The organism is Phytohabitans sp. LJ34, assembly GCF_052068095.1.
Taxonomy (GTDB): Bacteria; Actinomycetota; Actinomycetes; order Mycobacteriales; family Micromonosporaceae; genus Phytohabitans.
The window spans coordinates 55,864-112,495 of record NZ_JBQHDG010000032.1 but is presented as its reverse complement, the minus strand read 5'-3'; the positions used below and the strand labels follow the sequence as shown (position 1 = coordinate 112,495).

At 70.6% G+C, this 56,632-nt stretch carries 47 protein-coding genes and 2 pseudogenes (1 of these 49 cut by a window edge); 22 read left to right on the top strand and 27 right to left on the bottom strand.

Features of this window, described 5'->3' with window-relative positions; all coding sequences use genetic code 11:
• Positions 1 to 488: 488 nt before the first annotated feature.
• The 4 genes from ACTMTJ_RS40865 (at position 489) to ACTMTJ_RS40850 (ending at position 4,780) form a co-directional block, all read left to right on the top strand.
• Positions 489 to 1,097, top strand: coding sequence for a TetR/AcrR family transcriptional regulator (locus ACTMTJ_RS40865; protein WP_441224138.1), 609 nt, complete (start codon positions 489 to 491; stop codon positions 1,095 to 1,097).
• Positions 1,098 to 1,113: 16 nt separating this feature from the next.
• Positions 1,114 to 1,602: a dihydrofolate reductase family protein gene (locus tag ACTMTJ_RS40860; protein ID WP_441224137.1), complete on the top strand. Its 489-nt coding sequence runs from the start codon at positions 1,114 to 1,116 to the stop codon at positions 1,600 to 1,602.
• A gap of 205 nt (positions 1,603 to 1,807) precedes the next feature.
• Positions 1,808 to 2,380: a CbrC family protein gene (locus tag ACTMTJ_RS40855; RefSeq protein WP_441224136.1), complete on the top strand. Its 573-nt coding sequence runs from the start codon at positions 1,808 to 1,810 to the stop codon at positions 2,378 to 2,380.
• A 792-nt stretch (positions 2,381 to 3,172) separates the two neighbouring features.
• Positions 3,173 to 4,780, top strand: coding sequence for an MFS transporter (locus ACTMTJ_RS40850; RefSeq protein ID WP_441224135.1), 1,608 nt, complete (start codon positions 3,173 to 3,175; stop codon positions 4,778 to 4,780).
• A gap of 191 nt (positions 4,781 to 4,971) precedes the next feature.
• On the opposite strand, the gene ACTMTJ_RS40845 is transcribed toward ACTMTJ_RS40850, so the two are convergent.
• Complete coding sequence (locus ACTMTJ_RS40845; protein ID WP_441224134.1) at positions 4,972 to 5,403, bottom strand: DUF1398 family protein; 432 nt, start codon at positions 5,401 to 5,403, stop codon at positions 4,972 to 4,974.
• Positions 5,404 to 5,472: 69 nt separating this feature from the next.
• On the opposite strand from ACTMTJ_RS40845, the gene ACTMTJ_RS40840 reads away from it, so the two are divergent.
• Positions 5,473 to 6,435 carry a hypothetical protein gene (locus ACTMTJ_RS40840; RefSeq protein WP_441224133.1) on the top strand — a complete coding sequence of 321 codons (963 nt, stop codon included), beginning with the start codon at positions 5,473 to 5,475 and terminating at the stop codon, positions 6,433 to 6,435.
• 208 nt (positions 6,436 to 6,643) lie between these two features.
• Here ACTMTJ_RS40840 and ACTMTJ_RS40835 read toward each other — a convergent pair whose 3' ends face one another.
• Positions 6,644 to 6,985 (bottom strand): hypothetical protein, encoded by a 342-nt coding sequence (locus ACTMTJ_RS40835; RefSeq protein WP_441224132.1) that lies wholly within the window; start codon positions 6,983 to 6,985, stop codon positions 6,644 to 6,646.
• 173 nt (positions 6,986 to 7,158) lie between these two features.
• Here ACTMTJ_RS40835 and ACTMTJ_RS40830 point away from each other — a divergent pair.
• A pseudogene (locus ACTMTJ_RS40830) lies at positions 7,159 to 7,413 on the top strand (ferrochelatase); the annotation flags it as partial.
• Between the two features lie 315 nt (positions 7,414 to 7,728).
• Positions 7,729 to 8,361 carry an alpha/beta hydrolase family protein gene (locus ACTMTJ_RS40825; RefSeq protein ID WP_441224131.1) on the top strand — a complete coding sequence of 211 codons (633 nt, stop codon included), beginning with the start codon at positions 7,729 to 7,731 and terminating at the stop codon, positions 8,359 to 8,361.
• A 59-nt stretch (positions 8,362 to 8,420) separates the two neighbouring features.
• Here the strand turns inward: ACTMTJ_RS40825 and ACTMTJ_RS40820 are convergent.
• Both ACTMTJ_RS40820 and ACTMTJ_RS40815 read right to left on the bottom strand, forming a co-directional pair.
• Positions 8,421 to 8,651, bottom strand: a pseudogene (locus ACTMTJ_RS40820) (Hsp20/alpha crystallin family protein); the annotation flags it as partial.
• 45 nt (positions 8,652 to 8,696) lie between these two features.
• Positions 8,697 to 8,819 (bottom strand): hypothetical protein, encoded by a 123-nt coding sequence (locus ACTMTJ_RS40815; protein ID WP_441224130.1) that lies wholly within the window; start codon positions 8,817 to 8,819, stop codon positions 8,697 to 8,699.
• 624 nt (positions 8,820 to 9,443) lie between these two features.
• Between ACTMTJ_RS40815 and ACTMTJ_RS40810 the strand changes: the two genes are divergently transcribed.
• Entirely contained in the window at positions 9,444 to 12,137 is a 2,694-nt protein-coding gene (locus ACTMTJ_RS40810; RefSeq protein WP_441224129.1) for a PQQ-dependent sugar dehydrogenase, read from the top strand.
• Positions 12,138 to 12,273: 136 nt separating this feature from the next.
• Positions 12,274 to 13,572: an MFS transporter gene (locus ACTMTJ_RS40805; RefSeq protein WP_441224128.1), complete on the top strand. Its 1,299-nt coding sequence runs from the start codon at positions 12,274 to 12,276 to the stop codon at positions 13,570 to 13,572.
• 21 nt (positions 13,573 to 13,593) lie between these two features.
• On the opposite strand, the gene ACTMTJ_RS40800 is transcribed toward ACTMTJ_RS40805, so the two are convergent.
• From ACTMTJ_RS40800 to ACTMTJ_RS40770, 7 genes are all read right to left on the bottom strand, one after another.
• Complete coding sequence (locus ACTMTJ_RS40800) at positions 13,594 to 14,394, bottom strand: alpha/beta hydrolase (RefSeq protein ID WP_441224127.1); 801 nt, start codon at positions 14,392 to 14,394, stop codon at positions 13,594 to 13,596.
• 2 nt (positions 14,395 to 14,396) lie between these two features.
• Positions 14,397 to 15,230: an alpha/beta fold hydrolase gene (locus tag ACTMTJ_RS40795; protein WP_441224126.1), complete on the bottom strand. Its 834-nt coding sequence runs from the start codon at positions 15,228 to 15,230 to the stop codon at positions 14,397 to 14,399.
• A 17-nt stretch (positions 15,231 to 15,247) separates the two neighbouring features.
• Entirely contained in the window at positions 15,248 to 16,075 is an 828-nt protein-coding gene (locus ACTMTJ_RS40790) for an alpha/beta fold hydrolase (protein WP_441224125.1), read from the bottom strand.
• Positions 16,076 to 16,246: 171 nt separating this feature from the next.
• Complete coding sequence (locus ACTMTJ_RS40785; protein ID WP_441224124.1) at positions 16,247 to 18,961, bottom strand: LuxR C-terminal-related transcriptional regulator; 2,715 nt, start codon at positions 18,959 to 18,961, stop codon at positions 16,247 to 16,249.
• Between the two features lie 138 nt (positions 18,962 to 19,099).
• Positions 19,100 to 20,017: an AraC family transcriptional regulator gene (locus ACTMTJ_RS40780; protein ID WP_441224123.1), complete on the bottom strand. Its 918-nt coding sequence runs from the start codon at positions 20,015 to 20,017 to the stop codon at positions 19,100 to 19,102.
• A 156-nt stretch (positions 20,018 to 20,173) separates the two neighbouring features.
• Positions 20,174 to 21,040 carry a hypothetical protein gene (locus tag ACTMTJ_RS40775; RefSeq protein WP_441224122.1) on the bottom strand — a complete coding sequence of 289 codons (867 nt, stop codon included), beginning with the start codon at positions 21,038 to 21,040 and terminating at the stop codon, positions 20,174 to 20,176.
• Positions 21,037 to 22,374: a choice-of-anchor B family protein gene (locus ACTMTJ_RS40770; RefSeq protein WP_441224121.1), complete on the bottom strand. Its 1,338-nt coding sequence runs from the start codon at positions 22,372 to 22,374 to the stop codon at positions 21,037 to 21,039. The genes ACTMTJ_RS40775 and ACTMTJ_RS40770 overlap by 4 nt, the downstream gene beginning before the upstream one ends.
• Before the next feature lie 237 nt (positions 22,375 to 22,611).
• On the opposite strand from ACTMTJ_RS40770, the gene ACTMTJ_RS40765 reads away from it, so the two are divergent.
• The 4 genes from ACTMTJ_RS40765 (at position 22,612) to ACTMTJ_RS40750 (ending at position 26,918) form a co-directional block, all read left to right on the top strand.
• Positions 22,612 to 23,133 carry a permease-like cell division protein FtsX gene (locus ACTMTJ_RS40765; RefSeq protein ID WP_441224120.1) on the top strand — a complete coding sequence of 174 codons (522 nt, stop codon included), beginning with the start codon at positions 22,612 to 22,614 and terminating at the stop codon, positions 23,131 to 23,133.
• A 10-nt stretch (positions 23,134 to 23,143) separates the two neighbouring features.
• Positions 23,144 to 23,647, top strand: a complete 504-nt coding sequence (locus ACTMTJ_RS40760; RefSeq protein ID WP_441224119.1) for a permease-like cell division protein FtsX — start codon at positions 23,144 to 23,146, stop codon at positions 23,645 to 23,647.
• Between the two features lie 124 nt (positions 23,648 to 23,771).
• Positions 23,772 to 24,809, top strand: a complete 1,038-nt coding sequence (locus tag ACTMTJ_RS40755; RefSeq protein ID WP_441224118.1) for an aminotransferase class V-fold PLP-dependent enzyme — start codon at positions 23,772 to 23,774, stop codon at positions 24,807 to 24,809.
• Positions 24,810 to 24,863: 54 nt separating this feature from the next.
• Positions 24,864 to 26,918, top strand: coding sequence for a LuxR C-terminal-related transcriptional regulator (locus ACTMTJ_RS40750; protein WP_441224117.1), 2,055 nt, complete (start codon positions 24,864 to 24,866; stop codon positions 26,916 to 26,918).
• A gap of 100 nt (positions 26,919 to 27,018) precedes the next feature.
• Here the strand turns inward: ACTMTJ_RS40750 and ACTMTJ_RS40745 are convergent, their stop codons facing one another.
• Positions 27,019 to 28,044 carry a hypothetical protein gene (locus ACTMTJ_RS40745; RefSeq protein ID WP_441224116.1) on the bottom strand — a complete coding sequence of 342 codons (1,026 nt, stop codon included), beginning with the start codon at positions 28,042 to 28,044 and terminating at the stop codon, positions 27,019 to 27,021.
• Positions 28,045 to 28,250: 206 nt separating this feature from the next.
• Between ACTMTJ_RS40745 and ACTMTJ_RS40740 the strand changes: the two genes are divergently transcribed.
• Entirely contained in the window at positions 28,251 to 28,772 is a 522-nt protein-coding gene (locus ACTMTJ_RS40740; protein WP_441224115.1) for a GNAT family N-acetyltransferase, read from the top strand.
• A 27-nt stretch (positions 28,773 to 28,799) separates the two neighbouring features.
• Here the strand turns inward: ACTMTJ_RS40740 and ACTMTJ_RS40735 are convergent, their stop codons facing one another.
• The 9 genes from ACTMTJ_RS40735 to ACTMTJ_RS40695 all read right to left on the bottom strand — a co-directional run bounded on the left by ACTMTJ_RS40735 (position 28,800) and on the right by ACTMTJ_RS40695 (position 38,405).
• Entirely contained in the window at positions 28,800 to 29,627 is an 828-nt protein-coding gene (locus ACTMTJ_RS40735) for a hypothetical protein (protein WP_441224114.1), read from the bottom strand.
• Entirely contained in the window at positions 29,624 to 30,211 is a 588-nt protein-coding gene (locus ACTMTJ_RS40730; RefSeq protein ID WP_441224113.1) for a hypothetical protein, read from the bottom strand. Before ACTMTJ_RS40730 ends, ACTMTJ_RS40735 begins: the two co-directional genes overlap by 4 nt.
• Positions 30,212 to 30,216: 5 nt before the next feature.
• On the bottom strand, positions 30,217 to 30,834 hold the full coding sequence (locus tag ACTMTJ_RS40725) for a hypothetical protein (protein WP_441224112.1): 618 nt from the start codon (positions 30,832 to 30,834) through the stop codon (positions 30,217 to 30,219).
• Positions 30,831 to 32,315, bottom strand: coding sequence for an alpha/beta hydrolase (locus ACTMTJ_RS40720; protein ID WP_441224111.1), 1,485 nt, complete (start codon positions 32,313 to 32,315; stop codon positions 30,831 to 30,833). Before ACTMTJ_RS40720 ends, ACTMTJ_RS40725 begins: the two co-directional genes overlap by 4 nt.
• Positions 32,316 to 32,320: 5 nt before the next feature.
• The gene (locus ACTMTJ_RS40715) at positions 32,321 to 33,478 is read right to left on the bottom strand and encodes a lipase family protein (protein ID WP_441224110.1); all 1,158 of its coding nucleotides are present in this window, start codon (positions 33,476 to 33,478) and stop codon (positions 32,321 to 32,323) included.
• A complete protein-coding gene (locus tag ACTMTJ_RS40710; protein ID WP_441224109.1) occupies positions 33,475 to 34,623 on the bottom strand; it encodes a glycosyltransferase in 1,149 nt (382 codons plus the stop codon). Before ACTMTJ_RS40710 ends, ACTMTJ_RS40715 begins: the two co-directional genes overlap by 4 nt.
• A 66-nt stretch (positions 34,624 to 34,689) precedes the next feature.
• Positions 34,690 to 37,209 (bottom strand): ATP-binding protein, encoded by a 2,520-nt coding sequence (locus tag ACTMTJ_RS40705; RefSeq protein WP_441224108.1) that lies wholly within the window; start codon positions 37,207 to 37,209, stop codon positions 34,690 to 34,692.
• A gap of 168 nt (positions 37,210 to 37,377) precedes the next feature.
• Positions 37,378 to 37,581 (bottom strand): response regulator transcription factor, encoded by a 204-nt coding sequence (locus ACTMTJ_RS40700; protein ID WP_441224107.1) that lies wholly within the window; start codon positions 37,579 to 37,581, stop codon positions 37,378 to 37,380.
• Positions 37,582 to 37,640: 59 nt separating this feature from the next.
• Positions 37,641 to 38,405, bottom strand: coding sequence for an alpha/beta fold hydrolase (locus tag ACTMTJ_RS40695; protein ID WP_441224106.1), 765 nt, complete (start codon positions 38,403 to 38,405; stop codon positions 37,641 to 37,643).
• A 56-nt stretch (positions 38,406 to 38,461) separates the two neighbouring features.
• Between ACTMTJ_RS40695 and ACTMTJ_RS40690 the strand changes: the two genes are divergently transcribed.
• The gene (locus tag ACTMTJ_RS40690) at positions 38,462 to 39,124 is read left to right on the top strand and encodes a TetR/AcrR family transcriptional regulator (RefSeq protein WP_441224105.1); all 663 of its coding nucleotides are present in this window, start codon (positions 38,462 to 38,464) and stop codon (positions 39,122 to 39,124) included.
• Here ACTMTJ_RS40690 and ACTMTJ_RS40685 read toward each other — a convergent pair.
• Positions 39,114 to 40,079 carry a quinone oxidoreductase family protein gene (locus ACTMTJ_RS40685; protein WP_441224104.1) on the bottom strand — a complete coding sequence of 322 codons (966 nt, stop codon included), beginning with the start codon at positions 40,077 to 40,079 and terminating at the stop codon, positions 39,114 to 39,116. The genes ACTMTJ_RS40690 and ACTMTJ_RS40685 overlap by 11 nt on opposite strands.
• Complete coding sequence (locus ACTMTJ_RS40680) at positions 40,079 to 40,759, bottom strand: hemerythrin domain-containing protein (protein WP_441224103.1); 681 nt, start codon at positions 40,757 to 40,759, stop codon at positions 40,079 to 40,081. Before ACTMTJ_RS40680 ends, ACTMTJ_RS40685 begins: the two co-directional genes overlap by 1 nt.
• Positions 40,760 to 40,873: 114 nt before the next feature.
• On the opposite strand from ACTMTJ_RS40680, the gene ACTMTJ_RS40675 reads away from it, so the two are divergent.
• From ACTMTJ_RS40675 to ACTMTJ_RS40665, 3 genes are all read left to right on the top strand, one after another.
• Positions 40,874 to 44,164 (top strand): BTAD domain-containing putative transcriptional regulator, encoded by a 3,291-nt coding sequence (locus ACTMTJ_RS40675; protein WP_441224102.1) that lies wholly within the window; start codon positions 40,874 to 40,876, stop codon positions 44,162 to 44,164.
• A gap of 284 nt (positions 44,165 to 44,448) precedes the next feature.
• Entirely contained in the window at positions 44,449 to 45,336 is an 888-nt protein-coding gene (locus ACTMTJ_RS40670) for an alpha/beta fold hydrolase (RefSeq protein ID WP_441224101.1), read from the top strand.
• The gene (locus ACTMTJ_RS40665) at positions 45,320 to 45,919 is read left to right on the top strand and encodes a CGNR zinc finger domain-containing protein (RefSeq protein ID WP_441224100.1); all 600 of its coding nucleotides are present in this window, start codon (positions 45,320 to 45,322) and stop codon (positions 45,917 to 45,919) included. Before ACTMTJ_RS40670 ends, ACTMTJ_RS40665 begins: the two co-directional genes overlap by 17 nt.
• A gap of 25 nt (positions 45,920 to 45,944) precedes the next feature.
• Here ACTMTJ_RS40665 and ACTMTJ_RS40660 read toward each other — a convergent pair whose 3' ends face one another.
• Positions 45,945 to 46,835: an alpha/beta fold hydrolase gene (locus ACTMTJ_RS40660; protein WP_441224099.1), complete on the bottom strand. Its 891-nt coding sequence runs from the start codon at positions 46,833 to 46,835 to the stop codon at positions 45,945 to 45,947.
• Positions 46,836 to 47,074: 239 nt separating this feature from the next.
• Here ACTMTJ_RS40660 and ACTMTJ_RS40655 point away from each other — a divergent pair, with 239 nt between their 5' ends.
• On the top strand, positions 47,075 to 48,607 hold the full coding sequence (locus tag ACTMTJ_RS40655; protein WP_441224098.1) for an alpha-N-arabinofuranosidase: 1,533 nt from the start codon (positions 47,075 to 47,077) through the stop codon (positions 48,605 to 48,607).
• A gap of 96 nt (positions 48,608 to 48,703) precedes the next feature.
• Here the strand turns inward: ACTMTJ_RS40655 and ACTMTJ_RS40650 are convergent, their stop codons facing one another.
• Positions 48,704 to 49,054, bottom strand: coding sequence for an antibiotic biosynthesis monooxygenase family protein (locus ACTMTJ_RS40650; RefSeq protein WP_441224097.1), 351 nt, complete (start codon positions 49,052 to 49,054; stop codon positions 48,704 to 48,706).
• A gap of 4 nt (positions 49,055 to 49,058) precedes the next feature.
• Positions 49,059 to 49,709, bottom strand: coding sequence for a 5,6-dimethylbenzimidazole synthase (bluB, locus tag ACTMTJ_RS40645; RefSeq protein ID WP_441224096.1), 651 nt, complete (start codon positions 49,707 to 49,709; stop codon positions 49,059 to 49,061).
• Positions 49,710 to 49,808: 99 nt separating this feature from the next.
• On the opposite strand from bluB, the gene ACTMTJ_RS40640 reads away from it, so the two are divergent.
• The 3 genes from ACTMTJ_RS40640 (at position 49,809) to ACTMTJ_RS40630 (ending at position 55,981) form a co-directional block, all read left to right on the top strand.
• On the top strand, positions 49,809 to 51,056 hold the full coding sequence (locus ACTMTJ_RS40640; protein WP_441224095.1) for a metallophosphoesterase: 1,248 nt from the start codon (positions 49,809 to 49,811) through the stop codon (positions 51,054 to 51,056).
• A 281-nt stretch (positions 51,057 to 51,337) separates the two neighbouring features.
• The gene (locus ACTMTJ_RS40635) at positions 51,338 to 53,254 is read left to right on the top strand and encodes a hypothetical protein (RefSeq protein WP_441224094.1); all 1,917 of its coding nucleotides are present in this window, start codon (positions 51,338 to 51,340) and stop codon (positions 53,252 to 53,254) included.
• Positions 53,255 to 53,257: 3 nt separating this feature from the next.
• A complete protein-coding gene (locus ACTMTJ_RS40630) occupies positions 53,258 to 55,981 on the top strand; it encodes a TIM barrel protein (RefSeq protein ID WP_441224093.1) in 2,724 nt (907 codons plus the stop codon).
• Here the strand turns inward: ACTMTJ_RS40630 and ACTMTJ_RS40625 are convergent.
• Positions 55,970 to 56,632 carry the 3' portion of a shikimate dehydrogenase gene (locus ACTMTJ_RS40625; protein WP_441224092.1) on the bottom strand. Its footprint extends 192 nt past the window's final position, so the window shows 663 of its 855 coding nt (coding positions 193-855); the start codon falls outside the window, past its right edge; it ends in the stop codon at positions 55,970 to 55,972. The genes ACTMTJ_RS40630 and ACTMTJ_RS40625 overlap by 12 nt on opposite strands.

Below are 56,632 nucleotides of genomic sequence, written 5' to 3'. Positions count from 1 at the left end.
CGCTTTCGACGTCCCGAAGAGCGATCCAGCTGCCATTGTGAAAGCCGGACTCGACGGCCTGGAGGCCGGCGACTGGGAGGTAATCGCCGACGAGATGCCCAGCCTCGCGAAGGCAGCCCTCGCCAAAGACCCCCGCGAGTACTACGCCCAGCGGTAACGAAAGCGGGCGCGGGCAACTGACCTTGCCCGCGCCCGCCACACCGACCGGTTCGACGCCCGACCAACCAGCACCGGTCGGTCGGGCCGCTAACAGCGCGAAATCCGCAACGTGGCACCGGCTGACGCCACGGTTAGCAGCCGGCCGCTCCGTACCAGCGAACCGTCGACTATCCACTCGAGCGAAACTGGACGACCAAACCCTGAACAGCCCGGCTCGCCATAGCCTCCAGCAATCCCGTGCCGGGAACCGCGCCTGACCAGACTCGAATCAGACACCGATCCACCGCGAGGCAACGCCCGCTCATCGGCAAAGTCGTTAGCCTGGCCGGGTGGGTACGGCGAGGAAGGATGGCGTCCGCAGGCGGGAGGAGCTTCTCGACGCGGCGTTGCGGTGCTTCACGGACAAGGGCTTGCTGGCGACCGGTATCGAGGACATCCGCAAGGCGGCTGGTGCCAGCCCGTCCAGTGTGTATCACCTCTTCGGCGGCCTGCCGGATCTGGTCGCCGCGTTGCTCGTGCGTACGTTCACCCGGGTCTGTGCCCAGCTCACGGCCGATGTCACCACCGCGCGGACCGCCCGGGACGCGGTGCACGCGCTGGTCCGGTCCCACCTGAATTGGGTCGACGCGCACCCGGACGAGGCCCGGTTCATGTACCAGGCGATGGCCTTGGAGCTCGCATCCGGCCATGCCGAACGGCTCGCGGCGGCGAAGCGGGAGCTGCAAGAGCCGGTCAGCGCACACCTAGCCACGTTCGTGGCGGCCGGTGAACTGCCGGGCTGGGAGCCCGGGCTGCTGGAGACCGTGCTGCTCGGTCCGAGCCATGAGCTGAGCCGCCGGTGGCTTGCCACGGGCGCGGGCGACCTGGTCTGGGCCCGGGCCGCGTTGCCGGGGCTGGCGTGGCGCGCCGTCCGCGAACTGGAGGATTCTTCCAACTAGGCGTACGGTGAAAGGTATGCAGACGACCCTGTACGCCTCCCTGACCGCGAACGGGTTCCTCGTGCGTGCCGGCGGCGAGCGCGAGATCCCAGCGCCGATCCTCACGGACTTCCTCGGTCACGTTCGCCGCTGCGGCAACGTCGTGGTCGGCAGGCGCACCGCCGAACTCATACGGGCCACCGGCTCACCCGCGGAGTTCGCCGGCATCAACGTCGTCGTCCTGTCGCGCAACCCCGGTCGCGGCGTGGCCACATCCCCGGAAGAAGCCCTGCGGCTGCTGGCCGCCCGCGGGCACGCCGAGGCGCTCCTCGGCGGCGGCGCCGGCGCCAACGCCTCCTTTCTGGAGCGTGGCCTCGTCGACGACATCTACCTCAACGTCGTACCGGTGCTGACCCCGGCCGGACCGGCCCTGCCCGCTGCACCGCAGCCGGCCGACCTGCGCCTGCTCGACGTGCGCCAGCTGGCCGGCTCAGCCGTCCAGATGCACTACCGCGCTGGCGCCTGAAAGCTTGCCGCCCCCCGCGAGATCACTTGAGTGCCAGCGGGCCGCAGAGAAGCTGGCGGAAGCGGAGAAGAGGCCGTAACCAAGCGCCAGGCCCACCGCTCAGGATGAGGCGCTGGCGGCTCACCGGCACGTGCGGGGAGCGGCAGATGGGATCCCTCGGCGCAGACGTCGCCGACAAGGGCCGTGTTGCTGGCAGCATGAGCCCATGACCGAGCCGTTGTTCCGCTACCACCCTGATCCCGTAGCCACGGGTTCGGCGGTGCGTGTCGAACACGAGTGCAGTGTCTGCGGCCAGACCCGGCAAATGCGCTATCGCGGACCGATCTACGGCAAACAACCCGATAGCCTGTGCCTGCACTGTATTCAATCCGGAGAAGCCTCCCGGGCACTCAGTGTCGTCGCCACAGCAATAGACGGCAGCGACGTCCTGGACATGCCCGCCGAGTTCAGCGACGCCGTCAACGTACCCGATGACGTGCCGCGCTACGTTGTGGAGGAAATCACCCGCCGAACCCCAGGCTTCTTCGGCTGGCAGCAGCAGTCATGGCTCTACCACTGCGGCGACGGTGCGGCCCTTGTGGGGCCTGCCGGCTATCGTGACCTCACACCGTATCCAGACGCGCTCGACATGCTCCGTGAGAGCCACCGGCAACTCGGCTGGGCGGCAGATGAATCCGAAACGTTTCTACGCCGGCTCGACCGCGATGGTGAGCCCACCGCATATCTGTTTCAGTGCCTGCGATGTCAAACTCACATCGCCTCCTGGGATATCGGCTAGACCCTCTCGCCCACACAACGCCGACGCACTGTCATCGGCAAATGAGTGAGTCTGATGGGGCGACGTGGCCGTGCTTGGCGGTGGCCGGCCACGTCGCTGGCTGCTCAACCTACGCTGTTCGAGGCATACCGGCGGACGCGGGCCTATGCGAGCAGGGCCGCGGCGCCAGGCATGCTGTGCCGGAAGGTGGGCGCAACAGCCGCCGGCGCGGTAATCGACCAAGGCTCGGGCCAGCCGCGGGTCGTGGCCCGCCCGGCAGCAGCCCGCCGGTCTGCATTGATGTTGAGGCGTCTCACGGATTTCGGAGCTCCTTGACACGCATTCAAGGATCGACGATTGCCTTTCCGTCGTCGCGCCGCTGCGGAGCGTTCCGCCAGTTGGAACATGTAGGTCATCCGCGTGTGCCTCGCCATCGCGGCGCGAATCTCCTCGGACAGCACGCCGCCGTGGTCGACCTGGCGCTCGAACCGGTCAAGGAACGCCTTGGTCCCGGAGGACGTCCGCGGTGCGGTCAGCGGTGTTGGCCCACGAGGCGTGCGCGGCAATCCTGGCGCGGCGACTACGCTACGCCGCGGTCAGCCCCCTCCCCCCGGCCCCGATCGCGGTCCGACACGTTCGCCTACCTTCTCGAACTACCTGCGGAAACACGTGGCCAGCCCGACCCATTTCGGCGTCGCTGACATCCGACCGGTAACGGCGCGGGCCGCCGCGGGGCGGCATGAAAGTTCCCCGCCCGGGGTACGCGGCGGTATGGGAACGGGGGCCGTGACGCGGCGCGGTGATGTCGGCGTTGTGCGGCAGCGCCTGGCATTCGCCGCATTGCTGCTCGGACCGTTCGTCGGCGTGCTGGACGTGCTGATCGTGACCGTCGCCGTGCCCGCCATCCGCGCCGACCTGGACGCCACATTTGGACAGGCACAGCTCGTCGTCGCCGGTTACGCAACCGCGTACGGCGTCGGCCTGATCACCGGCGCCCGGCTCGGCGACCGGTATGGCCGCCGGCGGCTTTTTCTCACCGGGCTCCTCCTCTTCGTCGCCGCGTCGGCCGGCTGCGCTGCTGCACCGGATGCAAACCTGCTCATCGCGGCCCGAATCCTGCAAGGCTTAGCGGCGGCGGCCTTCGTCCCTCAGGTTCTGTCCATCGTCCGGGCGTGGTTGCCGGACCAGGCCCGACCCTCCGCGGTCGGCTGGTACGGGACGGTCGTCGGCGTCGGCGCGGTTTCCGGACCGGTCATCGGTGGGCTGCTGATGGGGTGGGATGTAGCAGAGCTGGGATGGCGGCTCGTGTTTCTGGTCAACGTCCCACTTGGACTGCTGGCCATCGCGGGCGTGCTCCGCGGCGTCCCGGAGTCCCGCAGCGCCACCGCGGCGCGCCTCGACCTTGCCGGTGCCGTCACCTCGACGATCGGCCTGGCGGCCCTACTGGTCTCGCTGACCCAGGGCGGCGAGCACGGCTGGTCACCGCAGCTCTTGGCCCTGCTGGCCACCGGCGTGCTCATGCTAGGCGGATTCGTCGTCCGCGAAAACCACCTGGAACGCCGTGGCGGGGCACCACTGCTGCCACCGCGGCTGTTCAAGCACCGAAACTTCACCTGGGCACTGATCGCGGTAGCGTTGCTCTACGCGACCGACGCCAGCTTCTTCGTACTCTCCTTCCACCTACTGGACGGGCTGCACCTCACGCCCACGTGGGTCGGCATACTCCTCATGCCGGTCGGCGCCGGCTTCGCCATCGGCAGCCGCGCCGCCCCGCGGCTGTTTGCCCGCCTCGGGCTGCCCCTGATCGCGGGCGGGATCGCTCTTCAGGCGATGGGCTACGCCGCGATCGCGCTGCACAGCCTCGCCGCCGGTCCCACCGCCCAACCGCCGCTGCTCGCCGTCGCGTTGCTGGCCGTGGGAATCGGCCACGGTCTCGCGGTGAACCCGCTCTTCGACCTCGTCATCTCCAGCACCACCGACGCGGACGCCGGTGCCGCGGTCCGGAACGCTGCTCACCACCACACAGCTAGCCAACGCCCTGGGGATCGCCACGATCGGTTCTGTCTACCTGTCCCTGCTCGACCACCCGCCACACGCGCTGCCCAACCGCGCCTTCGCCGAAGCTCTGGTGTGGACAATGGCGATCCTCGCCGCGGTAAGCATACTCGCGATTCCGCCGCTCAGATTCATGCGCCGGTCTCTAGCCCGGACAACGCCGGCCGTGACGCGACGGCCAGCACACGACGAACACACGTGGAGCGCACGACGTGTCGGCGTTGCCCCGTCGTCGCGCGACACGCGCGCGTCAGCTGTCATGCCCCCAGGCCGCGACCCGAGCCGGCGTCAAACGGTCGGAGCCGACGACGAATGCGCCAGCACGCCAGAGCGCGCCGGCCCGGCGTGACCCGTAACCATCTGTAGCCGCCGTTCGACAGCTCGTCGTGCGCCCGGGCACTCTTGCCGCGTACCCGTAGCGGCGCAGCCTACTTCGGTGACGAGCGGATCGCGGCAGAAGCGGATGCTGCGGCCTTGCCGTCGCCGGCGGAGTGCCAGTCGGCCGGCGGCCCCGCGACGAGCCATCCACTTACGCTTCTGGGCTGGGCGCAAATAGCCTACTCGACCTTTTCGCGCAGCAAAACATTGCCGGCTTTGTCGAGGTACGTGATGGTCAACTTGTCCGTGTCAAACGTCCACTTCTCGACGCCATTGTCGGCTAAGGCTTTGGACATTTCTGCGTAGCCGACACCACCTTTTTCAGCCTGCTGCATGTACCGCAAAAACTCGTCCCCATCGCAGGTTTCGGCGATGGCAAACGTCTCGTGGAACGCCGGGCCGACCAGTATTTGCCCGTCCGCACCGAAATATTCGGAGTGCCCGTCGGTTATATATGAGTCATACGCCTTGACGCCGATGTCCCGCAGCGCGCGCAAATAGCCGCCCAAAGTGCCTTTGTTGCCTAGGCGATCGTGAATGTCAGTGATCTGCTCAAGCGTAAACATGTCGGCGGCATATAGGGGCTTCGCTGTAAGATCGCGCGCACTCATCTCGGCAGTTCAGTAAAGCTGATCGTGGTGGTGTTCGACGTCTGCAGCTGATCGTGGCACCGTCCTGGCGTGCCGGCTGCCGAGCAGGGTGTCCGGTTCCGCTGGGACCTCGCCACCGACCGCGGCGCGCGGTTCGCGTGGGTGGTGAGGTGGCTGGCATCATGGTGCGGCTGTCATGGCTGGCAGTGGGTGTATGGGAGGGGCGAGGGTGTCGTGCGTAGCAGGGTTCAGACCGTAACGCCGAAGAAGGCCGCCGAATATTTGGAGCGCAATACGGCCAACCGGCCGTTGGCGAAGCGGACGGTACGTGAGTTCGCGCAGGCGATGCGGCGCGGTGAGTGGCTGGTCACCCATCAAGGCATCGCGTTCGACACCACCGGGGCGTTGGTGGACGGGCAGCACCGGCTGGCCGCCGTCATCGAAGCCGATATCCCCGTGGAGATGACGGTGTTCACCGAAGTGCCGGTAGGTGCGTTCGATGTGCTGGACACCGGCAAGCGACGCAACGCCGCCGACGTGTTGGCCATCGAGGGCGAGAAGTCAGCCGTCGTGCTGGCCGCCATGGTCCGCACCGTATGGCTGTACGAAAACCGCCCCGAACTGGGCTGGTCCGGCGGCGACGCCGGCGTAACCAACCACCAGATCGTGCAAACCCTGCAACAGCATCCCAAGCTGCGTGACTTTGTCCCGGTCGGGGAACAGATCGGCACCGCCACAGGCATGATCAAAAGCGCGGCCGCGGCCGCAAGCTACCTGGTCACCCAGGCCAGCCACCGCGACCTGACGCCCTGGTTCGACGGCATCATCGAAGGCACCGGCCTAACCAAAGGTGACCCGCGGCTGCTGTTCCGCCGGATCATGTTCAACCACACCCGCAAACAGGCCGGACAGCCGCTACGCCGCCGGGAAACCCGCGAACACGTAACCCTCTACCTCAAAGCCTTCAACGCCTGGACCACCGACACCCAACTGACCGGCGCCCAGCTCAAGTACACCCCCCGCGAACCCGTCCCACCCATCCACACCCACTGAGGTCAACTCGACGCAGTAGCGCCAAAGTCAGATGCGTCCTGGCTAATCAGGCCGGCGAGATCGTCCACGTCGACGGCGGGTACCACGCCTTCGGCGCCTGACGCGTGCGCGTGATCGCGACTTCAGGCGCAAGATACAGTTTCCGGCCCGGGAACTGCAGTTCTGCACCCGAAATCGCGATCACGAGCGGCGCGCGAGGGGTCAACGGTCACAGGTGGACGGTCGGGTAGACGAAGCCCTTGCTGATGGTCGTCGGGCGGTTGCGGAACTCCTGGTCCGGAATGCCTTGGCCGAAAATGTGATACCTCGCGGCGATGTAGTTGCAGCTCCTGCCGACCTCAGACTGCAAAGTCAGGTTGTGCGCCTCCTCGTTGTACCGTCCCGTGTGGAACGTCCATGAGGAGAGGCTGGTCGGGCACGGCTGGCTCGGTGGGAGGACGCCCGAGGCCGCCGATGCGGTGGGCATGACGGCGAACAGGGTGCCCGTGCCGGCGGCCAGGACCGCCACGGCTAGCCCGAGCCTTGTCGTGGTCTTTCTCTTCAGGGTCATTGCTGAGCCTCCGCGGGGCAGGCCCGGACCTGGGTGTCCAGGCGCAACGCCATGCTGCCAACATGCGTTCATCGTTTCGGCATCATGGCTGCATTGCCCCGATCAGCCCTGGTCAGGGTGGGTCGCGTCGCGGGCACCCGGTACGGATCGACCGGGGTGGGGCACGATGGGGGGTGACGTACGACGCGATCCTGCTTCAGCCGTTCGGCGGCCCAGAGGGGCCGGACGACCTGCTGCCGTTCCTGGAAATGTGACCCGCGGGCGCGGCGTGCCGCTCGAACGCCTCGCGGCGCTCGCGGAGCACTACCACCACTTCGGCGAGGGTAGCCCCATCAACAAGCAACGCCACGCACTGCGGGCGGCACTGCGCCCCCCACGTCGACCTACCGATGGACTGGGGCAACCGGAACTGGCACCGGTACCTCGCGGGCGTTGAGGGCACGGAGGCAGCGTTCCTGTCGCTGATAGCCCCGCGTAGGGTGAGCGACTCGGCAGGCCGCTCGTGGTCGGCGGGGCGAGTGCGGCAGGGGCTGTCGGTTACGCAGCTCCAGTCGCCGGCTCACGTCTCCCCACGGGCCGACCGGTGACGGCAGTCCACACCGTCCGACTACACCCGCGACCTGGGGATCTCCAACGTCACGATATGCGTCGCCAAAACTCGCCCGTGCAGTCAACTACCGCGTGACCAGCAGAAAGACGCTGGACGAGGCACAGACGCGACTCCCGCGGTGACCCATCTGTCTATGCCGACATTGGGACCGGCCAAGGGGACCATCGGCGTCGTCGGCCTCGGAGCGCGCCTGCCGTGGCGCCTCGAAGGCATCCTGCCGTTTCCGCTCTGGAACAGAATCCTGACACGGTTGCCGGACGCCGAGCTGTCGTCGCATGGCTTCGTGGTCATCCAGCCCACCTTCCTGGACGCGACGGCGCTCGGCCTGCGCGAAGCCGATGACCCAGACGCGCCCCTGTACACGCGGACGCGGGCCGAGGACATGTCGCTCATCCTGGACCAGCTCGACCTGATCGAGAAGGCTGTGCCGCAGCTTGTCGGGCGCCTGGACCGGGACAAGGTCGCTGCGGTGGGCCACTCGCTGGGCGGGCACACGGCTGCCCTGCTGCTGGGCATGCAGTTCGAGGATCCGTCCCAGGGCGGCCGGAAGGTGAGCCTCGTCGACCGCCGGATCAGGGCGGGTGTTTTGATGGCCGGGCCCGGCCGGGGCGGCGATGCGCTGCACGACCGGGTGGTCCGGCTCTACCCCGCCCTGAACGCCCCAGACTTCTCCACGATGCGGACGCCGGCGCTCGTCGTCGCGGGCGACAAGGACCTCTCCACCACGTTCACCGACCTGGGCGCGAGCTGGCGGATGGACCCGTAACCTCGGCGATCCAGGGCTCCCGCTGCAGCGCAGGACGAGCCGATCGAGCTCAACTTGCCCACGCGCACGCTCAGCACGCCGTCGGACAGCTTCGCCGTCACGTTCTCCGGATCCACGTCACCCGGTAGTGCGACCGCGTACTCGAACTGGCCGGTATGCCGGCGGCCGCGGTCGACGCCCGATCCGAAGTGGACGAGTCCATATCGGACGCTGAACGAACGGTGGCTGGGCTGGACGACCGATGGCGGCGGGCACTTGCCGACCTGGACCTGTTCTTCGGTAAGCGCCACGCCGCCGGTCTGAACGTCCAAGCCGTGTCAGACCTGGCCGGCCGGCTAGTCGACACCGGCCTGCCCGTACCCGGTGCACGACACGATGCCGTACGCGCGCAGCCTTGACCACCCGATCTGCCGGATCAGCGGCGGGCGGTACCGACCACACGCCGCGCCGGCCCGCACGACGAACTTGATAAACGGTTTTGGTCGGGCTGTACCGCCCTGCGATCATGCGTGCGTGTCGTATCTCGTCGCCACCGAGCGCCCTCACGGTGGTCTTCGGAGAGGTGCAGACGCGGCTGACTTACGACGTCGAACTGAGACTCCGACGGCCACCTGCCACCTCCAGGTGCGAGACGACGTCAAGGCTTTGTGTGGCTTTCCGTGGCAGTGTCTGGTCCTCGTGCCGGGGCAGCCTCCTTGGGGCGAACTCGACGAATGGCTGCGCTGCGACCAATGTGAAGACATCTCGTATCGACGGCCGCATGCGAAATTGGCGGCGGATCCGGATGCGAGCTTGCTGCCGCCATTTAGTGGGATAACCAATTTCGTGGCCGAATCGCCCTACGCCGAAATGCGCGATCCCGGATCGCACGGTTCGGAGCGAAACAGGGTTCGGTGGAGGCAATGTCCCTTATAGACGGTGCGTCCAAAGCATCGGCAACTTCAGATGGATCTTAGTGGGGCTGACGTAACGAGACGCCTTCGTTAGCGTCTGTCCGTCGCGTACGGTGCCGTCGCGATTCTGATGCGCGGTGTGCGCGTGCTTCCGTCCATTCTGGGCAAAGCCGATCAGGGAGAAGCCGGATGTCGTTGTCTCGCCGATTCGCCGGTTCGATGCTCGTGGCCGCATTGGTGGGAGGCGGGCTTGCCCCGCTTGTCGCGGCGACGCCGGCGGCGGCCGCCGTGCCCGCGGGCTTCCAGGAGCAGGTCGTGATCAGCGGCCTCAACCAGCCGATGAATTTGGAGTTCGCGCCCGACGGGCGGATCTTCGTGGCGGAGAAGGCCGGCATCATCAAGGTCTTCGACGGGCTCGGCGACACCACGGCGACGGTCTTCGCCGACCTGCGCACCAACGTGCACAACCAGCACGACCGGGGCCTGCTGGGCCTGGCGCTGCACCCCGACTTCCCCGCCACGCCGTACGTCTACGTGCTGTACACGTACGACGCCCCGCCCGGCCAGACCGCCCCGGTGTGGAACGACAACTGCACCTCGGTCGGCGGAGCCAACGGCGGCCGCTGCGTGGTGACCGGCCGGCTGTCCCGGCTGGAGGCGGCCGGTGACGTGATGACCGGCGCGGAGCAGGTGTTCCTGCACGACTGGTGCCAGCAGTACCCGAGCCACTCCATCGGCGATCTGCGCTTCGGCGAGGACGGCGCGCTGTACGCCAGCTCCGGCGACGGTGCCAGCTACTCCGCGGTCGACTACGGCCAGCTCGGCACGCCGCCCAACCCCTGCGCCGACCCGCCGGGCGGCACGATGGCGCCGCCGAGCGCCGAGGGCGGCGCGCTGCGCTCGCAAGACGTGCGCACGCTCGCCGATCCGACCGGGCTCGACGGCACCCTGCTGCGCCTCGACCCGATGACCGGCGCGGCCGCCAGCGGCAACCCGCTCATCGCCAGCGCCGACCTCAACGCCCGACGGATCGTCGCGCAGGGCATGCGCAACCCGTTCCGGTTCACGTTCCGGCCGGGCACCGGCGAGGCCTGGCTCGGCGACGTGGGCTGGAGCACGTGGGAAGAGATCAACCGCGTGGTCGCCCCGGTCGCCGGTGTGACCAACTTCGGCTGGCCGTGCTACGAGGGCGGCGCTACGCAGAGCGGCTACGACGGGGCAAACCTCTCGCTGTGCGAAAACCTGTACACCGGCTCGGGGCAGACCGCGCCGCACTACGCGTACCGGCACGGCCAGGCGGTGGTCGGCGGCGAGACCTGCCCGGTCAACACCGGGTCGTCCACGTCCGGGGTGGCCTTCTACCCGACCAGCGGCGGCAGCTATCCGGCCGCGTACCGGGGCGCCCTGTTCTTCGCCGACTACTCCCGTGACTGCGTCTGGGTGATGCCGCCGGCCAGCCCGGGCGGCGTGCCTGACCCGGCCAGCCGCCAGGTCTTCGTCTCGGGCGCGGCCAACCCGGTCGACCTCGCGATCGGTCCGGGCGGCGATCTGTACTATGTGGACGCCGCCGGCACGGTGCGCCGGATCCGGTACTTCGCCGGCAACACGCCACCCACCGCGGTGCTGCAAGCCTCGCCGACGTCCGGCGCCGCACCGCTCACCGTCAGCTTCGACGCGCGCGGCTCGTCCGACCCGGACCCCGCCGACGCCGGCCTGCTGCGGTACGAGTGGGACTTCACCAACGACGGCACGGTCGACGCCACCACGGCTACCGCCACGTACACCTACCCGGCGGGCGGGCCGTACACCGCGCGGCTGCGGGTGATCGACACGCTCGACGCCGACGACACCGCGACGGTCACCATCCAGTCGGGCAATGCCCGTCCCACCGCGGTGATCGACGCGCCCGCGCCCACGCTCACCTTCGCGGTGAACGACACGATCAACTTCGCCGGCCACGGCACCGACCCGGAGCAGGGCGCGCTGCCGGCCTCCGCCCTGCATTGGCGGCTGCTCCAGCACCACTGCTTCACAGTGGACAACTGCCACGTACACACCGCGCAGGAGTGGGCCGGCGTGGCGTCCGCCTCGTTCCCGGCGCCCGACCACGAGTATCCGTCCTATTTGGAGCTCGTGCTTACCGTGACCGACGCCGGCGGCCTGACACACACCACCAGCGTGCGGCTCGACCCGAAGACGGTCGACCTGACGTTCACCAGCAGCCCGCCGGGGCTTCAGATCGCGGTCGGCGGCACCGCGGCGGCCACACCGTTCACCCGCCGGGTGATCCAGGGCTCGGCCAACTCGGTCAGCGCGGTGACGCCGCAGACGCTCGGCGGCACCACGTACACGTTCGCCAGCTGGTCGGACGCCGGCGCGCAGACCCACCTGATCACCGCTCCGGCGACGGCCACGACCTACCAGGCCACCTACGCCGCCACCGGGCCGGTGCGGTTGCCGCAGTCGCAGATGACCGTGCGCTCGGTGGACAGCCAGGAGACGCTGCTGCTCAACGGCCGGGGTACGAACGTGCTGGACGGCAACACGTCCACCGTCTGGATGAGCCGCATGCTGCTGCCGGCGCCGATGCCGCACGAGATCCAGCTCGACCTCGGCACCAGCCGCTCGGTGGCCGCGGTGTACTACCTGCCGCGGCAGAGCAGCGCCAGCGGGCGGATCGCCAACTACGAGGTGTACGTCTCGGCGGACGGCACCACCTGGGGCCCGGCGGTGGCGACCGGCACGTTCCCCAATAGCACGGCCGAGCAAGCGGTCACGTTCCCGGCCAAGTCCGGCCGGTACGTGCGGCTGCGCGCGCTCAGCGAGGTCAGCGGCAACGCATGGGCGTCGGTGGCCGAGCTGAACGTCGGCATCCTGCCCTGACCGGCCCGCGGCCATCCCGCGACCGCACCTCTTCCGGCCGACGGGTCGACGGCCGGAAGAGGTGACCGAGGCTCTCGACACGAACCCGCGCTCCCCGCGACACATAGGTGCGGGTCGGTGATCCACACTGTGACGGATGGGCCGCACACGGCAGGCAGACCGGAGTTCGCTGAGACGAGTCGCGATCGCGGGATTTGTCGGCACGACGATCGAGTACTACGACTTCTTCATCTATGGCACGGCCGCCGCGCTGGTCTTCTCCGACGTCTTCTTTCCGGCTCTCGGGGACGTAGCGGGTTCCGTGGCATCCTTCGCCACGTCCGCCGTCGCCTTCGTCGCCCGGCCGCTGGGGGCGATCGTCTTCGGGCACTACGGCGATCGGTGGGGCCGCAAACGCACGCTTGTCGCGACGCTGTTGGTGATGGGCTTGTCCACGGTCACGATCGGATTGCTCCCGCCGGCGGCAGCGATCGGCGTCGCCGCTCCGGTCGCCCTCGTAGCCCTGCGCTTTCTCCAGGGTCTGGCCCTCGGCGGCGAGTGGGCGGGCGCCAACCTGCTGACGGCGGAGTACGCCCCGCGGGGCCGCCGTGGCTTCTACGCCGTCTTCCCGCAGTTGGGCGGCGCGATCGGCTTCGCCCTGTCAAGCGCGACGTTCCTGGCGACCGACCTCGTCATCGGAAACAGCGACGAGGCATTCCGCTCCTACGGTTGGCGCGTCCCGTTCATCGCCAGCGCGGTTCTCGTACTGCTGGGCCTGTGGGCACGGGGCACGATTGACGAGACTCCGGTCTTCCGCGCGAGCAGGCAGGCGCTTTCGACCCGATCGCCGTTTGCCGGTGTTGTCCGCGAACAGTGGCGTGAGGTGCTGCTCTGCGGCGGGCTCACCGGCGTCGTATTCGCGCTCTTCTACATAGGCGCTACCTACTTGACGACCTACGGCACCGCGACCTTGGGGATCGACCGGCAGGTCGTTCTCTCGCTCGGGATCGTTGCCGCCGCTGTAGTGGCACTCTTCGTCTTCCTGGGAGGCAGGCTCTCCGACCGCTACGGTCGGCGCAACATCATCATCGTGACGGGGGGACTCGCGTTCGTCTGGTCGATAGGCGTCTTCCCCTTGCTCAGCACCGGCAGTCCGCTCGCGTTCGGGCTGGGGCTCGCTTGCGCCTTCGCCCTCAACGGCTTGGCGTTCGGGCCGGTTGGTGCCTTTCTCCCAGAGCTTTTCGCGACGCGACACAGGTACACCGGAGCGGGAGTGGGTTTCAACCTCGGTGGCATCATCGGCGGTGCCGTGCCCCCACTGCTCGCTCCGGTGCTGGCGGATTCCTTCGGCGCAATGGCCGTCGGCGCCATGGTCGCGTTGTTGGCGGCCATCAGTGTCGTCTGTACCTGGACGCTTACCGAGACGTCAAGTCGGCACAGCCTCCACGACGGGTGACGCGACTGCGCGGTGCCCGGCTCATCTCGCGTGGCGCAGGGCCCAGTCGAGGGCGTAGTCGGCGATCTCTTCCCAGCCCTTCTGGGCGGTCAGCAGGTGGGCGTAGCCCTCGTACTCAACGTGTTCGGTGGTGGTGTTCGACTTGTAGTGCTTGACGTTGGAGGCTTGTACGGCCGGGGGCATGATGTGGTCCTCGCTGCCGGAGATGAACAGCAGCGGTGCCCGGTCGTCGTTGCGGTAGTCGACCCAGGTGTCCTGGTGGCCGGGCTGGAAGTTGGCCAGGACGCTGCCCCACAGGATGCCGCCGTTGGCCGGGATGTGGTATCGCTCGTACAGCGCCTTCGCCTCGTCGTCGCCGAACGTGTTGGTGAACGCGTACTTCCACTCCTCCAGCGTCAGGCCGATGGCCTTGTGCCGGTTCGCCGGTGACCGCAGCACCGGCAGCGTCGACTTGACCTGGGAGAACGGCACCACGTGGACGCCCTCGGTCGGGGCGGAGTTGAGCGCCACGGCGGAGGCGCCGAAGCCGTGGTCGAGCAGGATCTGCGTGAAGGCGCCTCCGGCGGAGTGGCCCATGATGATCGGCGGTCTCGACAGCGGCCGGATGACCGCTTCGAGGTGTTCGATGATGGCCGGGACGGTGAGTGCGGTGATGATGTCGGGGTTGGCGTTGAGGGCCTCGACCTCGACCTCGAAGCCGGGGTAGCCGGGTGCGAGGACCCGAAAGCCCTTGCTCTCGTAGTGGGTGATCCAGTGCTCCCAGCTGCGGGGGGTGACCCAGAAGCCGTGGACCAGGACGATGGTGTCGGGCGTTTCGCTCATCATCAGGCTCCGTGCGTGTTGAGGAATGCGAGCAGGTCGTCGCCGAGCTGCTGCTTGTGGGTGTCGGTGATGCCGTGCGGCGCGCCCGGATAGACGATCAGCTCGGCGCCCTTGACCAGGGCGGCGGATGCCTTGCCGCCCACCTCGAACGGCACGACCTGGTCGTCGTCGCCGTGGATGACGAGGGTCGGTACGTCGAAGGCGGCGAGGTCGTCGCGGAAGTCGGTGGCGGAGAACGCGGCGATCGACTCGTAGGCGTTGCGGTGCCCGGCGGCCATCGACTGCGACCAGAACGCGTCCCGGATGCCCTGCGACACGTTCGCGCCCGGCCGGTTGTTGCCGAAGAACGGCCCGTCGGCGAGGTCCTTGTACAGCTGGGAACGGTCGGTGGCCGATCCGGCGCGGATGCCGTCGAACACCTCGACCGGCACGCCGTGCGGGTTGTCGTCGCGGCGGACCATCAGCGGCGGCACGGCGGAGACGAGGACGGCCTGCGCGACGCGGCTGGTGCCGTGCCGCCCGATGTACCGGGTGATCTCGCCTCCGCCGGTGGAGAACCCGACCAGCGTCACGTCGGACAGGTCGAGGTGCTCGATCAGGGCGGCGAGGTCGTCGGCGTAGGTGTCCATCTCGTTGCCATGCCAGGTCTGGGTGGAGCGGCCGTGGCCGCGCCGGTCGTGGGCGACGGCCCGGTAGCCGTTGGCCGCCAGGAACAGCTGCTGGGCCTCCCAGCTGTCGGAGTTGAGCGGCCAGCCGTGGCTGAGCACGACGGGGCGGCCGGCACCCCAGTCCTTGAAGAAGATGTCGGTGCCGTCGGAGGTGGTGACGAATGGCATGGTGAGTCCCCCTGGTATCAGTCGCGGGTGGTGTGGGCGGCGAGCGTGATGAGGTCGGCGGTGAGCCGCGGCTGGGACATCATGACGACGTGCGAGGCGCGTGCCTCGACGGTGCGGGAGCCGGCGCGCTGTGCCATGAACCGCTGCGCGGCGGCGGGGATGAGGTTGTCGTCGCGGGCGACCAGGTACCACGACCGGATCTGCTTCCAGGCCGGCGGTCCAGACGACTGTTGCAGGGTGTGCACGTCGCCGGGCCGCTGGGTGGCGGCCATGATCTGTGTGGTGGGACTGGGCAGATCGCCGGCGAAGATGTCGCGAAACAGGTCCTGCTTGACGTAGCCGTCGACGCTGGTGCCGCCGCCGGGCAGTGGGTAAGGGCGCCGCTCGATGGCATGTTCACCAAGTTTGCTGCCGGGAAACTTCGTCTGAAGGTCCAGCACGGTGTCACCCTCGTCCGGCGCGAACGCGGCGACGTAGACGAGGGCCTTGACGTTCGGGTTGCCGGTGGCGGCGTTGGTGATGACGACGCCGCCGTAGGAGTGGCCTACCAGGACGATGGGGCCGGGGACGAGGCGCAGGATGCTGGCCAGGTAGGCCGAGTCGGTGTCGACGCCGCGCAGCGGGTTCGCCGGGGCCAGCACCGGGTACCCGGCGCGGACGAGCCGCCGGATCACATCGTTCCAGCCGGAGGCGTCCGCGAACGCGCCGTGGACCAGGACGACGGTGGGCTTCGGCCCGGACGCCGGGTGGGCGCCGGCGGGTGCGGCTGTCGCCGCGGTGACGACGCCCGAGGCGACGAGGGCCGCGGATCCGGCCAGGACCGTACGGCGGGAGACGGCAGGCATGTGGCGCTGGTTCCTTTCGGCGAAGGGGCATGGTTCACGGGCAGGCGGCATCGGCCCACGTACTGGTGGGCTTCGTGGCCTTGACCGTGCCGGCCGTGGTGCTCCGTTGCGGCCGTGCCGGGAACGTTACGGCGGCGGCGGCGTCCCCGTCGTGAGTCAAATGACTGCGGATCAGCGGTCGTGCTCGGCCGCCATCCGCTGAAGCTCGCTACGCGAAGTGATGCCGAGCTTGGGGAACATCCGGTACAGGTGGCTGCCGACGGTCCGGTGCGAGATGAACAGCCTCTTGGCGATGTCCCGGTTGGTCAGCCCCTGCGCGACCATCGAGGCGATCTGTATCTCCTGCGGCGACAACGTGTCCCAGACGTCCGCGACGGGTGAGTCGCTGCGTTCCCCGGCCGCCCGCAGCTCCGCCCTGACGCGCTCCGCCAGCGGCCGGGCCCCGAGGCTGTCGAACCCCTCCCGGGCCCTGCGCAGGTGGTCGCGTGACTCGCGCACCCGCCGCCGGCGACGCAACAACTTGCCGTACGCGAAGAGCAGGCGGTAGCGCTCGTACGGCCAGATCGTCATGTCGGTCGCCAAGGCTTCGGCGAACCGTGGCTCCGACTCGTCGTCAGCGGCCAGCACCGCCGCCGCGAAGCCGAGGTTCATACGGCCCGTGGGCGAGGTCGTCTCGCGTACCTCCGGCGGCAGCCTCGCGATGAGCGACCGGGCGGCGGCGACCTCGCCACACGCCGCGGCGGCTTCGGCCATGCTCGCCAAGGACCACAGGGCGTGTGCCGGGTGGTAGGCGCTGTCGGCCGGATCGTGCAGTTGGGCGAGGCAGGCGAAGGCCCGCTCGTAGTTGCCCTGCCCCGACGCGACCGCCGCGCGCGCGATCAGCGTCACGGCGCCGATGGTGGCGAACCGGCGGGGATTCTCGCGGTCGGCGCGGGCGACGAGGTCCTCCGCGGAGGCGAAGTCGCCGCGGAACGCCACCACCACAGCGTGTGCGACGAGCGAGGACGCCTCCCAGAACGGCTGGCGGGTCTCCGCGCACAACCGGGTGCTCTCCTCGGCGGCGGCCACGGCGTAGGACCAGTTTCCGCGGCGCATGGCGGACCACGCGAGCAGCGACAGCGTCCTGCCGAGGGTGTGCAGGTGACCTTCGGAACGCAGCCGCTCCGCCGCGTCGGTGAGCAGGCCCTGGGAGACGTCGAACGCGCCGGCGCACGCCGCCGCGTGCGCGAGCCGGTAGCTGGTGGTGGTGTCCCGGGCGCCGGCCGGCACCTGGGCTGTCAACGCGCGGATCCTGGCGTCGCTGTCGAAGGGCGAGCAGTACGCCAGCAGCTGCACCCGCGTCGAAACGTCGACAAACGCCAGCCGGTCCGCCGCGCCGATCACCTGCTTGCCGACCGGTCGGCCGGGAGCGAGGTTCCAGCAGCGCAGCGCCGACGCCCGGAGGAAGTCGGTCGCCAGTGTGTCGTCGCCGACCGTGCTCGCCCGGCCGGCGAGGTCGACGAGTGCGGTGATGCGCTGGTCACCGCCGCGGTCTCCGTCGGCCAGCTCGTTGAGCCACTCGTACCGCAGGCCGTCGTGCTCGCTGTCCACGAGATCCCCGTAGCGCCTCCGGAGCCGCTCGCCGTGCTCGGGCTGCCCGACCGCGTACGCGAGGGCGGCCGCGTGATAGGTGCGGCCCGCCTTGTCGCGGCCGTCGACGGACAGCTGGGCGGCACGTTCCAGTGCCCGCACCGCGTTCGTCGGCGCGCCGCGTTTGATCGCCCGCTCGGCGTGCCGCTCGAGCTCGGCCGCCAGCGCGGCGTCCGGCCGCAACGCCGCGGCGGCCCGGTGCCACACGGACCGCTCCGGCTGGTCGGGCAGGACGTGTGCAAGTGCGGCGTGGCAGGCCCGCCGCCGGTCGGGTCGGAGTCGCTGGAGGATCGCGGACCGGATGAGCGGGTGCCGGAAGCGGACGGCGGCGCCGTCCACCACGATCAACCCGGCCGACACCGCCGGGTCGAGTGAGGGCGTGTCGTCCCGGCCGCACAGCATCTCGGCGGCGGCGACGATCTCGGCGACGTCGTCGGAGTCGCTGAGCGCCGCCACCTCCAGGATCGTCGTCGTCACGGCGTCGAACTCGTCGACGCGCGCCAGGAACGAGCTCTCCAGGCGTGCGGTCAGCGGCAGGCGGTCGGTGTCGACGCCGGAGTACATCCCGATCGCACGGGGCAACTCCAGCAACGCGAGTGGGTTGCCACGCGCGGCGTCCAGTAGCAACGACCTCGCGCTCGCGTCGAGTGTGCCGGCGACGCGGTCCAGCAGGGCCGCCGCGGATTCCGAGTCGAGCGGGGCGAGACTCATGGCCGGGACCGCCGCGTCGAGGAGTGCCCCGGCCTCGTTCTCGCGGTGCGTGGCGAGCAGCACGATGCGGTCGGACGCGACCCTGCGCGCGAGGAAGGCCAGCGCCTGCTGACTGGCCGGGTCCATCCACTGGGCGTCGTCGGCCAGCAGCAGTACCGGTCGCTCGACCGCGACCTCCGCCAGCAACTCCAGCGCCGCCATCGCCACCGTGGACAGGTCCGGCGCCGCACCCGACGCCCGACCGAAGGCGACATCCAGGGCTCGCCGATACTGTGCGGTGAGCCGGTTGCGGTGGCCGAGGACCGGACGCGTGACCTGGTGCAGCGCGGCATACGGCAGGCCGAACTCGGTGACCGAACCGACGGTGCGCAACACCCGCAGCTTGTCGCCGGCCGTTACGGCGGCCCAGTCCAGCAGCGCCGACTTACCGACACCGGGCGTGCCGCGGATGACCAGCGCGGCGCCACCCTCGGCGGCACCGTCCAGCAACGCGCCGATGGCCGTCTGCTCCGGCGCCCGACCGACCAGAAAACGTTGTGCGTCCACGCTTACCCCCGCCGTACCCCGCTGTGTCGGGTACGTATGACACGAAGGCTATTGGAAGAAGGCGGCCAGGCCGATGGGCCGTTCGGGCTTGGTCAACACCTACCGGTGTGTGGGTGGCAAACGCGGCCGGCGGTTGGTTCAGCCGCCACCCGTGCGCAAGGTGTGGTGGGGTAGCTCACCGTATTGGGCTTGGTAAGCGGCGGCGAAGCGGCCCATGTGTACGAAACCCCACCGGTGTGCGATCTCGGTGACGGTCCGGCCGTTGGTGTCCGGGCGGCGCAGGTCGTCGTGCGCTCTGGCGAGCCGTAGCCGCCGCAGGTAGGTCATCGGGGACATGCCGGCGTACCGGCGGAATCCTTCTTGCAGCGCGCGCACGCTCACCCCCACCGTCCGCGCGAGGTCCTGCACGGTGACGGCTCGGCCCGGGTCGGCCTCCATGAGGTCGATCGCCCGCTTCACGTGCCGCGGCCGGCTCGGCGTCACCGAGCCGGCCAGCTCGGCGCGGTACTGATGGTCGGTGGCCAGCAGCACACCGGTGAGCACGCAACTCCACAGCCGGCTGGCGACCAACGGCTGACAGACGAGGCCGTCGCGGTTTTCCAACTCGGCGTGGATGAACCGCAGCAACCGCACCAGGCTGCGGCCGGGGCCGGTCCTGAAGTCGTTTCCGAGCGGGATGCGCAGTGGCCCCCGAATCGGGTGTCCGAGCAGCTGAGCCAGCGCGGCTTCGAGCGCCGACGCGTCGATCTTCGTGGCGAGCTGGTGGCTGCCGCCGCTGATCAACGGCTGGTCGACCGCCCCCGTGGGGCGGAACAGCGTCGCCCATCCAGGGCCGGCGGCGGTCTCCGTGCCGTGCTGCCGGGCCTGCACGTGGCCGACGAGCGGCAGGTTGAGCTGATAGGCGTCCAGGTATCCCAGGCCGGTCGACACATCCACGCCGTACGCCAGGTCACCGACCGTCAAAGGGCCGAGCTGGATCACCGTCAGATCGAACGAAAACGCGTCCACCGGTCCGCGGGGCCGCACGGTCAGCGGGCAGTAGGCCCAGTCGAACATCGCGTTCGTTTCATCGGCACTGGACGCGTGGTACGACACCGGGGCCGGCCACGGATCCCCATTCCTTTCTGTACGCGGCGGCATGCCAAGAAGTATGCGGCGTCGAGAGGCCCGGCACACGGTCTGGCCGAGTGGATCGCTTGCCGTGGCGGGTGATCACCTCACTATCACGGTGAATGCCGCCTGGTGTACGGCACCGGCCACCTTGAACTGTAGGAAGACGCGGTGCCGGCCGCGCTGCGGAAACTGGGTGTGGAAGGTCAGGACGCCGTCGGCCGGTGCTGCCCGCGTGTTCGCCGGCGTCGTGGGGTGTAGATGGGTGAGGCGCTGGGTGGTGGAGTCGAACACGGAGGCGTGGGCGTACACACCGAGGTACGGCTCGAGCGCCGTGACCGGCGCACCGCGGGCGTCGCGCACCTGGAAGCGCATGATGTCGGGCCGGCCCGCGGCCGCGTCCGCCGTGCCTTCGAGCCGGCTTACCGTGAACCGGCCGGCGCGCACCCGGGACGCCGGCGCCGGGAGGGGCACGTAGCGGGTGTCGCCGGCGATGACGAACGGCGTGCCGAGCACGGTGGGGTGCTGGCCGCCGGCGCCGCCCTTGGGGACGAATTCGGCGTACAGCCGGTAGACGCCGCCGTCCGGCACCTTGACCGCGGCGGTCCATGTGTCACCGGCGAGCGTCGGGTGCAGGTGCTGGTAGAAGCTGAGGTCATCGCGCAGCACGTACAGATGCAGCGGTTCACTCCCGACCGCGTCGAACGCCGTGGCCGGCGCGCCGCCGGGACCGATGATGCGGAACGCCAGCGGTATCGCGTCACCGCGCCGGTCGGGCAGCGCGACCGGCGACAGCAGGTACCCGTCGTGGTTGTCGGAGAGGCCGTCCGCGACGTCGCCGTGCGCGGCGTGGCCGGCCGCTGGCCGGGGCGGGGCGTCCCGGCCAGCGTCGAAGGGGTTGACGTAGGCCACCGCCGCCACGAACAAACCGACCATGACGAGCGGGACCCAGGGGATCCGGCGGGTCACGTCGTGGGCAGGTTCGGCCGGACGACGAACAGGCCGCGCTGGATGCTGAAGATCGCCACGTTGCCGCTGGGGTAGAACGGATAGACGTGCCAGGCGCCGGCGAACCCGGCGGCGTTGCTGGACGGGTCGACGTCGAAGTAGCCGGCCTCGGTCATCGTCGACGGGTTGGCGATGTTGGTGAGCCGCAGGATCCGCAGCCCGGCCCGATAGTTGGCCTGGTAGCTGTAGTTACCCTTGACGAACTGGTTGTGGTCGGTGGCCGCGGTCGGCCCGAGGTACGAGCCCACGAGCACCGGGCTGGTCAGGCTCGCCATGTCGAACACGTATGTCTTGCTGCGGTGGCCCAACCGCGTCTCGTCGAGTTCGTCGTCGAGCACGAAGTAGCGGTGGTTTTCGGTGAACCAGCCCTGATGCGTGTAGCCCCGCCCGGCGTAGGTTTGCCGGGCCAGCCGCACCGGCGCGGACTTGTTGGTCACGTCCCAGACGGTCAGCGTGTCCTCGTTGCTGGCCATGAGGATCTCGCGCCCCTGGTACGCGGTGTGCGGACCGCGGTACACCACAGCCTGCGCGTCGTGGGTGTAGCCGTCGCCGCTCACACAGCCCGCGAAACTCGGACTGGTCGGGTTGGCCAGGTTGAACACTCGCGACCCGCCGCTGCATGTGTTCGAGCCGTTGACGTACGCGTACCCGGTGGCGTTGTTGATGTGAATGGTGTGTCCATTGTTGAACGACGTGTTGCGGGCGTCCGCGGTGAACGTCTGCGGGGTCGTGACCGAGCGCAGCCGGGCCAGGTTGAAGATCTGCATGCCGTGCGCCCCGTTGTTGTCCGAGACGATGTAGGCGTGGTTGTTGTGGACGCTCAGCTCGCGCCAGCTCGACGTGCCCGTGGCACTGGGCAGGTTACCCAGGTACCGGGGGTTGACCGGGTCGCTGATGTCGACGAACGACGTTCCCGTGGTACGACCGACGATCGCGTACTCCTTGCCCGTAGAGGTGTCGGTCCACCCCCAGCCCGCCGAGCCGCTGCCGCCACCGATCGCGGACAGCGGAAGGTTGCCCAGCAGGTCCACATTGGAGCACGGATAGCCACCTGCCATCCCGCCGACGCAGGACGCCTGCGCGGCCGCCGCCTGCGGAATGGACAACGGGTCGACCTGTTCCGGGCGGTCGTGGTCGTGATCGTGGCCGCCGTCCGCGGCGAGCCACGGCATCGTCTTCAGGTCGCGCGGTCCGGTCCGATCCGGGTCGACGGCTGAAGCACTCGCGGTGAGCGACCCGCTGAGGGCCACCACGGCGCAGAGCGGTAGCAGGAAATACAAAGGCCGACGCCGCATGGCGCACCTCCCGTGGCAGGGCACGGGGATCACCCACGCCCGCCCGAAGCGATCACGCCAGGCATCGTCGACGGTCCGACGCTACGACCCGAGCACGATCGAGGCTGGTAACTGTATCGATCGACGGTACGGGGTTGCGGCGTGTCACTCAAGAGTGGCCGCGTGCGCGGCGGCGCGTGCGGTGGCCGTAGGGCCATCCCCCGAACGCCGGCGCTATCTGGTAGACAGTGGGGCATCGTGTCCGATACTCCAGCCGCGGCCGTGCCGCCACCCACCCCCGCGGACAGGTCCGCACCCCGGCCGCGCCGGGTGCTGCTGGCAGCCCTCGCGGTGGCGGCGTTGCTGTGCGGTGCGGGCCTCGCGAGCGCGGTGACCTTCCTGGTCATGCGCGACGACGCGGGGCCGGGGCCGGCACGCGAGCACGAGGTGCGGGTGTTTCTCGACGTGGACGCCACCGCCGAGCAGAAGGCGGCGGTCGAGTCGGCGCTCTCCTCCCGATACCCGGGCGGCACGATTCGCGTGGAGACCCGCGAGCAGGCGTACCAGCGGTTCAAGGAGCTGTACAAGGACGAACCGGATCTGGTCGAGAAGGTGCGACCCGACAGCTTCCCGGAGTCGTTGCTGGTGACCACCACCGCCAAGGTGTTCGACTGCGCGGGGTTGGCCGCGGTGGCGGAGATGGACGGTGTCGGCTCCGCCACGGTCTGGCAGCTCGCCGCGGGAGAGCGCCCCAGAGCCATGATCCTGGACTGTCCGTAGCATGTCGACGATGCCACCCGAGTCGCCGCCGGGCGCGGTCCCTACCGCCATGCCGCCGGGCCGGTCCGCGCCGTGGCCGCGCTGGGTCGTGTACTCGCTGGTCGTCCTGGCCGCGCTGGTGGGTGGTGCGGTCGCCGGTGCGACGGTGACGCTGCTGGTCGTGGAGGACCGGCCGGAGGACCTCCACGTCGTGACGGTGTTCCTCGACGGCGGGGCCACGGCGGAGCAGCGCACGGCGGTGGAGTCGGCGCTGTCCCGTATGTACCCGCCGGACCGGATCCGCCGGCAGAGCCGTGAGCAGACGTTGGAAACCCTCCGCGAGGACTACCTGAAGGACTTCGGCGCCGAAGTGAAGGCCGAGCTGGGCGAGTCGTTCCGGGTCGAGCTCCCCGGATCGTCGATCGACTGCCCAGCGCTGGCTCCGGTCGGGAAGATGCCCGGCGTGCAGCTGGTCGCCGTGGGCCAGCCGGCCGATGACGACCGCCCGTACGCGCTCCTCCTGGAGTGCCCGTAGTCGTGCGGCCGGTCGCGGCCGCCGCCGTTCACAGCAGCTTGTCCTGGGTGAACGGCGGCCGGCAACGCCACCACCTCGCGATTGGCTGCTGCGGCTGGGGTGCCGAACGCGGAGGCTGGTCATCGTGGAAGTCGAAGAAGCGCAGAAACTCTGGTCGGGAAAGCCCGGATGGCTCAATACCGCAAGCTACGGCCTTCCGCCTCGGCCCGCGTACGAGGCCCTCCAGAACGCGCTGGAGCAATGGCGTGAAGGTAGCACCGGTTGGGAAACCTGGAGCGCCACGACGGATGAGGCGAGGGCGAGGTTCGCGGCTCTCATCGGAGCCGACGCCGCCGATGTGGCCATCGGCGCTCAGGTCTCGCAGATGCTCGCACCCGTGGCCTGTTCGCTTCCGCGTGGCGCGTCGGTGCTGGTGCCCGAGCAGGAGTTCACATCGGCGGTCTTTCCCTGGGCCGTGCACGAGGCGCGTGGCGTTTCAGTCCGCAGCGCGCCGTTGGACGACTTCGCCGGACACATCAGCGAGGAAACCGATGTCGTTTGTTTCTCGCTCGTACAGTCCGGGGACGGTCGGATAGCCGACTACCGCTCGATAGTGACCGCGGCCCGACACGTTGGCGCCATGGTTGTCGTCGACGCGACCCAAGCCGCCGGGTGGTACCCGTTCGACGGGCGGTTGGCCGACGTGGTGGTGGTGAGCGCCTACAAGTGGCTCATGGCGCCGCGCGGGACCGGATTCGTCTACATCGCGCCGCGTCTGCGCGACTCGTTCACCCCTGTAGCGGCTGGCTGGTTCGCCGGCGAGGATGTCGAAAAGTCCTTCTACGGTTTGCCGCTGCGCCTCGCCAAGGAGGCGCGCGCGTTCGACCTGTCCCCGGCCTGGCATCCCTGGGTAGCGACGGCACCCGCCCTCAAGGTGATCCAAGACGTCGGGGTTGACACCGTCTACCGGCACAACACCGCACTGGCCAACCGGTTCCTCGCCGGACTTGGACACCCACCACGGGAAAGCGCTATTGTCACGCTCAGTTCAGCGGGTGCCGGTGAGGCCCTTACCCGGGCTGGGATTCGCACCGCCGGACGCAATGGTGCGGTTCGCGTCTCATTTCACCTGTACAACACCGAGTCCGACGTTGACATGGCGCTGGATGCCCTCCGCGGCTAGACAGCGGCGCCAGGCGTTCCATACCGCAGCGATATGTGTCCTTGGGGGCAGACCATGATCACGCGGCTGAACCACTCCGCCAACTGCGTCCACGGGACCGCCACGGGTGACCTTCTGGAGATCACGCGGCTCGGCGCGGCGTGCGAGGCGATCGCCACCGCGATAGCCGTCTGGGGAAGCGCCATGGATCCTCTCGCCGCCTCGGAGGTCAGCGAGCTGCCGCCGGAGACCGCCGAAACGGCCATCGACGACCTGCTCGCCGCCGACGTGCTCCGGCGCGGCGACAACGGGCTTGTCTTCCGGCATGACCTGCTGCGTCAAGCGGTCGAGCGAGGCATCGGCTGGCGGGCGCGGCGCACGGCGCACGGCAAAGCCGCGGACCTGCGCCGCCGGCGTGGCGAGCCGGTCGACACATGGGCCGCTCACGTGCAGGGGTCCGCCTCGGTCGGCGATCTGCGGGCGGCACGATGGCTGACCCGAGCGGCGGCGGCCGTTCGACCCCGGTCGGCCGAGCTGGCGGCGGACTGGTACCTGGCCGCGTTGCGCCTGATACCCGAGTCGTCGGCCAATCGGGTGCGCTGGGGACGACTGCTGCTCGGGCGAGCGGAGGCGTTGATGGCGGCCGGGTGCTTCATCGAGGGCCGCGACGCCGCGCAGAAGGCCCTGCAACTGCTTCCACGCCATGGTTGGCGCGTCATGCGCACCGCGCTGATGCTCGCCGCGTTCGCCGAACGCTGTCTGGGCCGATTCGACGAGGCCATCGCACTGCTCGCCCGAGCCCGTGACCTCGCCCGGCCGGGCGAGGTCGCCTTGGCACTGGCCGACATCCACATTCTGATGGGCGAGTTCTCGACCGCGGCACGATACGCCGAGCAAGCCGAGGCCCACGAGCAGGCCGTGGATGGCGCGCGTTTGGGGGCCAAGGCCGGCACCCTGGCCGTGGCGCGCTACCTCAGCGGCGACATCGCCGGCGCGCGGCGCATGACCGAAGACATGGGAAAGCTGATCGACGCGGCCGCCGACCACGAGCTTGTACCTCTGCTGCCCGGCCTGAGCTGGCTCGGCTGGACCGAGTTGTTCCTCGGCTACCACCGGGAGGCCGAACGCCGTCAGGGCCGCGCGGTGGCGCTGGCCCGCCGCACCCGGCACAACCACTCGCTCATCATGCTTCTCGTCGGACGCGGCACCGCGCTGCGGCACCTCGCCCGACTCGACGAGGCCGGCGAATGCTACGACGAGGCGTACACCGCCGCGGTGGCCTCCGGGAGCGATGTCCTCACCGTCCTGACCTTGACGATGCAGGCCCGCCTGGAGCAGTCGCGCGGCGACGTCGACGCGGCCTTGGGTTTGGCCAAAACGGCCGCCGACATCGGCAGGAGATCGACCGGATGGTTCGCCGCGCACGCGGCCGCGCTCCACGCACAGATACGGCTCGACTCCGGCGACGCCGAGGGCTGCGTCGACGACATCCTGCGGGCGTGCGGTGGGCGCGACCTCGTCCGGATCGACCCGGCCAGCCGGCCACACTGGTACGAGGTCCTGTGCCGGGCGTCGCTGGCCTCCGGCGATCTGCACGGCGCCCGCGAATGGGCCAACCGCGTCCGGGGTGCGGCCGCCACACTCAAGCTGCCCGCCGCCTACGGCTACAGCCTCCTTGCCGGCTCCCACATCGCCGCGGCCCAGGGACACCTTCGGCAATCGGCAGACCTCGCCCGGGACGCGGCACAGCATTTCGACGGCACCGGCGACTGGCTGGATTCGGTCCGTACGAAGCTCTTCGCCGGCATCGCCACGCGCTCCGAGTCTCTGCTGAGGCAGGTGCTCCGGCAGGCGGAGCAGTTCGGCGCCGAGCCGCTACGGGAAACCGCGCGCAAGGAGCTCGAGCGTCTGGCTCAGCGCCCGGACAACGGCCCGCTGGCGGTGCTGACCCGTCGCGAGCGGCAGGTCGCCGAGCTGGTCGCCGCCGGCAGCACCAATCGGCAGATCGCTGGTGAACTTCACCTCAGCGTCAAGACCGTCGAACGTCACCTCGCGCGGATCTTCACCCGCCTGGACATCTCGTCGCGGGCCAAACTAGCTGCCATGATCGCCACCGAAGCCAACAGCTGACGGCGAGTCGCTCCAGCGGGTGAACGGGCGGCCCACCTTGATGGGCCGCCCGATCAGTGGTGAGTGTGCGACGACGCCGTCCCGCATGGGCGGCCGCGCGCTACCCGCAGCGCCAGCGGACCGCGCGCTCCACGCCCCGCTGGTCGGTCACCGCGCCGGCGACGGTGTGCCCGCCGTCGCTGACGTCGATGGCGACGCCGTTCACCGGAGCGCCCTCGACCAGGCCGGGCAGGGCCATGTCTCCGGCGTCGGTGACGACCAGCGGAGCGTGGGCGGTGCTGCTGCCGGCCAGCCAGCCGTCGGCGTTCACGCCGACGCTGAAGAACAGCTGCGGGTACGCCCCGGCCGCACCGCCCGGCAGGTGCCACCGCACCGTCACGACCTCCCCCGCCGCGGTGTCGGCCGAGCCGGTCACCCAGCCGTTTCGGATACCGACCGCTCTGGTCGTCGGGCCGAGACCGGGCGGGGCCTGGAGCAGCAGCGCTTTCGCGCCGGGCCGCCAGACGATGCCGCGCCCGATGCCGTCCTTGCCCCACATGGTGCCGACGACCGTGCCATCCTCGTCGATGTCGTGCGCCGACGCGGACGCCGCGCCGGCCGGCAGTGGCAGCTTCTCCGGACCCGGACGGGTGGCGTCGGCCGACCAGCGCACGGCCACGCCGGCCGCGGTGTTGCCGGCGACGTCGCCGCGATCGTTGATCGCCCTGGCCTCGCCGGTCACCCCGCCGGGCAGCGGCCGCACCCGCCCGTTGCGGTAGATCCACGGGGACAGCGCCTCGGACGTGTCCGGGTCGGCGCTGCTGCCGACCGCGACGCCGGCCGAGTTGACATCCTCGAGCTGTTGCCGGGTGCCCGGAATCGGGACCGCCGTACGCACACCGTTGTCCCAGATCACCGGGTACCGGGCGGCCGGATCCTCCGCTTGGTCGGTCCAGCCGTATCCGAGGATGTACCGGCCGGTGGGGTCGGCGCCGGTCACGAAACTCCAGACCCATTCCTTGTGCTCGTCCAGCTGACTGATCGTGCATCCGGTCGCCGGCGACGGTCCAGCCGCCGCGGCTCCCGGCACCGCCGCCAAAGCCAGCACCACGACCGGCACCGACCACAAGAGTCGCCTAACGCGCATGACATCCTCCCCGTATCGATGGTTGCTTCCCTGCGTTTGCACAGGTCAACACGCCTACGGGTTGTTTGGAAGCCACCCGTTCGGTAAACAACGCCGGGCTGCGGCCGCACCCTCGACCTCCGCCGCCACGCCCGCGTGACCGCGTTCACGGCTCGAATGCGGCGATTTGCTCACAAGGGCTGATCGACTGGCCGCAGGCTTGGCGGGTGAGCGTCTTCCAGATCGAGCCCGCCACAGAGCTCAGCCCCCTCGAACCGATGCTCGACCGATACGTACGGATGGTCGTCGAGCGGATGGCGGCCGACTACGGCGTGGATTTCGGCGACCCGGAGCAAGCCGTAAGGCACCACAACGCCCGGTTCCGCGACGAATCAGCGAGCTTCCTCAAACCACCGGGCCTGCTGCTGGCCGCCTACCTCGACGGCGAGCCGGTCGGTGTCGGCGGATTCAAAGCCGCCGGGCCTCGGCGCGGTGAGATCAAGCGCATGTACGTCGAGCCCCGAGCCCGCGGTCTGGGCATCGGCCGGGCCATCCTCGAACGGCTGCTCGACGCCGCGCGGCTGGGAGATTTTGACGTGGTACGGCTGGAGACCGCGTCGTTCATGGCAGAGGCACTCAGCTTGTACCGGTCGGTTGGTTTCACCGACGCACAGCCGTTCGAAGAATCCGAGACGGCCACGACCGGGATGAAGGGCATCGTCTTCCTCGAGCTCGACCTGAAGGCGTAACTACGGGTCGGGCAGCCGGAACGGTCTTTACGAGAGCGTGGGACGATGCCGGCCGAGGGCCGCGCCCAGCAGGGCCGGTGGCAGCGTCGACATGAACGGGATGGTCAGGGCGAACGCGGCGCCCGCGGCGGCCGCGCCGAAGGGACCCGGTGTGGCGCCGAGGACGGCGGCGACCGACGCGACAGCGGCCATCCCCGCGCTCAGCGCCACCACGCCGCGCGTCGGCCGTGTGGCGAGCCATCCGGCGCGGTGGGCCGCCACGGCTAGCAGGGCGGCGCCGAGGTAGGCCAGAACGACGTAGGCGACCTGCATGAGGTCGAGCCAGACCAGCAGCAGCGTGAGCAGGTCCGGTTCGCCGTCCAGCCCGCGCAGGTAAACGTGGGCCTGCCACGCCCGGTCTTCGACGGCCGCCTGTGCCGGCGCGAAACCGGACAGCACGACCGCGGCCCGGGCCAGCAGGTTGACCAGGTAGCAGGTGGTGCCCACCACGACCGCGGTGACCGCCAGAGCGGCCGGACCGCGGCCCGGCCCTTCCCACACGCGTACGCAGACGAACACCGCGCCGACGAGCAGGACGGTGCCGGCCGCGGCGAGCGCCCCGGCGTTGGCCACCATCGCGACGGGCTCCCGGGCGGTGGGTGCGCCGGTTAGCGCGGCCAGCGAAAATATCAACCCGGCCGGAGCGACAAGCAGGCCGGCGAGCGTGCCGGCATGGCGCACCACGACCGCGACCGCGGCGAGGTAGGCCAGGTCGAGGATCAGAAACACCGGCAACGGCACCAGCTCGGCCACGGCGTAGGCGACCGTGAGCAGCAGGCCCACCGGCCACACCGCCCACGCGAGGTACCGGCTCACGTTTCGTTGACCCGCGGGCTGCACGAGGTTTCCCTCTCGGTCTTGTGGCGGCGCAACGGGATCGCGCACGCCAAGGCCAATGAGACGTACAAAGTGGAGAAGAGCGTGGCCGCCCAGGCGCCCTTCGGCGTGTCCGCGCCGAGAAGCATGGCCGGCACCAACGCGAAGCCGACGACGCCGCACACGATGCGCCACCAGCCCGCGCGGCGGCCGGACAGTGAGTAGCCGGCCAGCATCGCCAGCAACACCATGCCGATGGACGCGCTTCCCTGTCCGGTGCGGATGAGGTGCGGGATCGCGCCGGGGATCGACAGCACGCCGACCGGGAAGAGCAGTGGGGCGAGTGCCAGCCAGCGAGCCGGTCTCCGGTCGTCCGTGCGCCGAAGGTGTTCGGCCCACCCCAGCAGGGCGCCGACCAGCGCGCCGGGCAGCAGGAGGCACAGGAACGTGCCGACCCAGGTGTAGCTGGACTCGGTCCCGGCGAGATGCGTCATCCAACCGCGCAGGCTCGCGGCCCAGGTGAGGCCGAGCAACGCGCCCACGGTGACGGGCAGCGCCAGCTCGCGCCGGCCGGTGTGTGCCACGGCCGTCATCGCGCGGCGCGGGTCGGCGCGTCGGGCAGTGTCGCCCGCCCGCTCGGCGATTCGGCCAGCGTCCAGCCGAGGATGGCGAACAGCAGCATCCACCCCGCGATCACCACCTGGCCGGGCCCGAACCCGGCGACGATGCCGGGCGTCAGCGGGGCGAAGACGTAGATTCCAAGGGCGAGTGGAAGGTACCGGCGCCATCCGGTCCAGGTCTTGGCGCGCAGCACCGCGATCCCGGTGAGGATCAGGAAGAGGCCGGCCGCGATCGATGCCAGGCCGTATCCGGCCCCGACGGTATCGGTCGAGTCTTTGGCGGCGAGCGAGACGATCTCCATCGCCGCCAGACCCACCATCGCCAGCACGCTGCCGGCGATCCCGATCCGGCCGAGCCATGAGCGTCCCACGGCGCCGGAAGTCCCGAGGGCGATCAGCAGGACCGCCAGGCCCAGATCCCGTATGGTGAGCACCACCTGCGCGATGGTGAAACCCGTCGCGGTGAAGGGATAGCTGTACACGCTGTCGTCCACCGCGGGCGGGTAGCCGATCCACACCAGGCCGGCGAAGACACCCGCCACACCCGCGCACATACCGATGAGGCCCAGTCCCCCGTCTCTGCTCATGATGTCGTCCCGGGGAACGGGTCGGTGTCGTCGCGACAGGTGGTGCCCTCCGGCGGCAGGGTGCCGTCGGTGAGATAGGCGAGCGTGGGCGCGATCAGGCACGGGTTGCCGGAGGTGAGGCTGGCGTGCCCGTCGGCCTGGTGGGTGAGCAGCCGGGCGTTGCCGAGGTCGGCGACGAGCTGCCGGGCGCCGGCGTACGGCGTCGCGGGATCGTGGGTGTTGGAGACGACGAGGATCGGCGCCGCCCAGTCCGGGTTGCGGATCCGGCCGCGAAACGCGTCGCGGTCTTCGACCGGCCACAAGGCGAGGTCGAGGTTGACCAACCCGTTCACCCACCAGAAGTGGGGAAACATCCGGTACGCGTGGGCGGCGTCTTGCACATAACCGCCTACCGGCGAACGCGGAAACCGCTGATCGACGGCGAGCACCGCGAAGCGCTGGTCGATGGCGCCGTCCTCGTGTTCGCGCAGCAAGTCCACCATCGGTGTCGCCTGGCCGGCGGCCACCGCGGTGAGTGCGGCGGCGAAGGCGCGCCACCGCCGCGGCGTGTACATCGCGTGTAGCGCGGCCTCGCGCACGCCGTCGCCGGACAGCTTCGGCCGCGCCGGGTCGCCGGTGGGCAGCGGCGTGCGGTCCAGGTCGGCCAGCAGGGTGTCGAGGGCGTCCTCCGGATCCGCGCCGCCGAACCCGCAACGGGGGCCGGCGGCCGCGCAGCGGGCGAAGAACCGATCGAGCTCGTCCTCGAACGCCGCGGACTGCTCCCGCCCGCTGGCGATCGGGTCGTCGACGAGGCCCTGCACGTTGTCGGCGCTGGCCAGCACCATGGCACGTATCCGGCCGGGAAACATGCTCGCGTAGGTGGCGCCGATGTCGGTGCCGTAGGAGATGCCGAGCGCGGTCAGCTTCGCGTCACCCACCGCCCGCCGCAGCAGATCGACGTCGCGCGCGACGTTGGCGGTGCTCATGTGCGGCAGGATCGCCCGGTTGTGCTTCAGGCACGAGCGCCCGTACGCCCGCGCCGCGTCGGCGTACGCGCGCTGGTCGATCGTGTCGGGGCGGGCGAAGAACGACGGTGGCGTGGCGCGGCAGTCGACTGCGGGACGGCTCGCGCCGGTGCCCCGCTGGTCGAACCCGATCACGTCGAAGCGGGACAGCAGCGCCAGCAGCTGCGGCGGTGAGTTGCGCAGTACGTCCACACCGGACTGTGCCGGCCCGCCGGGCAGCTCGAACAGCGAGCCGATGCGCCGGGCCGGATCGGCGGCCGGTTTGCGGATCAGCGCGATCGTGATGGTCGGCCCGCGCGGCTCGTCGTAGTCCAGCGGCACGACGGCGTCGGCGCACTGGAAGCCACCACCGCAGTCGGTCCACCGCAACGCGGGCACCGTAGCGGCCGCGGACGCGCCGGCGGCGGGTATGCCCAGCGACAGCCCGGCCAGCAAGGCGACACAGCCGGCGACCGCGCGCCACTTTTCTCGTCTCATCACGTTCACTTTCCGACCCGGGCGGCGGCCCAGGTGAGCAGTTCGGGCAGGGCGGCGGACATCGCTCCGCTGTGGTCGGCGCCGGGGTAGAACCGGAACGTCACGTGGCTGCCGGCGGCGGCCAACTTGTCCGCGGTGGTCTTCGAGGCGGGCGGGTAGACGACCGTGTCGGCGGTGCCCTGCGCGATGAACACCGGCTCGCGGTGCCGGACGATCGGGATGTCTGCCTCGCGTTCCATCAGCCGGGTCAGCCGCTCCCGCTCGGCGGCGTCCACGGCGTACACCTCCGCGGCCGTCCGGCCGGCGAGCAGCTGACTCAGCGCGGTGAAGCAGATCTCGGTCCGCGCTCGGGCGAAGACCTCCGCGCCCGCGGGCGTGAGGTGGCTGGCGGGGTCGAAGGTGCGCGGGTGGGTGGCGCCCAGCATCTCCAAGGCCAGCAGCACGTTCGGGATCGCGGGCGCCGCCGGCTCGAACGGGCGGGCGACCTCGATGAGCGTGCGCCACTGCGAGGGCGGTGCGGTCGCGATCGCGCCGCGGTAGTCCAGCTCGGGCGCGTAGCGGTGGGCCATGGCGCCGGTGAACAGCACCGCCTGCCCGCCTTGCGACTGACCAACCGCGAGCCAGGTGCGGCTCAGCGACCGCTCCACCGTCCGCGCGGCACGCACCATGTCGACCACACCGTATGCCTCCGACCGGCCGTGCAGGTACGGGTGCGGGCCGGGCGTGCCGAGGCCCTCGTACTCGGTGGCGACCACCGCGTACCCGGCGGCCAGCCACGCCGACAGATAGGTGACGTCCCGCGCCGAGCGGCCGCCGACGGACTGGGCGCACGGGTCCGCGACACCTACGGTCCCGTGCGCCCAGCTTATGACCGGCCACCCCCGCTTCGGGGCCGTGCCCTCGGGCACGAACACGGCACCCGCCACGACCACGGGACGGCCGGCGAACCCCGTGGAGGTGTACCGGATCCGGTGCGCGGCGGCCGTACCCGGAAGCCACAGCGACGCCGGCAACGGCTCGGCGAAGACCGGACGGCCGGGCCGGTGGTGATGCCCGCCACCGGCCTGCGCGGCGGGCGTGACGGGCGCGGCGGCGAGCACCGCGGCGGCCAACGCCGCGGCTATCCATTTGACGATGGGCTTGACGACGGCAGAGGTTCTCATCGAGCGGCCGCCCCGTTGAGCGTGGCTAGGACGTCGTCGGCGCTGGGCATGGCGTCGATCTCCGCACGCAGGGTCTGCGCGGCCGTGGCGAAGCCTGGCTCGTCGAGCAGCCGGCGCGCCGCGGCGCGTACCGCCTCCGGTGTGACCGTCCCCGGCGGAAGCACGATGGCGGCACCGGCCGCCGCGGCCGCGGCCGCGTTGAGGAACTGGTCGGCGCCCTGCGGCAGGATCAGCTGCGGTAGGCCGTGCGCGAACGCGCCGAACATCGTGCCGGCGCCGCCGTGCGAGACGACAAGGCGGCAGTGTGGCAGCAGCAGCGCCTGCGGGACGTACCGCTCGACCAGCACAGTGGACGGTTGCGGGCCGAGCCGGTCCGGATCGCCGTCTTGGCCGACCGTGACGACCACCTGAAGGTCCAGGTCGCGTAGTCCCGCCAAGCTGGCGCGGAACACGTCCGGCGCGTCGTGGAAGACGGTGCCCAGGGTCAGGTACGCGACGGGCCGGGTGGCAAGTGCCTCAGGCAGCTGGTCTGTGGTCCGCACGTCGCCGGCGTACGGCCGCAGCGGGATACTGTCCACATAGGCCGGATCGCCGTCCGGGCGCAGAGCCGGTGGGCAGATGTCCAGGTACGGCGCGGCGAAGACGGCGGCGGTGAGATCCGGCACGTTCCACGGGTCGTATACGTCATCCATGGCCGGTGCGAGCATGGCTCGCAGTGGCGCGGGTGTCGTGAGGCTGAGCCCGTGGGTGACGTGCCGGGCGCCGGACCGGCGGGCGGCGATCGGCGCGGCGAACTCGCCCGGCTCGTGGATGATCAGGTCGGGCCGCCATGCCTCGGCCCGTGGCACGAGGTCGACGGCCCGCTTGGCTGCTGAGGCGCCGAAGAGTACCGCGATGTCGAGTGTCGCCTGCTGCTCCGGCGGCACCGCTTCGAGGCCGGACAGCACCGCGTTTCGCTCAGCCCAGGACTCGGCGAAGGTCGGCCCCACTCCCCAAGTGTCGAAGCCGCGCTCGGCAAGGTGGGCGGCCAGGTCTGGCCCGGTCGCGATCACGACCTCGTGGCCGGCTCGCACCGCGGCCCGGGCGAGGGGAAGCATCGGGTAGAGGTGCCCGTACCCGGGGCAACCGCTGAACAGGATTCGCATAGCCCAGTTGTACGGCCGTGACGTGGAGCCCGGCATCGGCAACGACTACCCACTTGTCGGCGCCGGCTACCCAACTTTCGCGAGCGACCTCGCCACGGCAGCCGCCTCCCGCCGGGACGAGACACCGAGCTTGTCCAAAGTGGAGGCCACATGCCGGTCGACGGTGCGTACCGAGAGCACCAGCTTCGTGGCGATCTCGGCGTTGGTCAACCCTTCGGCGACCAACGCCAGCACGTCGGCCTGACGCCGGGTCAGCCCGGCGGGGTGGGAGCGGGTGGTGGCCACGGGGCCGCGCGGGATCGTACTCACGCCCCGGTCGCGCAGCCCGCGCCGGACCAGGCCGGCCGCCGCGACGGCTCCGAGCTCGTCCAGGATCCGCACCGCTTCGACGGCGGACTCGACCGCGCCGGAGTCGACCAGCGCCAACGCCCGCTCGTACGGATCGTCCTCCACATCGGAGGCTTCAGGTACCGCGGGCACCGGCACGCCCGCGCGCCGGGCGTAGCGCCACAGCTCGGCGGTGACCGGCTCGGCGCCGGGACGGGCCGCGTGCGGTCGCCACTCGTCGAGCACCGCGGTGGCGACGTCCGGCCGCCCGGACAGCCAGGCCCACTCCGCCAGGCCGCTGCCCGCGTACGCCAGCCCGATCAGGGAGCGCTGGGCCAGTGCACGCCGCCAGGCCGCCTCCAGCAGCGGTCCGGCCTCGGGCGCGCCGCGCCGGGCAAGCAGCCGGGCATGCAGCGGCTCGGCATACGAGCGCAGTATGCCCGGGTCCTCATCCGGTTCGGCCAACGCGGCCAGCCCGGCCTCCGCGCCGGACCAGTCGCCGCGACGCAGCCGCAGCAGGCAGGCGTGGACCTCCAGGTTGTACGCGTGCGACAAGAACCCCCGGTCCCGGGCGAACGCCAACCCGTCGGCCAGGCAGCGCTCCAGGTCCGCGAGGCGGCCGTACCGGTACAGCAGCTCGCCGAGGTTGGCGTAGGCCCGCGCGGCGTGCTCGTGGTGGCCGTGGGTGAGCGCGAGGTCGAGGCTTTGGCGCACCAGGCCGATGCGACCGTCCGGATCGAGGTCAGGCCGGGTCAGGCTCTGGTAGTTGAGGCAGAGCTCGACCAGGTCCACCCGGCCCGCCCGCTCGGCCAACTCCTGCGCTCGGGCGAGCGTGCGGTCGGCGCGGGGATCGCCGACAAGTGCCAGCGTCGCCCCGTGGTTGGTCACCGCGTAAGCCGTCGCGGATGCCGATCCGGCCCCGTCCAGCATCTCGACCGAGGCCCGCGCGGTCCGCTCCGCCTGGTCGGTGTCGCCTACGAGGTAATAGAGCCGGGACAGCCGTACCAGTGCCTCGCCGTGCGCCACCGCGTCGTCCAAGCCCGCGTACCGGGCCACCGCCCGCTCGCCCGCCTCGACCGCGGCCGCGAACCGGTGCGCGTTGCGCAGCTCCCAGGCGTACCCGTCGAGGACGGCGGCACCTTGCTCAGGCGGCAGCTGGTCGGCGTGCGCGGCGGCGGCCTCGAAAAGCGCCAACGCCTGGCGGTGGGACCCGGCGGCCGTCGCCTCCCGTCCGGCCGTTGGGGCATACTCCAGCACCGTATCGGCGTCGCCCGCGCGCGCGGCGTGGTGCACCAGCCGGGCCGGATCCGGCCGATCCCGGCGCCGCAGCGCGGCGATCACCGCCCGATGTAGCACCCGGCGGCGAAGCGCGGGCAGGCTGGCTTCGATCGCCTGCCGCGCCAACTCGTGCCGGAACGCCACGCCGGCCGCCCGTACCCGCAAAATGCCCTGCTCCTCAGCGGGCACGAGCGCGTCCACGTCGCCGCCCAGCAGATCATCCAGCAACCCGAAGTCGACCCAGCCAGGCACCACGGCGAGCTGGGCCAGCGCCGCCTGGCATGCCGGATCCAGCCGCCGGACGCGGGCGAGCACCGCCTCGGCCACCGTGGCCGGCACCTGCCCCGGCGCGACGGCGAGCGCCTCGGTGACGAAGAACGGATTGCCACCGGTGAGCTCGTGCAGCGACGCCGCCCACCAACCGCTGCCCGCGGCGAGCTCGCCGACCGCCGTCACCGACAGCGGCCGCAGGACCACCTGCCGGATCGCCCCGGCGCTGAGCCAGCGCTCCAGCCGATGCCCGGCCGGTGCGCCTCCATCCCGAACGGTGACCACCACGACCGCCGGCAGATCCCCCACCCGCCGCGCCAGATGGCCGAGGACGTCCAGCGTCGCGTCGTCGGCCCAATGCACGTCCTCGATCACCAGCACCGTCGGCCTCGGGCCGGACAGCTCCGCGATGGCCGCCTCGAACACACCGCCACCATCCGCGGCCAGGGCCGCCGCCAGAAGGCCCGTGGTGCCAGCCACCGCTTCCCGCAGCGCCCCGTGCGCCCTGGCCGTGACCAGGTCGTCACACCCGCCATACAGCACCCGCACGCCAGCGGGCAGCCCCTCCCGGAACACCCTCAGCAGACTCGACTTACCGATCCCGGCCTCACCCCGAACCAGCACCACCCGGCCCCGTCCGGCGACGGCGTCACCCACCGCCTCCAACAACGCCGCGAGCGCCCCCGCCCGTTCCAGCAGCACGTCCCGCACACCCGCCTCCCCCAAGGCCGGCTCACCCGAATAGTCGGTTACCTGAGCTGATCGAATACAGCCGCACGCACCGCGGTCGGACGGACCGCATTGGCGCCCGACCGGTGCGACGACGACAACCCAATGATCATCGAGGGGCCTGGGGAACATGAGGGGGAGAACCCTCAATCAGTCCCGGGCGCGGGCGACCATCGCCGCGAGCTTCGCGCGCGCGGTGATGTCGAGCTTGCTGAAGATCCGGGCCAGGTGACGCTCCACGGTCTTGACACTCAGGAACAGGTCGTGGCCGATCTGCCGGTTGGTGTAACCCTCCGCCACAAGGTCGGCGACCTGCCGCTCGCGTCGGGTCAGGACCGCCAGCGTTCGCTCCATGCTCGTCACGGTGTGCGGCCTGGGCTCGGCGACCGGATCGACCGGCCACGAAACCGCGTTCACCGCGCATCCACCCAGGCGGCGAGCACCTCGGGCTCGTTCAGGTAGACCTCGTGGTCGTCCGCGCCGGGCACGGCGACGTACGGGGTGCCGGTGATCTCGGCCAGCATCTTGGCGATCTCCAGGTGCATCGGGTCGGCCCGTTCGCCGACCGCGACGGTGACCTTGCCGGCGGGCAGTTCGCCGACCGCGAACGTGCGGCGGGTGATCAGCGGCCCGTCGTCACGGACGATGGCTTCGGCGTTGACGATGCTGCGCCGGACCTGGGGCGAGTCCGGGTCGGCCGCGCCGTTGCTGATGATCGCGAGCATGACCAGGTACGCACCGGTCCAGTCGCCGGGATGCGCGGCCAGGTGGGCGTCCACCGGCGCCATGATCGCGGCGTGGGTGGCCAGGCCGTCGGGCAGCACCGCGACCGCGGGTGGCTCCCATGCGATCGCCTCGCCGACCAGGTGCGGATGGCGGGCCGCGAGGGCCAGCGCGACCAGGCCGCCGGAGCTGAAGCCGAGCACGGTCGCCGGCCCGGCCGCCAACTCCGTCAGCAGCTCGGCCGCGTCGTCGGCGTGCTGGTCGGCACCGGACCCCGGCCAGTCCTGCCGGGTGCTCCCGCCGGTGCCGCGCCGGTCGTACCAGATCACCCGCCGCCCTCGCGCGGCGATCGCCTCGGCCTGCGGCGCCAGCATGCCGGCGTCCTCAGCACCCCCGTGGATCAGCAGCACCGGCCGGCCGGAGTCGACCCCGGCGGTGTGGAAGGCGAGTGTCACTTTGTCCCCCAATTAGTTTTACCTAGCTCTTATCGAATATGAGGTACAGTAAGCCAATGACCAGGCCGCCGGCAAGCCGCCGCTACGACGCCTCCAGCCGACGCGCCCAGGCGCAGGCCACCCGGGAGCGGATCGTGCGCGTGGCCACTCGCCTGTTCCTCGCCCACGGCTACGCCGCCACCTCGATGGGCCAGATCGCGGCCGAGGCGGGGGTCTCCACCCCGACCGTGTTCGCCGCCTACCGGGGAAAGGTCAACCTGCTCAAGCAGGCCATCGACACCGCGATCGTGGGCGACACCGCGGCTGTCGCCCTCAACGACCGGCCCGCGATGCGGGACGTCCACGACGCGCCAACCTCGACCGAGGCACTGCGCAGGTACGCGGCCGTCATCGTCGACGTCGCCGCCCGCGCGTATCCCATCTACGCCGTCGCTCACGCCGCCGCCGACGCCGACCCCCAGATCGCCGCCCTTGTCGCCGACCTGGACCAGCAACGGCTCACCGGCGCGACGCACATAGCCACCACCGTCGCCGACCGGCTCGGGAACACCGATCCAAGACACGTCGCCTACCTGCGGGACACCATCTGGACCCTCAACTCACCCCTGCTGTACGGGCTGCTGGTCCACCAGCGCGGCTGGACCGTCCACGCCTACCGCGACTGGATCGCGACCGCCCTCATCGCACTGACCACGCCCACCCCGACCGTCAAGGTGTGAGGCCGAGCTTGCCGACCGTGCCGCGCCGCTCGACGTCGGCCAGTACCCTCGGCCCGTTCTCCAGGCTGACGAGGGTGGCGGCCGGCGGCGGCTGCGTGGCGAAGACCTGCATGAGCTCGGTGAGGATCTCGGCCATGAGGTCGTGTTGGTGCATGAAGATGTGCCGCATGTTCAGCCCGAGCAGCTGCACGGGGTGGTCCCACAGCACCTCCCGGTTGCTGGTCGCGGTCTCGCCCGCGACGATGCCGACGACGACAAGCCGTCCGGTGTGCCGTTTCGTGACGGTCAGGCTGCGCCGGAAGACGTCACCGCCGACGCCGTCGAACACCACGTCGACGCCGGCCCCGCCGGTGAGCCGCAGCGCCTCGTCGGCGAAGTCCTCGTACCCCAGGACATCTGCCACGCCGAGGTCGCGCAGCCGATCCTGTTTCTCCACAGTGGACGTGGTGGCGAGGACGCGGGCGCCGAAGTGGCGGGCGAGGTGGACGGCGGCCTGCCCGACCCCGCCCGCGGCGGCGTGGATGAGCACAGTCTCGCCTTCGGTGAGCCGGCCGACGGTCCGCAGCGCGGCGTACGCGGTGGCCCAGTTGGACAGCAGCCCGATCGCCTGCGCGTCGGTCCAGCCCGCCGGCACCGGCACGAAGCCGGCGGCCGGCAGCGTGGCGTACTCGGCGAAGGTGCCGCCGCCACCACCGCCGTAGACCCGTTGGCCGATCGCCACGCCGGTGACGCCCGGGCCGGTGGCGACGATCTCGCCGACCAGCTCGTTGCCCGCGATGTAGGGCGGGGTGCGGCCGAACGGGTACGTGCCCCGGGATTCCTGGGTGTCGGCGAAGTTGATCCCGGCCACGGTGACCCGGACGAGCACCTCACCGGGGCCCGGCGTGGGGATCGGCATCTCGACAAGGCGGGCCGAACCGGGTCCGTCCAGGGAGGACACTTGCAGGGCGCGCATCAGCTGAAAGCCTTTCGGTAGCGGGCGGCGAACCTGCCGCGAAACATGGCGAGCAGGATCCTGAACGGCAGCGGCGCCTCCCGCTGGAGGTGTGCGCGCTCCTCGCCGGTGGCGTGGTGCTCGACCCACGGGATGAGCCAGCTCGCGTGCCGCAGGGTGACGCCCTTGGACATCTGCCGCTCGGCCCGCTGCCAGGTGGCGGCGGACACGTAGGTGCGGATGATCGGGAAGACCTCCCGTTCCTCCTCGGGGATGTGCTCATGGAGTAGTTGGCTCAGCTCGCCGGCGGTGGCGGCGAGGCTGGCGGCGTGCCGGGCCGGGTCCGCGCCGAAGTCGGTGATCGTGGTCCGCAGCCGCTCCAGTAGTGGGTCGAGGGCCTTGTGGTCGTCGACGAACGGGGTCAGGTCGACGGCGTGGCCGGCGGCGGCTCGGATGACCGGCCACAGCACCTCGTCCTCGCGGCGATGGTGATGGTGGATCTCCTGCACCATGTGGGTGCCGTGCGTGGCGAGCGCCGACGCTCGCGCCGCGGTGATCGCCGACGGGTCCCGCGCCAGTCCGGCGGCGACGTCCGCCAACCGCTGGACGTCGCGGAGCATGGCGCGGTGCACCATGGTGAAACCCATGAGGTTCGGCTCCGGCTCGCCGGACCGGCTCGGGTTGACGGTCTCGTTGTCCATGGTGCACAGCCTGACCCGACCGGCTTGCCAGCCACTGACAGCGCGGCTGTCAGCGCCCGGTCAGACGGCTTTCTTGCAGAATCCGGACGCCTGATTCGGTACCCTGCACAGGCCATGATCAGTTCGGAGACCATCGCGTTCCGGGTGCTCGGGCCGCTGGAGGTGCACGGATCCGACCGCCCGCTGGCCATGCCCGGACTGCGGCAACGCGCCCTGCTCGCCCGGCTGCTCGTCGAAAACGGGCGCACGGTGCCGGTACACCGGTTGGTCGGCGACCTGTGGGACGGTGATCCACCGGCCCAGGCGATCGCGACGATCCAAACGTTCGTGTCCCGGTTGCGGCGGGCGATCGAGCCAGACCGCGCGCCCCGCGCGGCACCGACCCGGCTGGTGACCGTCGCGCCGGGTTACGCCCTTCGGGCCGCGCCGCACGAGGTCGACGCGTGGCACTTCACCGAGCTGGTCCGGTCGGCGGCCACCGCCGGCGAGCCGGCCCCGGCGTTGGCCGTCCTCGACGAGGCCCTCGCGCTGTGGCGCGGGCCGGCCTACGCGGAGTTCGCCACCGAGCGATGGGCCCAACCCGAGGTCGAACGACTCACCGAGCTGCACCGGGTCGCGGCCGAGCGGCGCGCGGACGCCCTGATCCGGCTGGGTCGGGCACGTGAGCTCATCGCCGACCTGGAGGCGCAGGCGGTACGGTTCCCGCTGCGCGAGGAGGGGTGGCGGCTGCTCGCCTTGGCGCGCTACGCCTGCGGCCGGCAGGGTGACGCGCTGGCGGCGCTGCGTCAGGCGCGACAGACACTGCGCGAACATCTCGGCGTCGATCCCGGGCCCGCGTTGCGGCAGCTGGAGTCCGACATCCTGGCGCAGGCCACACACCTCACCCTGGCCCGGCCGATGCCGCCGCCCACTCCCCCGTCCCCACCCGCCGAGGTGGATCTGTTCGTCGGCCGGGACGTCGAGCTCGACCGGGTCCTGGCGGTCGCGGACCGTCCGGCGCTTCAGCTGGTACTTGTCACCGGTGAGACCGGCGCCGGCAAGAGCCGCCTCGCGCGCGAGGTCGCGGACCGGTTGCGCGGGCGCGGGTGGACGGTCGGGCAGGGCCGGTGCGCCGAGACCGATGGGATGCCGCCGGGCTGGGCGTGGATCGGCGCCGTCCGTTCGCTGGCGGAGGTGCGTCCGCCCGATCCGGCGGTCGCGACGCAGCTGGGATGGCTGCTCGCCGACGAGTCGCCGGCCGGCGGCGACCCGCTGGACGGCCGCCACCGCATACACCGCGCGCTTGGCGAGTACCTGCTCGCGTGCGGGCCGCTCCTGCTCGTGCTGGACGACGTGCACCGGCTCGACGAGGAGACCCTCGCGCTCATCGCCGGTGTCCTGCACACGCTGCGGGACAGCCGGTCGACGCTGCTGTTCACCGTCCGCGACGGCGAGTCCTCGACGCTGCTGGACGAGCTGCTCGCACTTGTCGCCGCGCACCACCCGGAGCGCGTCGAGCTCCGCGGCCTGCCTGACTGGGCGGTCAGCGAGATCGTCGCGGCCACCTGTTCATCCGATGTAGACAGCCAGACGCTCGCGGCCATCGCCGAGCGTACAAGCGGCAACCCGTTCTTCGTCCGCGAGACCGCCCGGCTGCTGGAGTCGGACGGGCCGGCCGCAGCGCTCTCGGTGGTGCCGGCCGGCGTGCGAGACGTGGTCCGGCGCCGGGTGTCGATGCTCCCCGCGACCGCGCGGACCGTCCTCGTGGCGGCCGCCGTGCTCGACCACCACATCGGCCTCGACGCGCTCGCCGAGGTGTCCGGCGCCGACGAGGAGTCCGTCCTGAACGCCGTCGAGGCGGCGCTCATGGTGGGTCTGCTCGTCGAGACCGGCCCGACCGCGGTGGCCTTCCCCCACGCGCTGGTACGTGAGGCGCTCTACGAAAGCGTGCCGCAGCTGCGCAGAGGCCGGCTGCACGCGCGCGCCGCCACGGCACTGGAACACTCCACCCCGCACGACGTGGCGACGCTGGCACACCACTTCGAGGCGGCCAACAGCCCGCAGCTCGCCGCATCCGCCAGCCGGTACGCCGCCTTGGCCGCCGAGGAGGCACAACGACGGTACGCCTACCGCGACGCCGACCGGCTGTGGCAGAAGGCGCTCGCCGCCCGCGACCGGGCCGGCGGCACACCAACCGAGCGGCTGCGGCTCCTGCTCGGCCGGGTCCACGCGCTGGCCCACGCCGGTGAACTGGTGGCCGCGCGAGCCCTGCGTGACGAGACGCTGCGCGAGGCGGCGGCGGTCGACGACCCGCTGCTGACCGCGCGAGTCCTCGCGTCGTTCGACGTGCCGACGCTGTGGACCAACCGTCCATACGGGACGGTCAACGCCGCGGTGATCGCGTTGACGACACGGACACTCGCCCGGCTGCCGGACGGCGACAGCGAGCCACGCGGCCGGCTACTGGTCAACCTCGCCCTGGAACTCGAAGGCGAGGACGACCCGCGCGGCCGCGCCGCCGCCACCGAGGCCGAGGCGATGGCGCGCCGGCTCGGCGACCCGCACCTGCTGATGATGGCGCTCAACGCGACGTTCCTCCAGTCGTACTCCGTCCTCGACCTGGACCAGCGGGTCCGCGCCGGTGACGAACTGCTCCACGTCGCGGCCGAACACCGCCTCTTCCACGCGGAGATCCTCGGCCGGATGGCCCTCGCCGGCGCACACACCGCCCGCGCCGACCTGGCCGCCGCCGCCGAGCACGTCGAAGCGGTCGGACGGCTCGCGACGACCTACGAGCAGCCGCTCACCCTCGGCATCGCCGGCTGCCACCGCGCGCTGCTGCACGCCGCCGCCGGCCGCCACGACGAAGCCGAGGCCGCCTACCTCGACGCCACCCGCCGCCTGGACCCCCTCGGCCGCTGGGGTGACGAACCGGACCTCATGGTGGTCGCCCGAGCCATGCTGGCCATCGACGCCGGCAGGGCGGCCGACGTGCCCCGGATCTGCCTCGGCCAAACCCCGAACAGCCAGCCCGAACTGCGCACCATGCCGGAACTGCGCGCGCTCGCCCTCGCACTGGCCGGCGACACAGACGCCTCGCGCGCCACGATCGAGGCGACATCGATCCGGCGCGACTACGTCTACGACCTGAGGTGGACCCTCCGCGCACTACACGCCTTGGCCACCCACGACCTCGCCCGCGCCCGCGCCGCGTACCAGGCCCTCCTGCCACTGGAAGACCTCATCGCCGGCGGCACCACCGCGAACGTCGCACTCGGGCCGATCGCCCACGTGCTGGCGGACCTCGCCGGCTTCCTCGCGCTGCCGGCTGACGCCCACTACGAACGAGCCGCGCGGATAGCCGGAAAGGCCGACGCACCCCTGTGGCACGAGCGAGCCCGAGCCCACCGTCCACTACTGGCCTGACCAGACCGCCGCGGCCCGACACGTCGGCGGCCGCGGGCCCGTGGGAGCAGCCGCACCAGGCCCCCACCGCCTGGTGTACGAACCGGGCGGCGTGGCCGGTGCCGACCCGCCGCAGCCGGGAACGACTCGAACGCGGCACCAGCCACCACGGCAGCTACGGGGTCGGCGACGCCGGGGGTTTCGGCAGCTTCTGACCGTCTCCGAGCCACCAACGACTAACTAACCCGTATCAGGGTAGTAAGGGGTTACCTGGCGTTGATGGCTCCGCGAGCCGGAGGATGCGAATGCAGACGATCCACAAGATCCGCCACCGACGGTGCGACGTCGACGGTCTGGAGGTGTTCTACCGGGAGGTCGGACACCCAAGCCGGCCGACGGTGCTGCTGCTGCACGGGTTTCCCAACTCGTCGCACGGGTTTCGCGAGGTCATGCCGCCGCTGGCCGACGTAGCGCACGTGGTCGCGCCCGACCTGCCAGGCTTCGGCCTGTCCTCGTCGCCAACCGTCGACGAGTACGACTACACCTTCGAAAACCTCTCGTGGACGATCGCGCACCTGCTCGACCGGCTCGGGATCGAGCGCTTCTTCGTCTACCTGCACGACTTCGGCGCACCGGTGGGTTACCACCTGGCCACCCGCGACCCAGCTCGGGTCCGCGGCTTGATCGTCCAGAGCGGCAACGCGCACGAGGACGGTCTGGGCGAGCAGTGGGACAGCGCCAAGGCGTACTGGGCCGACCCCAGCGACGACACGCGCGCCGAGCTGCCGGACTGGTTGAACTTCGCCGGCACGCGCGACCAGTACCTCGCCGGTCTGCCCGAGTACCTGCGCGAACTGCCCTCCCCCGAGTCGTGGCACCTCGACTGGGCGCGCATGACCCGACCGGGCAACCTCGACGCGCAGTTCGCGCTGTTCACCGACTACGCCAACCACGTCGCCCGCTTCGACGAGCTCGCCGAGTACCACAAGGCTCACCAGCCGCCGGCGCTCGTGCTGTGGGGACGGCACGACCCGTACTTCGACGTCGACGAGGTCCTCGCCTACCACCGCGCCCTCGAGCGCGTCGAGGCGCACATCTACGACGGCGCGCACCTGCTGTTGGAGACACACGCCGCCGAGTGCGCCGCGCTGATGCGGGCGTTCGTGCTGGACAACGATGGACACCCGGCGTAAGCCCCGAGCTCGCGGGCCGTGGCAGGACGGGCATTTCATCGGTGGCCACCCGGCGCTGGATCTGACCAACACGGTGTTCAACCGGACGCACCCGGTGCCGGACAACGAGCTGCTCAAGGCCCCGACCGACGTGCTCACCTGGTGTGCGTCCGTCGGGCTGTTCGAAGACGCGCCTGCCCTGAGCGACGCCGTCGCGGAAGGTCTGGTGACCGAGGTTCGTTCGATCCGCGAGCACGCGTGGGCGGTCTTCGACGCCGTGTCGCGCGGAGATGTCGTCCCTGGCGCCGCTCTTGGCGTACTGCTGGAACGGAGCGGGGCGGGCCTACGTGCTGGCCGGCTCCAGGGTGCCGACGCGCGCCTGGGTCACCTAGCCGCCGATTGGGCCGCACCCGGCGCGATCCCGGAGGCGTTGTCGCTGCTGTCGGTGCAAGCGCTGTTCACCCTGGCCGCCGAGCGGGTCCGGGCGTGCGGGCGGTGCGGCTGGCTGTTTCTGGACTCCTCGCGTGGCGGGCGCCGCCGGTGGTGCAGCATGAGCACCTGCGGAAACCGGGAGAAGGCCAGCCGCCACCGCCACGCGGCCTGACCCGCTCCCCCGCCACGCCCGGCGGTCACGAGCTGCTCGGCTCGGCCAGGCCGGCGACGAAGGGACGCATGAGCGAGAGGCATTCGGGGCTGTGGGTTTCGAGGAGCATATGCCCGGCGTCCAGGAGGTGGCTCTCCGCGGCCGGCAGCTCCCGGTGGTAGGCGACCACCTCCTCGATGGCGTAGTACGGATCGTGGACGCCCCACACGATCAGGGTCGGAGGCTGCTCGGTCCGGTGGAAGCGCGCGATCTCGCCGAAGCGCGCCACGTGCGTCCGGTAGTCGGTGAACAGCTCCCAGTGGGCGTCGAGCCCGTGGCCGCGCGAGATCGCACGCCAGTCGAGTTCCCACGACTCCGGCGGCACGAGCTCCGCCAGCCGCTCCGGCAGGCCCTGGAGGTACGTGTTCTTGGTGCCTTCGTAGTGCAGCCACGATTCGATGCGGCTCTTGTTCTCTTCGGTCGGGTCGGCCCAGTAGGCGCGGCAGACGTCCCACGCGCTGCCGAGCCCTTCGTCGTGGCCGTTGCCGTTCTGGACGATCAAGCCGCGGACCGTCGACGGCGAGCGCGTCGCGAGGTGGTACGCGACCGCCGACCCGTAGTCGTGCACGTACAGGATCTTGTCGGTGACCCCGAGCCGCGCCAGCCACTCCTCGACCACGTCGGCGATCCAGGAGAACGTGTACTGCCCATCCGGGTCGGGCATCGACGACAGACCGAAGCCGGGAAGGTCGGGAGCCAGGACGCGGACACCCGTGTCGGCCAGCGGCCCGATGACGAAGCGAAACATCTGCGACGAGCTGGGAGACCCGTGCAGCAACACGAGCGTGACCGGGCTGTCGGGCTCCCCTGCCTCCCGGTAGAAGACGCGAACCCCGTCCACGTCGGCGTAGCGGTGCAAGACTCGGGCGGTGACCATGCCTCACTCCTGACTCTTCGGGGCGCCATCGACGCCGGGTAACCCCTTACTACCCCGATACCGGTTAGTTAGGCGCGCCGTTGAGTCGGTGGATGAGGGCCGGCTTCATGACGGTCTCAGTCATCGCTCTCGTCCCGATGGTCGTTTTCTTCATCTTCATCCAACGTCACATCGTCAGCGGGCTGCTCTGTCCGGCAGCATCAAGGGCTGACCCGTCACTGACCCCAAGGAGTACAGCGGTGACCACCGCCCCCATCCACGCCGTCGTCAACCTCGACCTGCCCGGACCCACGATCAGCCGCCACGTGTACGGGCACTTCGCCGAACACCTCGGACGGTGCGTCTACGGCGGCTTCTGGGTGGGCGAAGACTCCGACCAACCGAACATCGGCGGCATCCGGGCCGATGTCGTCGAGGCGCTGCGGGAGATCCGGATTCCCAACCTGCGCTGGCCCGGCGGGTGCTTCGCGGACGAGTACCACTGGAGGGACGGCATCGGCCCGCGCGAGGCACGTCCCCGGATGGTGAACACGCACTGGGGCAACGTGGAGGAGACCAACCACTTCGGCACGCACGAGTTCATGGCGCTGTGCGAGCTGCTCGGCGCCGACCCGTACGTCAACGGCAACGTCGGCTCCGGCACCGTCCAGGAGATGAGCCAGTGGGTGGAGTACCTGACCCGTGACGGTGACTCGCCGATGGTCGCGCTGCGCAAGGCGAACGGACGCGAGGCACCGTGGCGGGTGCCGTTCTGGGGCCTGGGCAACGAGGCCTGGGGCTGCGGCGGAAACATGCGCGCCGAGGCGTACGCCGACCTGGCCCGGCAATACGCCACCTTCGTGCGCGACCACGGTGGCAACAAGGTCTACCGCATCGCGGCCGGCGCCAACACCGACGACTACGCCTGGACCGAGGCGCTGATGAAGGCGGTCTCCTGCCTCGGCTGCTCCCGCCAGCCGAACGGCCCGTTCCAGGCGCTGTCGCTGCACTACTACACCAACTACGGCGAAGGCGTGCCGACCGGTCGGGCCACCGAGTTCAGCACCGACGACTACTACCTCACGATGCTCCGCGCCGGCCGGATCGAGGAGCTGGTGCGCCGGCACTCCGCCGTCATGGACTCCTACGACCCGCACCGCCGGATCGGGCTCGTCGTCGACGAGTGGGGCACCTGGTGGGAGGTCGAGGAAGGCACGAACCCCGGCTTTCTCTTCCAGCAGAACACCCTCCGCGACGCGCTGGTGGCCACCGTCCACTTCGACGCGTTCCACCGCCACGCCGAGCGCGTCGTCATGGCCAACATCGCCCAGACCGTCAACGTGCTCCAGGCGATGCTGCTCACCGACGAACGGACCGGCACGCTGATCCGCACGCCCACGTACCACGTGTTCGCGATGAACACCGCGCACCACGACGCCCGCGGCCTCGCCGTCCACCTGCCCGGCGGCGTACCCACGGTCGAGGTCGGAGCCGAGAAGCTGAGCACCGTCTCCGCATCAGCGTCCACAAAGGACGGCGCTGCCCTGGTCTCGCTGACCAACCTGCACGCCGAGCGGCCCGAGACCGTGACGCTGGATCTGCGCGGTCGCGAGGTGACGGACTACGAGGCGCGGGTGCTCACCGGGGAGTCGCTCAACGCACACAACTCCGCGGCCCGGACCGACGCCGTCACCCCGCGGCCGCACACCGCGCTCAAGGCGAGCGCCCAGGGCTTGGAGGTGACCCTGCCACCCCACTCGTACGTGACCGTCCGCCTCCTGCTCGCGAGCTGAGAAGCGACCGCGATGTGCGTCGTGGTCCGGGCCCGATGCCACTCACCTTGAAACAGGGCTTGGTCGCCCTGAGTGAGACCCCTTGGAATAGATCATCTAGGAGCCCGGAGACGGCGGTCGGGTCGGGGTGGATCCGCCGGCCGGGACGTACGACCAGACCTCGCTGTGCACTCCGATCGGAGCGGTCGGGGGCTCGCCGGCGCGCTCGGCGGCCGAGCGGTGCCCGTGCGCGAACGCGGGCGAGGTGACCCAGGCCTGGAACGCCTCCTCGTCTCGCCAGCGGGTGACGACAAGCCAGGTTGTCCGCTCGTCGGCCGGCCGGAGCAGCTCGAAGCCTTCGAACCCGTCCTGGTCGTCGACGGCCCCGGCACGCGCGGCGAACCGGCGCGCCAGCTCGTCGCCGCTGTCGGCCGGCACGGTGATGGCGTTGATCTTGACGACGGTCATGCGTTCATTCTCGCAAGTCGTCGGCGCTGGGCGAACCCCAACGATCGGTGTGCACGGCGGCGTGCAGGGGCCGGCGTCGACGCCAGCCGTGCTGTTCGAGGTCCGGTACCGCTTCCAGGTGGGTGACCGGCCCCACGCAGAGCCAGGCGACCGGGCGGATACCGGCCGGAACGTCCAGCAGCTGCCGCAGGAACTCCTCGCGGTAGAACGACACCCAACCGACGCCGAGCTGTTCGGCGGTGGCCGCCAGCCACAGGTTCTGGATGGCCAGGCACACCGAGTACAGACCGGCATCGGCGATGGCGTGCCGGCCCAACACGGCGGGAGCGCCGCGGTCGGCGTCGTAGGTCACCACGATCGACAACGTGGACTCCAGCACACCGTCGATCTTGATGCGGGCGAACCGTTCAGCGGCTTCGGCGTCGAGCGTGCGGGCGAACACGTCCCGCTCCTGACGGACATGGCGGTGGAACGCCTCGCGGACCGCCAGGTCGCGCACCACGATGAAGTCCCACGGCTGGGACAACCCCACACTCGGCGCGGCGTGGGCCGCGGCGAGCACACGGTCGAGGACCTCGTCGGCGACCGGGGCACCGGTGAACTGGCCACGGACGTCGCGGCGACGATGGATGACGTCGTACAGCTGGCTGGTCATGGGCAGGCTCCGCCTCGAATCTGAGAACAAGCTGTGGTGGCGTGGTCGGCGGAGCCCTCGCTGTCTAGCGTTGACCGGCCGCCGCTGGAAGGAGACCGGGTGCTCGTATTCGTCGCGATCATATTCGGGATAGCCGGTCTGATCCATTTGTACCTGTGGCACCGGCTGGTGCGCGGCACCACCCGCCCCGGCCGGTGGCGGCGGGTGGGAGGGGCGGCGATCGCCGGCGCGCTGGTGCTCCTCATCGCCACGCTGATCCTCGGTGACCGGCTGCCGTCCGGTCTGCGCTGGCTGACCCTGCCCGGTTACGTGTGGCTGGCGCTGATGTTCTACCTGCTGCTCACGCTGCTGCTGCTCGAGCTGCCGGTGCTGGCGGCGCGGTTCGTGACTCGACGGCCGGCCCGGACGGAGCAGCCCGCGGCCGTCCCGGTGCTGGCGGGTGCGGGCGGGTCGGGCGGCGCCATCGACTCGCCGCCGGCAGCCGACGCCGAGCCGGAGCCCGGCCACGATCCGGACCGGCGGCTGCTGCTGCGAAGAGGGGCGGCCATCACGGCCGGGGCGGTCGCCGTGAGCTTCACCGGCTTCGGGGTGAGCCGGGCCTACCGGACGCCGACCGTCAAACGGCACGACATCCCGTTGACCCGCTTGGACCGCCGAGCCGACGGGCTGCGCTTGGCGGTCCTGGCGGACCTCCACGTCGGACCGTTGCTCGGCACCGGCCAGGTGGAGCGCATGGTGGAGATCGTCAACGACCTCGACGCCGACCTGGTCGCGGTGGTCGGCGACGTGGTCACGTCCGAGCCGGGCCGGGTGCGGGAGTCCCTGCTGCCGCTGACCCGGATGCGCGGCCGGCACGGGGTGTACTACGTCACCGGCAACCACGAGTACTACGTCGGCCCGGAGAACTGGACCGAGGCGGCCGCCGAGCTGGACCTGCGCGTGCTGCGCAACGAACGGGTCGAGATCAGTCACCGTGGCGGTGTGCTCGACCTCGCCGGCGTCAACGACATCACCGGCGCGCAGTACGCGGACCCACCGGACTACGCGGCGACGCTCGCCGACCGGGACACGTCCCGCCCGGTGGTGCTGATGGCGCACCAGCCGGTTGCCGTGCACGACGCCGCTCCGTACGGCGTCGACCTGCAACTTTCCGGCCACACCCACGGCGGCCAGATGTTTCCCTTCAACTACCTCGTCGGGCTCCAGCAGCCCGTGGTGTCCGGACTGGGCGAGGTGGACGGGACGCCGGTGTACGTCACCAACGGCGCCGGATTCTGGGGCCCACCGGTCCGGGTCGGCGCCGATCCCGACATCACCCTGCTAACCCTCCGGGCCACCGAAAGGTAGCCGGACGCCGCGGCGGCAGCGCGCCAGACAGCTTTCCCGTCAGGGGATTTGCCCACGTCCGCGCCAGCTGTAGGCCGTTTGCTCCCGCGGGCCGCCGGCTCCGCGGAGAGCGCGCGAAGGTATTGCCGGTTGCTCATAGACGGGACTATGGTCTGCCTAGCAGATCACTGAGTCCATCAGGTGGACCCGCTGGAGCGGACGCACAGCGAGTCGACGAGCATGCCGGCCGCGCGGTGCCATCGCGGCGACACACCTTGTCTCACGACGGAGGGCCACCAGCGATGATCGACCGACGTCAACTGCTTCAGGGAACCGCCGCGTTCGCCGTGACTGCGACGCTGGTCACGGAAACACTCGGGGTGCCGCCGGCCGCGGCCGGCGCGTCAGGTCATGGCGCGGGCGGCCTCGGCGAGGCGCGGCCGCTGGACGGGCGCCCGTTTCCCGCCTACGACTACTCCCGAGCCAACAAGCTGCCGAGGGAGATGAGCGGGTACTGGACGAAGTCGTTCGACGTCGGAGGACAGGCTCGCACCGCGAAGGTCTACATCTCCCCCGAGACGCCGATCCGCTCGTACTACACGGTGGTCGCGGTGCCCGACGGGGTGGACACGGCTGAGTTCCTCCGGAGGTCGTCGTGGGTCGACGTCGCGGACCGGCGGGAGGAAGGCCTGTTCATCCTCGAACCGGGTGCGGGCGGCTGGGGTGACCACGAGGCGGAGACGGCCTACGTCGAGGCGGCGATGGCGTTCTACCAAAGCAATCGCTACTTCTCGATCTTCGGGCTGCACTATCTCGTCGGCTACGGCGCGGGTGCTCCGGCGCTGGAGGCGTGGGCGGTCGCGCATCCGCTGCGGGTCATCAGCCAGGTGTACGTCGACTCCCCCGGCCTGAGCGCCGAGTACCTGGACTCGTACGCGGCGCGGGAGTTCGACGGGGACACCGAGGGCACCTACACCGACGTCGTGTTCCCGGAGGGTTTCGACCTCATCAGGTACGACGAGACAGTGCTGCCGACGTGGTTCGTCCACCCCGAGCCGCGTTCGGTCGGCGCGAGCCTGTCCTACTGGAAGCGCGCCAACGACACCGTCGACGCCGGCACCTCCGACCGGACCCTCGGCACGGTCTACCGGCAGCGGCACCGGTCGGGCCGGTGGATGACGTCGTACGCCGGGCCGATCGCGCGGGTCGCCGTCCAAAAGGGACCGGTCAGCCACCGGAACAAGCCGAGCACGAGCCAGATCGTGGACTTCCTGACGTCGTACACCCGCTACGAGAACTTCTTCGCCTACGGCAACCAGCTCTTCGAACGCGCTGACTACGCCAAGCTGGGTGTGCGGGTGCGGACGATGACCGTCGAAGGGTTCGTCCGGGAGTACCTGGTCCACGTGCCCCGCTCCGCCCGCCGTTTGTGGCGGGACAAGGCACCCGTCGTGTTCGTGTGGCCCGGCAACAGCCAGACCGACAAGGTGTTCTTCGACGCCGCCCAGTGGTGGAAGGTCGCCGAACGTGAGGGGTTCGTCCTCGTCGTCATCTGCGAGCAGTACAGCAACACGTCCATCTCGGTCAGCCACCGCGACTCGCTCGCCTTCTTCCGGCAGCTGCGCGACGTCATGGTGCGCGAGTACCCCGTCGACCCGACGCGGTTCTACTCCACCGGGCAGTCCGCGGGCAGCGCGGTCACCCAAAACCTGGCGATCGCGTTCCCGGAGTACTTCGCCGCGGTCGCGTCCACGTCGTTCACCGCCGCCCCCAGCACGGCCGGCACGATCACCATGGATGGCGTGCAGCACCCGGCCAGCGGGCAGGCGATACCCAACTACCAGATCTACGGCTACGGCGACCTCGGGTTCCTCGCGGGTGGGCTCTGGGACGACGTGGACAACAGCCTCGACGCGTGGGCGCGGTACCACTTGGCGGTCAACGGCCTTGAGCTGTCCGATGTGGACGACCCGGACGGTGAGCGCGGCGGCTGGCACGACCGCTTCCAGACCTGGACGTGGCGCGATCGTGACACCGCCATCCCGGTGCTGAAGCTGACGAAGAACGTCTACCGCTCGCACAACACGATGCCGGAGGAGTCGCCGCTGATGTGGGACTTCCTCAAGCACTACCGGCGCGAGGTCGACCGCCACGGAAACGTGATCCGCTACTACAGCGAGTCCGGCTTCCGCCGTCCCTGGGACAGCGAGCGGCTCTGACCCATGTCCGACTACCGGCTGGCCATCGCGACCGTCTGCCTCTCGGGAACGCTCGAGGACAAGCTCTCGGCCGCCGCGGCGGCGCGCTTTCAGAGCATCGAACTGTTCGACAGCGACCTCATCGCGTCATCGTGGTCACCACGCCGGGTGCGCCAGGAGTGTGCCCGGCGTGGACTGTCGATCGACCTGTATCAGCCGTTCCGCGACGTCGAGGCGGTCCCTCCGGACGTCTTCGCCGCCAACCTCCGGCGCGCGGAACGCACGTTCGACGTACTCGAAGAGCTTGGTGCCAGCACCCTGCTGGTCTGCTCGTCGGTGTCGGCGGACGCGGTGGACGACGACGACCTCGCCGCCGAGCAGTTGCATACCTTGGCCAGCCGGGCCGAGGAGCGCGGACTGCGGATCGCCTACGAGGCCTTGGCCTGGGGCCGGTTCGTCAACACCTACGCGCACGCGTGGCGCATCGTCCGGCGTGCCGGCCACCCGGCGCTCGGCCTGTGCCTGGACAGCTTTCACGTGCTCTCGCGCGGCGACGATCCGGCCGGCATCCGGGTCGTGCCCGGAGCGAAGGTGTTCCACGTGCAGCTGGCGGACGCACCGCGGCTGAGCATGGACGTGGTGGAGTGGAGCCGGCACCATCGCTTGTTTCCCGGGCTCGGCTCGTTCGACCTCACCACCTTCGTCAGCCATGTGCTGGCCACCGGATACGACGGCCCGCTGTCGCTGGAGGTGTTCAACGACGTCTACCGGCAGGCGGACCCCCGGTACGCCGCGATCGACGGCATGCGCTCGCTGCTCGCTTTGCAGGAGGCGGCCGGTGCGTCCGCCGCGCCCGCGGTACGGGAACGGCTTCGGCTGGGCGGTTTGCCACCGGCGCCGGCGCTCGCCGGGCACGTGTTCACCGAGCTCGCCGTCGACGCCGTCTCCGGTCCGGCCACGGCGCGCGCCCTGACCGCGCTCGGGTTCGCGCACACCGGGCAGCACCGTTCCAAGCCGGTGCAGCTGTGGGAGCAGGGCAAGGCCCGGGTGCTGGTGAACTTCGCACCACAGCGGACGGTCACGCCGGGCACGGCGTCGATCTGCGCGCTCGCGGTGGAGAGCGAGGATCCGGCCGGATCGACGCGGCGGGCGGAGCGGTTGCTCGCCCCGGTGCTGCCACGCCTGCGCCAACCGGAGGAGGCGGAGCTCACGTCCGTCGCCGCACCGGACGGGACGGCGGTCTTCCTGGTCCGCACCGGCGCCGACGGTGACAGCTGGCTGGAGGACTTCGTCCCCACCGGCGCGACGGCGCCCGCCCGCGGCGGCGTCACCGACACCGACCACGTCTCGCTGACCGACGCCGTCGACGACTTCGACGAGACCACGCTGTTCTACCGCGCGGTGCTCGGCCTGCGCGCGGGCCAGACGACCGACATCGCCGCGCCTTTCGGCCTGATCCGCGGCCGGGACGCCACCAACTCGGACGGGCGGGTCAGGATCACGCTCCACACCGCGCCGCTGCGCCGCGGCGACTGGGCGCCGGCGATCCCGAACCCGCAGCACGTCGCGTTTCGCACCGACGACGCGATCGCCAGCGCGAAGGCGATGCGCGCACTCGGCGCGTCGATCCTGAAGATCCCGGACAACTACTACGCCGACCTCGACGCCCGTCTCGACCTGCCGCCGGACCTGCTGGCCGCGCTACGGGAGCACTCGATCCTCTACGACCGCGACGAGCACGGCGCATACCTGCACTTCTACACCGAGATGCTCGGCTCGCGCGTGTTCTTCGCGGTCGTGCAACGCGTCGGCGGCTACGCCGGCTACGGCGACCCGAGCGCACCGGTCCGGATGGCCGCCCATCGGGAGCGCCGGCTGATCGCGCTGCGGGACACGCCCGCGTCGCGCCGGGACGAGCGGCACGAGTATTCGCTGGCCCACCTGACCGCGCTGAGCCTGTCGCCGCCGCAGCTCGTCGACGCCGCCGCGGACGCCGGCTACCGGTACGTGGGGCTGCGGCTGACCCGGGTGACGGCGCAGGAGCCGCACTACCCGCTGGCCACCGACCCGGCTTTGATGCGCACCACCAAGGTCCGCCTCGCCGCGACCGGCGTCGAGGTCCTCGACATCGAGCTCGCCCGGATCAGCCCGGACGAGGACCCGAAGGACTTCCTGCGGTTTCTGGAGGCGGGCGCGGAGCTCGGGGCGCGGCACGTCATCACCCAACTACCCGATCCCGACCGGGTGCGCAAAGTCGACAGGTTCGCGCGGCTGTGCGAGATGGCGCGGCCGCTCGGCCTCACGGTCGACCTGGAGTTTCCATCGTGGACGGAGACACCGGACCTGCGCGAGGCGATACGTGTGCTGCGCGGAGCCGACCAGCCCAACGCCGGAATCCTCGTCGACCTGCTGCACTTCGCGCGCTCCGGGTCGAGCGTCGCGGACCTTCGCCAGCTGCCGGCCGAGTGGTTCCATTTCATCCATGTGTGCGACGCGCCGCCCGGGGTGCCCGCGACGAACGAGGGGCTCATCCACACCGCTCGGTTCGAGCGGCTCTTCCCCGGTGAAGGCGGCATCGACGTACACGGCATCCTCGATGCCCTGCCACCCGGTCTGCCGTACGCGCTGGAGATACCGAAAGCGACGCAGGTGGCACAGGTCGGTGGGAAGGAGCATGCCCGCATGGCGATCGCGGCCGCGCGTGAACACCTCGACCGGGCACCGGAGGCGGCCGGGTCAGCGTCCTGAGCTGAGCAGCTCGGCCGAGTGGGCACGCATCGCCTCGGCGTCCGCGGCCTGGCCGGTGAAGAGCTCGAACGCCACGGCGGCCTGGTAGGCGTTCATACCGCCGCCGTGCAGCGTCGACGCGCCGACGGCTCGGGCGGCACGCAGCAGCGCGGTGTCGAACGGCCGGTAGACGATGTCGGCAACCCACAGGTCCTTGCGGAGGTCAGCCTCCGGGACGGGCGATCCCGGGTGGTGTGCCATCCCAACCGGCGTGGTGTTGACGACGCCGTCGGCCGCCGCGAGCGCGGCGGTCAGCTCGCCCGGCTGGCCCGCGGCGACGCGATGTGCGCCGAACTCGGCCGCGAGGGCTTCGGCCAGTCGGGTCGCTTTGGCGAGGTCGAGGTCGACAAGCGTCAGCGTGCCGACGCCGAGCGTCAGCAGGGCGTGCGCGACCGCGCATCCGGCTCCGCCGGCGCCGAGCTGCACGACGCGCTCTCGTGGGGCGCCGGAGAAGTCCTGGGCGAAGCTGCGCGCGAACCCCGGGGCGTCGGTGTTGTAGCCACGGCTGGCATCGGCGTCGAAGACGACGGTGTTGACCGCACCGAGTACCCGGGCGTCGTCCGACAGCTCGTCGAGGTGCGGCACGACGTCCTGCTTGAACGGGTGCGTGAC

Coding starts and splice junctions, on each gene's coding strand:
- ACTMTJ_RS40680 (WP_441224103.1), bottom strand. CDS start 40,759: ATGGACAACGAGACCGTCAACCCGAGCCGGTCCGGCGAGCCGGAGCCG.
- ACTMTJ_RS40700 (WP_441224107.1), bottom strand. CDS start 37,581: ATGGAGCGAACGCTGGCGGTCCTGACCCGACGCGAGCGGCAGGTCGCC.
- ACTMTJ_RS40635 (WP_441224094.1), top strand. CDS start 51,338: ATGATCGACCGACGTCAACTGCTTCAGGGAACCGCCGCGTTCGCCGTG.
- ACTMTJ_RS40860 (WP_441224137.1), top strand. CDS start 1,114: ATGCAGACGACCCTGTACGCCTCCCTGACCGCGAACGGGTTCCTCGTG.
- ACTMTJ_RS40685 (WP_441224104.1), bottom strand. CDS start 40,079: ATGCGCGCCCTGCAAGTGTCCTCCCTGGACGGACCCGGTTCGGCCCGC.
- ACTMTJ_RS40725 (WP_441224112.1), bottom strand. CDS start 30,834: ATGAGCAGAGACGGGGGACTGGGCCTCATCGGTATGTGCGCGGGTGTG.
- ACTMTJ_RS40790 (WP_441224125.1), bottom strand. CDS start 16,075: ATGCCTGCCGTCTCCCGCCGTACGGTCCTGGCCGGATCCGCGGCCCTC.
- ACTMTJ_RS40710 (WP_441224109.1), bottom strand. CDS start 34,623: ATGCGAATCCTGTTCAGCGGTTGCCCCGGGTACGGGCACCTCTACCCG.
- ACTMTJ_RS40770 (WP_441224121.1), bottom strand. CDS start 22,374: ATGCGGCGTCGGCCTTTGTATTTCCTGCTACCGCTCTGCGCCGTGGTG.
- ACTMTJ_RS40835 (WP_441224132.1), bottom strand. CDS start 6,985: ATGACCCTGAAGAGAAAGACCACGACAAGGCTCGGGCTAGCCGTGGCG.
- ACTMTJ_RS40760 (WP_441224119.1), top strand. CDS start 23,144: ATGCCACCCGAGTCGCCGCCGGGCGCGGTCCCTACCGCCATGCCGCCG.
- ACTMTJ_RS40800 (WP_441224127.1), bottom strand. CDS start 14,394: ATGAGCGAAACGCCCGACACCATCGTCCTGGTCCACGGCTTCTGGGTC.
- ACTMTJ_RS40750 (WP_441224117.1), top strand. CDS start 24,864: ATGATCACGCGGCTGAACCACTCCGCCAACTGCGTCCACGGGACCGCC.
- ACTMTJ_RS40825 (WP_441224131.1), top strand. CDS start 7,729: ATGCCGACATTGGGACCGGCCAAGGGGACCATCGGCGTCGTCGGCCTC.
- ACTMTJ_RS40630 (WP_441224093.1), top strand. CDS start 53,258: ATGTCCGACTACCGGCTGGCCATCGCGACCGTCTGCCTCTCGGGAACG.
- ACTMTJ_RS40690 (WP_441224105.1), top strand. CDS start 38,462: ATGACCAGGCCGCCGGCAAGCCGCCGCTACGACGCCTCCAGCCGACGC.
- ACTMTJ_RS40715 (WP_441224110.1), bottom strand. CDS start 33,478: ATGAGAACCTCTGCCGTCGTCAAGCCCATCGTCAAATGGATAGCCGCG.
- ACTMTJ_RS40805 (WP_441224128.1), top strand. CDS start 12,274: ATGGGCCGCACACGGCAGGCAGACCGGAGTTCGCTGAGACGAGTCGCG.
- ACTMTJ_RS40745 (WP_441224116.1), bottom strand. CDS start 28,044: ATGCGCGTTAGGCGACTCTTGTGGTCGGTGCCGGTCGTGGTGCTGGCT.
- ACTMTJ_RS40855 (WP_441224136.1), top strand. CDS start 1,808: ATGACCGAGCCGTTGTTCCGCTACCACCCTGATCCCGTAGCCACGGGT.
- ACTMTJ_RS40845 (WP_441224134.1), bottom strand. CDS start 5,403: ATGAGTGCGCGCGATCTTACAGCGAAGCCCCTATATGCCGCCGACATG.
- ACTMTJ_RS40810 (WP_441224129.1), top strand. CDS start 9,444: ATGTCGTTGTCTCGCCGATTCGCCGGTTCGATGCTCGTGGCCGCATTG.
- ACTMTJ_RS40660 (WP_441224099.1), bottom strand. CDS start 46,835: ATGGTCACCGCCCGAGTCTTGCACCGCTACGCCGACGTGGACGGGGTT.
- ACTMTJ_RS40670 (WP_441224101.1), top strand. CDS start 44,449: ATGCAGACGATCCACAAGATCCGCCACCGACGGTGCGACGTCGACGGT.
- ACTMTJ_RS40665 (WP_441224100.1), top strand. CDS start 45,320: ATGGACACCCGGCGTAAGCCCCGAGCTCGCGGGCCGTGGCAGGACGGG.
- ACTMTJ_RS40650 (WP_441224097.1), bottom strand. CDS start 49,054: ATGACCGTCGTCAAGATCAACGCCATCACCGTGCCGGCCGACAGCGGC.
- ACTMTJ_RS40780 (WP_441224123.1), bottom strand. CDS start 20,017: ATGTTCGACTGGGCCTACTGCCCGCTGACCGTGCGGCCCCGCGGACCG.
- ACTMTJ_RS40795 (WP_441224126.1), bottom strand. CDS start 15,230: ATGCCATTCGTCACCACCTCCGACGGCACCGACATCTTCTTCAAGGAC.
- bluB (WP_441224096.1), bottom strand. CDS start 49,709: ATGACCAGCCAGCTGTACGACGTCATCCATCGTCGCCGCGACGTCCGT.
- ACTMTJ_RS40720 (WP_441224111.1), bottom strand. CDS start 32,315: ATGAGACGAGAAAAGTGGCGCGCGGTCGCCGGCTGTGTCGCCTTGCTG.
- ACTMTJ_RS40675 (WP_441224102.1), top strand. CDS start 40,874: ATGATCAGTTCGGAGACCATCGCGTTCCGGGTGCTCGGGCCGCTGGAG.